The sequence below is a fragment of the Vibrio sp. Vb1574 genome, from assembly GCF_033338675.1.
This window is the reverse complement of record NZ_JAWOTC010000005.1, coordinates 1-57,671: the sequence shown is the minus strand read 5'-3', so window position 1 is coordinate 57,671 and position 57,671 is coordinate 1. Positions and strand designations below refer to the sequence as shown.

At 44.2% G+C, this 57,671-nt stretch carries 51 protein-coding genes, 1 tRNA gene and 1 pseudogene (1 of these 53 running past the window's edge); 15 read left to right on the top strand and 38 right to left on the bottom strand.

All coding sequences use genetic code 11. The features are described from left to right. Together R7O12_RS05490 and lrp are read right to left on the bottom strand one after the other, a co-directional pair. Nucleotides 1–1,381, bottom strand: the beginning of a protein-coding gene (locus R7O12_RS05490; protein WP_318125677.1) for a DNA translocase FtsK 4TM domain-containing protein. Its footprint begins 1,667 nt before the window's first position; only the first 1,381 of its 3,048 coding nucleotides appear in the window; the start codon lies at nt 1,379–1,381; its stop codon lies beyond the left edge, outside the window. 152 nt (nt 1,382–1,533) lie between these two features. Next, the gene (gene lrp / locus R7O12_RS05485; RefSeq protein WP_005378234.1) at nt 1,534–2,028 is read right to left on the bottom strand and encodes a leucine-responsive transcriptional regulator Lrp; all 495 of its coding nucleotides are present in this window, start codon (nt 2,026–2,028) and stop codon (nt 1,534–1,536) included. Nucleotides 2,029–2,184: 156 nt separating this feature from the next. Here lrp and ald point away from each other — a divergent pair, with 156 nt between their 5' ends. Continuing rightward, nucleotides 2,185–3,309: an alanine dehydrogenase gene (gene ald, locus R7O12_RS05480; RefSeq protein WP_005378241.1), complete on the top strand. Its 1,125-nt coding sequence runs from the start codon at nt 2,185–2,187 to the stop codon at nt 3,307–3,309. Nucleotides 3,310–3,402: 93 nt separating this feature from the next. Here ald and R7O12_RS05475 read toward each other — a convergent pair whose 3' ends face one another. Beyond that, a complete protein-coding gene (locus R7O12_RS05475) occupies nt 3,403–4,599 on the bottom strand; it encodes a methyltransferase (RefSeq protein WP_053307456.1) in 1,197 nt (398 codons plus the stop codon). A gap of 53 nt (nt 4,600–4,652) precedes the next feature. Continuing rightward, nucleotides 4,653–5,627, bottom strand: coding sequence for an HTH-type transcriptional regulator CysB (gene cysB / locus R7O12_RS05470; RefSeq protein WP_053307457.1), 975 nt, complete (start codon nt 5,625–5,627; stop codon nt 4,653–4,655). Between the two features lie 313 nt (nt 5,628–5,940). Here cysB and R7O12_RS05465 point away from each other — a divergent pair, with 313 nt between their 5' ends. Both R7O12_RS05465 and miaE read left to right on the top strand, forming a co-directional pair. Further along, complete coding sequence (locus tag R7O12_RS05465; RefSeq protein ID WP_005378247.1) at nt 5,941–6,705, top strand: hypothetical protein; 765 nt, start codon at nt 5,941–5,943, stop codon at nt 6,703–6,705. A gap of 97 nt (nt 6,706–6,802) precedes the next feature. After that, on the top strand, nt 6,803–7,573 hold the full coding sequence (gene miaE, locus R7O12_RS05460) for a tRNA isopentenyl-2-thiomethyl-A-37 hydroxylase MiaE (RefSeq protein ID WP_017634952.1): 771 nt from the start codon (nt 6,803–6,805) through the stop codon (nt 7,571–7,573). Nucleotides 7,574–7,698: 125 nt separating this feature from the next. Here the strand turns inward: miaE and R7O12_RS05455 are convergent, their stop codons facing one another. Then, complete coding sequence (locus R7O12_RS05455) at nt 7,699–9,327, bottom strand: methyl-accepting chemotaxis protein (RefSeq protein WP_176310879.1); 1,629 nt, start codon at nt 9,325–9,327, stop codon at nt 7,699–7,701. 155 nt (nt 9,328–9,482) lie between these two features. Beyond that, the gene (locus R7O12_RS05450) at nt 9,483–9,749 is read right to left on the bottom strand and encodes a hypothetical protein (RefSeq protein WP_005388970.1); all 267 of its coding nucleotides are present in this window, start codon (nt 9,747–9,749) and stop codon (nt 9,483–9,485) included. Between the two features lie 291 nt (nt 9,750–10,040). Here R7O12_RS05450 and R7O12_RS05445 point away from each other — a divergent pair, with 291 nt between their 5' ends. Continuing rightward, nucleotides 10,041–11,369: a sphingomyelin phosphodiesterase gene (locus R7O12_RS05445; RefSeq protein ID WP_042522087.1), complete on the top strand. Its 1,329-nt coding sequence runs from the start codon at nt 10,041–10,043 to the stop codon at nt 11,367–11,369. Then, entirely contained in the window at nt 11,366–12,322 is a 957-nt protein-coding gene (locus tag R7O12_RS05440; RefSeq protein ID WP_064368018.1) for a hypothetical protein, read from the top strand. The genes R7O12_RS05445 and R7O12_RS05440 overlap by 4 nt, the downstream gene beginning before the upstream one ends. 84 nt (nt 12,323–12,406) lie before the next feature. On the opposite strand, the gene trpS is transcribed toward R7O12_RS05440, so the two are convergent. Next, on the bottom strand, nt 12,407–13,429 hold the full coding sequence (trpS, locus tag R7O12_RS05435) for a tryptophan--tRNA ligase (protein ID WP_005378260.1): 1,023 nt from the start codon (nt 13,427–13,429) through the stop codon (nt 12,407–12,409). Between the two features lie 601 nt (nt 13,430–14,030). On the opposite strand from trpS, the gene R7O12_RS05430 reads away from it, so the two are divergent. Further along, a complete protein-coding gene (locus R7O12_RS05430; RefSeq protein ID WP_005388415.1) occupies nt 14,031–14,987 on the top strand; it encodes an AEC family transporter in 957 nt (318 codons plus the stop codon). Nucleotides 14,988–15,031: 44 nt separating this feature from the next. Here R7O12_RS05430 and R7O12_RS05425 read toward each other — a convergent pair whose 3' ends face one another. The 4 genes from R7O12_RS05425 to R7O12_RS05410 form a co-directional block, all read right to left on the bottom strand. Beyond that, nucleotides 15,032–15,487: a MarR family winged helix-turn-helix transcriptional regulator gene (locus tag R7O12_RS05425; RefSeq protein ID WP_017635039.1), complete on the bottom strand. Its 456-nt coding sequence runs from the start codon at nt 15,485–15,487 to the stop codon at nt 15,032–15,034. 187 nt (nt 15,488–15,674) lie between these two features. After that, the gene (locus tag R7O12_RS05420; protein WP_203345787.1) at nt 15,675–18,836 is read right to left on the bottom strand and encodes an efflux RND transporter permease subunit; all 3,162 of its coding nucleotides are present in this window, start codon (nt 18,834–18,836) and stop codon (nt 15,675–15,677) included. A gap of 2 nt (nt 18,837–18,838) precedes the next feature. Further along, complete coding sequence (locus tag R7O12_RS05415) at nt 18,839–19,978, bottom strand: efflux RND transporter periplasmic adaptor subunit (RefSeq protein WP_017635040.1); 1,140 nt, start codon at nt 19,976–19,978, stop codon at nt 18,839–18,841. Between the two features lie 465 nt (nt 19,979–20,443). After that, the gene (locus tag R7O12_RS05410) at nt 20,444–22,081 is read right to left on the bottom strand and encodes a methyl-accepting chemotaxis protein (RefSeq protein ID WP_053307463.1); all 1,638 of its coding nucleotides are present in this window, start codon (nt 22,079–22,081) and stop codon (nt 20,444–20,446) included. 774 nt (nt 22,082–22,855) lie between these two features. Between R7O12_RS05410 and R7O12_RS05405 the strand changes: the two genes are divergently transcribed. Then, the gene (locus tag R7O12_RS05405) at nt 22,856–23,845 is read left to right on the top strand and encodes a Solitary outer membrane autotransporter beta-barrel domain (RefSeq protein ID WP_167415112.1); all 990 of its coding nucleotides are present in this window, start codon (nt 22,856–22,858) and stop codon (nt 23,843–23,845) included. Nucleotides 23,846–23,850: 5 nt separating this feature from the next. On the opposite strand, the gene R7O12_RS05400 is transcribed toward R7O12_RS05405, so the two are convergent. Next, complete coding sequence (locus R7O12_RS05400) at nt 23,851–24,099, bottom strand: hypothetical protein (protein ID WP_005378271.1); 249 nt, start codon at nt 24,097–24,099, stop codon at nt 23,851–23,853. A gap of 816 nt (nt 24,100–24,915) precedes the next feature. Between R7O12_RS05400 and R7O12_RS05395 the strand changes: the two genes are divergently transcribed. The 3 genes from R7O12_RS05395 to R7O12_RS05385 all read left to right on the top strand — a co-directional run bounded on the left by R7O12_RS05395 (nt 24,916) and on the right by R7O12_RS05385 (nt 27,720). Next, nucleotides 24,916–26,247 (top strand): cytochrome ubiquinol oxidase subunit I, encoded by a 1,332-nt coding sequence (locus R7O12_RS05395; RefSeq protein WP_318104627.1) that lies wholly within the window; start codon nt 24,916–24,918, stop codon nt 26,245–26,247. A 2-nt stretch (nt 26,248–26,249) separates the two neighbouring features. Next, nucleotides 26,250–27,242, top strand: coding sequence for a cytochrome d ubiquinol oxidase subunit II (locus R7O12_RS05390; RefSeq protein WP_017820054.1), 993 nt, complete (start codon nt 26,250–26,252; stop codon nt 27,240–27,242). A gap of 349 nt (nt 27,243–27,591) precedes the next feature. Then, nucleotides 27,592–27,720: a hypothetical protein gene (locus R7O12_RS05385; RefSeq protein WP_005378275.1), complete on the top strand. Its 129-nt coding sequence runs from the start codon at nt 27,592–27,594 to the stop codon at nt 27,718–27,720. A gap of 495 nt (nt 27,721–28,215) precedes the next feature. On the opposite strand, the gene R7O12_RS05380 is transcribed toward R7O12_RS05385, so the two are convergent. After that, entirely contained in the window at nt 28,216–29,112 is an 897-nt protein-coding gene (locus R7O12_RS05380; protein WP_213899672.1) for a hypothetical protein, read from the bottom strand. A 294-nt stretch (nt 29,113–29,406) separates the two neighbouring features. On the opposite strand from R7O12_RS05380, the gene R7O12_RS05375 reads away from it, so the two are divergent. Both R7O12_RS05375 and R7O12_RS05370 read left to right on the top strand, forming a co-directional pair. Continuing rightward, the gene (locus R7O12_RS05375) at nt 29,407–29,961 is read left to right on the top strand and encodes a recombinase family protein (protein ID WP_069513722.1); all 555 of its coding nucleotides are present in this window, start codon (nt 29,407–29,409) and stop codon (nt 29,959–29,961) included. 190 nt (nt 29,962–30,151) lie between these two features. Further along, on the top strand, nt 30,152–31,090 hold the full coding sequence (locus R7O12_RS05370) for a hypothetical protein (RefSeq protein ID WP_242531368.1): 939 nt from the start codon (nt 30,152–30,154) through the stop codon (nt 31,088–31,090). Between the two features lie 127 nt (nt 31,091–31,217). On the opposite strand, the gene R7O12_RS05365 is transcribed toward R7O12_RS05370, so the two are convergent. From R7O12_RS05365 to R7O12_RS05350, 4 genes are all read right to left on the bottom strand, one after another. Next, nucleotides 31,218–32,921: a site-specific integrase gene (locus R7O12_RS05365; protein ID WP_193291840.1), complete on the bottom strand. Its 1,704-nt coding sequence runs from the start codon at nt 32,919–32,921 to the stop codon at nt 31,218–31,220. Nucleotides 32,922–33,014: 93 nt separating this feature from the next. Next, nucleotides 33,015–33,102, bottom strand: a tRNA-Ser gene (locus R7O12_RS05360). Nucleotides 33,103–33,246: 144 nt separating this feature from the next. Next, nucleotides 33,247–33,696 carry an L-alanine exporter AlaE gene (locus tag R7O12_RS05355; protein WP_005378276.1) on the bottom strand — a complete coding sequence of 150 codons (450 nt, stop codon included), beginning with the start codon at nt 33,694–33,696 and terminating at the stop codon, nt 33,247–33,249. A 502-nt stretch (nt 33,697–34,198) separates the two neighbouring features. Continuing rightward, nucleotides 34,199–36,619 (bottom strand): hybrid sensor histidine kinase/response regulator, encoded by a 2,421-nt coding sequence (locus tag R7O12_RS05350; protein WP_054576387.1) that lies wholly within the window; start codon nt 36,617–36,619, stop codon nt 34,199–34,201. 51 nt (nt 36,620–36,670) lie between these two features. Between R7O12_RS05350 and R7O12_RS05345 the strand changes: the two genes are divergently transcribed. Next, a complete protein-coding gene (locus tag R7O12_RS05345) occupies nt 36,671–37,282 on the top strand; it encodes a YecA family protein (protein WP_005378278.1) in 612 nt (203 codons plus the stop codon). A gap of 73 nt (nt 37,283–37,355) precedes the next feature. Here the strand turns inward: R7O12_RS05345 and R7O12_RS05340 are convergent, their stop codons facing one another. The 21 genes from R7O12_RS05340 to aspS all read right to left on the bottom strand — a co-directional run bounded on the left by R7O12_RS05340 (nt 37,356) and on the right by aspS (nt 56,364). Continuing rightward, nucleotides 37,356–38,522, bottom strand: a complete 1,167-nt coding sequence (locus R7O12_RS05340) for a glutathionylspermidine synthase family protein (protein ID WP_318125676.1) — start codon at nt 38,520–38,522, stop codon at nt 37,356–37,358. A gap of 8 nt (nt 38,523–38,530) precedes the next feature. After that, the gene (locus tag R7O12_RS05335) at nt 38,531–39,100 is read right to left on the bottom strand and encodes a DUF1190 domain-containing protein (RefSeq protein WP_025766906.1); all 570 of its coding nucleotides are present in this window, start codon (nt 39,098–39,100) and stop codon (nt 38,531–38,533) included. An 8-nt stretch (nt 39,101–39,108) separates the two neighbouring features. Next, complete coding sequence (locus R7O12_RS05330; RefSeq protein WP_005378281.1) at nt 39,109–39,525, bottom strand: DUF350 domain-containing protein; 417 nt, start codon at nt 39,523–39,525, stop codon at nt 39,109–39,111. Continuing rightward, complete coding sequence (locus tag R7O12_RS05325; protein ID WP_238852469.1) at nt 39,525–40,568, bottom strand: potassium channel protein; 1,044 nt, start codon at nt 40,566–40,568, stop codon at nt 39,525–39,527. The genes R7O12_RS05330 and R7O12_RS05325 overlap by 1 nt, the downstream gene beginning before the upstream one ends. A gap of 118 nt (nt 40,569–40,686) precedes the next feature. After that, the gene (gene nadA / locus R7O12_RS05320) at nt 40,687–41,748 is read right to left on the bottom strand and encodes a quinolinate synthase NadA (RefSeq protein ID WP_158173767.1); all 1,062 of its coding nucleotides are present in this window, start codon (nt 41,746–41,748) and stop codon (nt 40,687–40,689) included. Between the two features lie 251 nt (nt 41,749–41,999). After that, nucleotides 42,000–42,752, bottom strand: a complete 753-nt coding sequence (gene ybgF / locus R7O12_RS05315) for a tol-pal system protein YbgF (RefSeq protein WP_005378285.1) — start codon at nt 42,750–42,752, stop codon at nt 42,000–42,002. Nucleotides 42,753–42,767: 15 nt separating this feature from the next. Beyond that, a complete protein-coding gene (gene pal / locus R7O12_RS05310; RefSeq protein WP_005378293.1) occupies nt 42,768–43,292 on the bottom strand; it encodes a peptidoglycan-associated lipoprotein Pal in 525 nt (174 codons plus the stop codon). A gap of 30 nt (nt 43,293–43,322) precedes the next feature. Next, entirely contained in the window at nt 43,323–44,675 is a 1,353-nt protein-coding gene (tolB, locus tag R7O12_RS05305; RefSeq protein ID WP_005387925.1) for a Tol-Pal system beta propeller repeat protein TolB, read from the bottom strand. A 12-nt stretch (nt 44,676–44,687) separates the two neighbouring features. Continuing rightward, nucleotides 44,688–45,755, bottom strand: a complete 1,068-nt coding sequence (gene tolA, locus R7O12_RS05300; protein WP_042522108.1) for a cell envelope integrity protein TolA — start codon at nt 45,753–45,755, stop codon at nt 44,688–44,690. Nucleotides 45,756–45,768: 13 nt separating this feature from the next. Next, entirely contained in the window at nt 45,769–46,212 is a 444-nt protein-coding gene (locus R7O12_RS05295) for an ExbD/TolR family protein (protein ID WP_005378298.1), read from the bottom strand. A 3-nt stretch (nt 46,213–46,215) separates the two neighbouring features. Beyond that, a complete protein-coding gene (gene tolQ / locus R7O12_RS05290; RefSeq protein WP_005378301.1) occupies nt 46,216–46,914 on the bottom strand; it encodes a protein TolQ in 699 nt (232 codons plus the stop codon). Then, a complete protein-coding gene (ybgC, locus tag R7O12_RS05285) occupies nt 46,904–47,323 on the bottom strand; it encodes a tol-pal system-associated acyl-CoA thioesterase (protein WP_017820044.1) in 420 nt (139 codons plus the stop codon). Before ybgC ends, tolQ begins: the two co-directional genes overlap by 11 nt. A gap of 172 nt (nt 47,324–47,495) precedes the next feature. Next, on the bottom strand, nt 47,496–47,798 hold the full coding sequence (ybgE, locus tag R7O12_RS05280) for a cyd operon protein YbgE (RefSeq protein ID WP_005378304.1): 303 nt from the start codon (nt 47,796–47,798) through the stop codon (nt 47,496–47,498). After that, complete coding sequence (cydX, locus tag R7O12_RS05275; protein ID WP_000270284.1) at nt 47,791–47,898, bottom strand: cytochrome bd-I oxidase subunit CydX; 108 nt, start codon at nt 47,896–47,898, stop codon at nt 47,791–47,793. The genes ybgE and cydX overlap by 8 nt, the downstream gene beginning before the upstream one ends. Nucleotides 47,899–47,910: 12 nt before the next feature. Next, the gene (gene cydB / locus R7O12_RS05270; RefSeq protein ID WP_006742909.1) at nt 47,911–49,047 is read right to left on the bottom strand and encodes a cytochrome d ubiquinol oxidase subunit II; all 1,137 of its coding nucleotides are present in this window, start codon (nt 49,045–49,047) and stop codon (nt 47,911–47,913) included. A gap of 17 nt (nt 49,048–49,064) precedes the next feature. Beyond that, a complete protein-coding gene (gene cydA / locus R7O12_RS05265) occupies nt 49,065–50,651 on the bottom strand; it encodes a cytochrome ubiquinol oxidase subunit I (protein ID WP_005378311.1) in 1,587 nt (528 codons plus the stop codon). Between the two features lie 461 nt (nt 50,652–51,112). Beyond that, entirely contained in the window at nt 51,113–52,117 is a 1,005-nt protein-coding gene (ruvB, locus tag R7O12_RS05260) for a Holliday junction branch migration DNA helicase RuvB (RefSeq protein WP_005378312.1), read from the bottom strand. Nucleotides 52,118–52,403: 286 nt separating this feature from the next. Continuing rightward, entirely contained in the window at nt 52,404–53,015 is a 612-nt protein-coding gene (ruvA, locus tag R7O12_RS05255) for a Holliday junction branch migration protein RuvA (RefSeq protein ID WP_318104619.1), read from the bottom strand. A 67-nt stretch (nt 53,016–53,082) separates the two neighbouring features. After that, nucleotides 53,083–53,604 carry a crossover junction endodeoxyribonuclease RuvC gene (gene ruvC, locus R7O12_RS05250; RefSeq protein ID WP_005387909.1) on the bottom strand — a complete coding sequence of 174 codons (522 nt, stop codon included), beginning with the start codon at nt 53,602–53,604 and terminating at the stop codon, nt 53,083–53,085. A gap of 92 nt (nt 53,605–53,696) precedes the next feature. Further along, complete coding sequence (locus R7O12_RS05245) at nt 53,697–54,443, bottom strand: YebC/PmpR family DNA-binding transcriptional regulator (protein ID WP_005378402.1); 747 nt, start codon at nt 54,441–54,443, stop codon at nt 53,697–53,699. Between the two features lie 142 nt (nt 54,444–54,585). Then, the gene (gene aspS / locus R7O12_RS05240; RefSeq protein WP_005378401.1) at nt 54,586–56,364 is read right to left on the bottom strand and encodes an aspartate--tRNA ligase; all 1,779 of its coding nucleotides are present in this window, start codon (nt 56,362–56,364) and stop codon (nt 54,586–54,588) included. Between the two features lie 273 nt (nt 56,365–56,637). On the opposite strand from aspS, the gene R7O12_RS05235 reads away from it, so the two are divergent. Both R7O12_RS05235 and R7O12_RS05230 read left to right on the top strand, forming a co-directional pair. Beyond that, entirely contained in the window at nt 56,638–57,504 is an 867-nt protein-coding gene (locus R7O12_RS05235) for a DUF72 domain-containing protein (protein WP_318125675.1), read from the top strand. A 60-nt stretch (nt 57,505–57,564) separates the two neighbouring features. Next, nucleotides 57,565–57,671: pseudogene (locus R7O12_RS05230) on the top strand (carboxy-S-adenosyl-L-methionine synthase CmoA); the annotation flags it as partial.

Here is a 57,671-nt window from a genome sequence, read left to right as displayed (position 1 = left end):
CAACTTGCTGATGAGGCGTTGTTGGCTGTACTTGCTGCGCAGGCTGAGACTCCACTTCGTCTTCATCATCTAACACATCAAAGTCAGATATCGTAGGCTCAATATGTTGGCTCGATTCCGTTTGCGCCGTGATGCTATCTAATACAGCAGAATCAATTGCAGGCTCTTCATGTACAGGATGCTCAATACTTGGCTGCTGTACTTGCTCTGCTTCAAATTGTTCGTACTCCGCATAATCTGGTTCAACACTGATCGGTTCTTCTGTAGCTGTATGTTGCTCGACATAGGAAGAATAAGTGTCTGCAAATGATGGGGTAGCCTGTTCTTCAGTTCCCCAGTCATCTGCTTGTTGCGCCGCTGCTTCAAGCTCCTCTATCGTAACATTCAGTTGCTTGGTGCGTTCCAAGAGCGGATCAACGTTATCAGTGTTAACCGTATGGATAGGTTGTATTTGAGGCTCAGGTTCAGAATAAACTGGCGCAGCATTAACCGTAGCCTTGCGTTGTGGTGGAGTCGGTTCTACCATCGCCTGTTCCGCAGGCTTATGAGGTTTAGCTTGCGGCATATAAATAGGATACTCATGCGCTGGCGCCGACTCTTTCGGTTCATCGACATCGTACGCCGTTAAATGAGGAAGCGGCTCATCATCAATTTCATGGTCTACATTATGTTTAGGCGTAGAGACTTTATCTTCTACAAACTCATCAAGCTGAGGTTCTAAAACTTCCTGCTCTGAACCTCTTGCCTTATTTGCAAGCGCGGCAATTAGTGCTAATGCACGATCACCAAGCCATTCCACGATGTTAAGCCATGAGATGCCAGTGAAGAGCGTAAAGCCCGCTCCCCACAAGAACAGCAATACCAATGTGGTACCGAGTACATTCAATGTAGGTAAAGCGAGGCTAGACAACACATCCCCGACCACACCTCCGGATGAAAAATACCAAATGTCATCAAAATTAATATCGGCAAGACCGCAACTGGTCATAATAAGGACGACCAGACCGAGCAGCCTTGTACCCCATAGCATGAAATCAATGGGCTCATCTTCTCCTCGTTTACGGCAAATCACCCATGCAGCCGCCGCTAGCAAGAAAGGGATTGGGTAAGCGAGAGAGCCAAATGTGAAGAATAGAGTATCGGCTAGCCAAGCGCCGAAAAGGCCACCAGCATTATCGATATCCCCTCCCCATGCGGTTTGGGACCAAGAAGGATCGGCCGGACTGAAGGTAAATAGTGCAACCGCAAGCAATACCGAGCTAAGAACGCCAACGATAAAGCAGCACTCTTTTAAGCGTTGGAAGCCATTTAAGCGTGAAGACTGGGGCTCTTCACTGGTTTTGATAATGGTTTCGACTTTCTTTGCGTTCTCTTTGAACATAAATCAACTTGAATATGGAAATGAAATAGGAAATTGCAAAACATTCCGAGCGGCATCAAGCCGCTCGGTAAATTGATTTAACCATATCAAGGAGAAAAACCCAATTACTCTCTGGCGAAAGCGGAAGCATATACCGCTTTCTTTGCAAGAAATTAACGAGTTTTGATCACAAGCTGGTTAGATTGTTTCACTTCTTCCATAACAACGTATGTGCGAGTGTCATTTACGCCAGGTAGACGTAGTAACGTATCGCCCAATAGTCGGCGGTAAGCACCCATATCTGATACACGGGTTTTAAGAAGATAGTCAAAGTCACCTGAAACAAGATGACACTCTTGTATGTCGTCTAGCTTTTGAACAGCTGAGTTAAACTGCTCAAACACATCCGGCGCACCACGGTTTAGCGTAATCTCAACGAATACTAATAGTGATGCATCCAGGAACTGCGGATTCAATAATGCAGTATACCCTGTGATATAACCCTGACGCTCTAAGCGACGTACACGCTCCAAACATGGCGTTGGAGAAAGTCCCACACGTTTTGAAAGCTCAACGTTTGAAATACGACCGTCTTTCTGCAGCTCATTAAGAATGTTGCGGTCGATACGGTCTAGTTCCTTGGACGGCTTTTTATAGTTGTCTGCCATTTTTTATTCCACCTTATTACTTCCTTGCAAAAAAATATACTACAACTTTTTAATATTTGGTGCCAAATTTTACAAATCTATAACTATACTAGTTATTAATTCGACAATAACACCCTACTAACAGTTAATACAACCATTATAGAAAGAGGATACAGGATGATCATTGGCGTACCTAAGGAAATCAAGAATCACGAATATCGTGTTGGTATGATCCCAGCTAGCGTGAGAGAACTCATCTCACATGGTCACCAAGTTTTAGTTGAGACCAATGCAGGTGCCGGCATTGGTTTTTCAGACGATGATTACATCGCTGTCGGCGCATCCATTCTCCCTCATGCTGCTGACGTATTTGCGCAAGCAGACATGATTGTAAAAGTAAAAGAACCCCAAGCAGTAGAGAGAGCAATGCTCCGCGAAGGGCAAATTTTATTTACTTATTTACACCTAGCACCAGATTTTCCACAAACTGATGAGCTAATCAAGAGCAAAGCTGTCTGTATAGCCTATGAGACTGTAACAGATAATATGGGTCGTTTGCCACTGTTAGCACCAATGTCAGAAGTGGCAGGTCGGATGTCTATCCAAGCTGGCGCGCAAACGTTGGAAAAATCGCACGGCGGTCGTGGTCTGCTCCTAGGCGGCGTACCTGGTGTTGAACCTGCAAAAGTCGTTATCGTTGGTGGTGGCGTTGTTGGTGCAAACGCTGCTCGTATGGCGGTTGGCCTTCGCGCTGACGTCACCATTCTAGACCGTAACGTAGACACACTTCGTAAGCTTGACGAAGAATTCCAAGGTCGCGCAAAAGTGGTTTATTCTACTGAAGACGCTATCGAGAAGCATGTTCTAGAAGCGGACCTTGTTATCGGTGCCGTTCTAATTCCTGGCGCAGCAGCACCTAAACTGGTCACTAAAGAGCACATTGCTAAGATGAAGCCTGGTGCAGCAGTGGTTGACGTGGCAATTGACCAAGGCGGTTGTTTCGAAACTTCACACGCGACAACTCACGCAGATCCAACTTACATCGTTGATGAAGTGGTTCACTACTGTGTAGCAAATATGCCTGGCGCAGTTGCTCGCACTTCAACATTTGCACTCAACAACGCTACACTTCCATACATCGTGAAGTTAGCAAATAAAGGCTACCGCGAAGCACTTCTAGAAGACAAAGGCTTCCTTGAAGGTCTAAACGTTATTCACGGAAAAGTAACATGTAAAGAAGTAGCAGAAAGCTTTGACTTGGAATACGTTGAACCAACTCAAGCTATTGCTATGTTCAATTAATGACAAAATAACACATAACTTGTCACGTTTTGTTTACAAAAGCCCACACTGAAGTGGGCTTTTTCATATAGAGCGTTTGGCTATAAAGAATAACTAAATCTTATATGCGCAAATTAAAATATTTCTAGGCGTGACCGATTTAGGGCAAAACTCTGACAATCTAACACGGTAACCACGTTCTTCAAGATAAAGCACTTTGTCTAATGCGAGCCAAATCTCCAACGGACGTTGAAAAACAAGTTGCACTAAGCTCATTCTCTCCATTTGCCAGAAGCGTTGTTCGCTTAACTTTTCAAAATGAGAGAAATCGATTTCTTGAGGAAGAACAATGCCTTTTTGCTCCGCTGCCCAGCGACAGAACGATTCAAAACCATCACTTAATTGCGACTTACGGATACTCGGCACAGGCTGATACTCTGCCATTCCCAAAGCTTGTCGCGTGATCAAATCAAACCCAAGACGAAACATCATTTCCTGCTGACGATGACGACGCACGCGCTCTCCTCCCGTCACCGTTTGTTGTAATGGGATACGCAGTTCTTGCTTAGACAATGAGAGAGAAGAAGCCCTGCCCAATTCCGACATCGGCTGGTATTGTTCCGACTGAATCAAGTGGTAACAACAAGGTGATATGGTCATCGCAGCAATCCCATTTTCACTGCCGTACTGCATTAGACGAACGTGAAGGTCACCGCACGCATGCAGTGCTACTGCGTGTTGCGTTGGCTTAAACACGGCTTTCGCTTTGCTATCAAACGCGTCGCCTTGAATAAACGTCATCTTCCAATGATGTTCATTGGCTGCTTGTTGTCCCGAATCGCACAGTGCTTGTTGGTATTCAAAGCTGGTTACAGGCTGATCGGTTTGCGTGGTCAGGATTCGCCCCAAGTAACCTTTACCTGAGCACCATTCTAGCCATTCTTCGCCACAGTGTTGTTGAATTGCAGCTTCACCCATCGAGCTAATTTGCTCCAACTTACGTCCCGGAATACCGTTATCTAAACCACGAGCGAGTTCCAAGCCGTTTAACGACAAAAGCTCTAAATGAGTCAGTTCTGCGAGTTGTTCAAGCTCAGGCAAAAACGGACTAAGTGCTTTTAACGCGAGTTCTGGTGCTGCTTTGTATTCTTCGATTTGAGAGGGAGTAAGAGACGCTAGCCATTGGCACAGCCGAGGATGTTGCTCCTGCCAAGGTAATGAAGTGCGAATGCTGCTTTTAAAAGGCTCGAATCGCCACAAAGATTGGTTTTCGATTAAGCAGTCATTAATAAATTGAAATTGCGTTTTCATAGCTCCCCCTACAACGAGCGCATTGTAGAGGGAATCGAAACATCAATGAAGTGTTATCTGACCGGAAGATCGATGTCTTTAAACATCTCTTCGATTTCTGCATTAGACTTCAACGAAATCGCCTGCTCAACCACTGGACGCGTTAAGTGCGGTGCAAAACGCTCCATAAAATCGAACATGTAAGAGCGTAAGAATGTACCACGGCGGAAGCCGATGCTCGTGGTGCTCGCGCCAAACAAATGGCTCGCATCTATTGCAACCAAGTCACCGTCCTGCTCTTCATCCACAGCCATGCTTGCAATCACACCCACACCAATACCCATACGAACGTAAGTTTTAATGACGTCTGCATCAGTTGCAGTGAACACCACTCGCGGGGTTAAACCTTCGCGGTTGAATGCTGTATCCAGCTCTGAACGGCCAGTAAAACCGAACACGTAAGTGACTAATGGGTAAGCGGCAAGATCACTGATCGTTACTTTGTCTTTCTTCGCTAGTGGGTGATCTTTAGGCACAACTATTGAACGATTCCAGTGATAACAAGGCAACATGATGGCATCTTGATATAAGTGAAGCGCTTCTGTCGCAATCGCAAAATTCGCTGTGCCTTTAGCTATCGCCTCAGACATTTGTGATGGTGTACCTTGGTGCATGTGTAACGACACTTTTGGATAACGAGAAGTAAAACCTTTGATGACATCTGGCAGTGCATAACGAGCCTGCGTATGTGTCGTGGTGATATTCAGCGTCCCCATTTCTGGATGGGTGTGCTCTCCAGCCACCGCTTTGATACTTTCTACACGAGCGAGAATTTCTTGAGAGATACGTACAATTTCTTCACCAGCTGGCGTCACTTGCGTTAAGTGCTTACCGCTACGTTCAAAAATCTGAATGCCTAACTCGTCTTCCAGCAACCGAACCTGTTTACTGATACCTGGCTGAGAGGTATATAAGCTTTCCGCCGTTGCAGATACATTCAGATTATGGTTTACAACCTCAACAATATACTTCAGCTGCTGCAGTTTCATCGTAATCCCTTACTTATTCATGAGAGAGTTTATTGGCCACTCAAGTGAGCGATATAATAATTAGTTATAACGCGTTCAAATCGAAATGAACAGCAATTTCTAACTTATACCTCAATCACATACTAATAATCTTCAAGCAAGAAACAATATGCACAAAGTTGAGCCAATAAATGACCGAAGTTCTATGATGTGACTTCTATCAGTAACTAAAACGTGGGAGAGACAAAATAATCAAACAAATAAGGTGCCGAGTAAGATAAGATTCATGTATTCTTTAACGCTAGCCGCAGAAAAGTAAAGCAGACGCAAAGATATGAATATTGGTTTAATAATCGCTTTGGTAGCCATCCTACTGGTGTTAATCCTAGGCTATAACATTATGTTGCAATATAAGGTTAAAGTTGAAACCGCAAAAAGGCAGGAATCAGCGCGATATGTAGCCTTGATAGATGGTACTGAAGAGTTGATTGGTCATGCGCACCATATCCCTTTTAGTAAAGAGCTGTTGCTGTGTCTAAACAATCGTATTCTTGACGCGCTAGAGAGCATGCATGAGCTGGACCCGAAGAACAAGCAACTTGCTCAACGTATCGAAAATATGAAGCAGCAGATTACGCAGCTAAAAGAGAATGGTCCTACTGGCGAGAGTACCACTTTCAAGATGCCGAGTAGTGATAAACAAGCTATCGTCATGCTTAAGCTGGTTAAACGACTTCGCGACACTATCCGTAACGAGCACAACAAAGGCCGATTGGATACCCAGACTTACGTCACCGAAAATGCGCGCTTGGAAACGATGCAAATTCGCATCAACATTGAAAATGTCATCAAAAGAGCAAACGACTCTATCGCTCGTGGCCAACCAGGCACCGCGCTTCAACTGCTGCGTAAAGGTATCGATGCTTTGAGCACTAAGAGCGATCCTTATTCTATTCAAGCGAAACAAAAGCTTGAAGAGATGTTAGGTGACTTAGATAAAAAGCGCCAAGATAAAAGCGATGCCGAAATGCAGCAGATTGCTGACAAAGAGCGTGACAATGACATGGAAGCTCTCTTCGGCGAGAAGAAAAAGTGGTAACATTCACTTCAGGTCAAAAAAGGCTGCAATTGCAGCCTTTTTTCTATCCGCAAGACAACGGATATGCCCAATAAAAATGTGAAGTACTAAAACTAAAATGATGAATCTAGACGCCTATCAAGATCTTCTTGCTCCCATTAACCAATTTCTGCGATGCAGTACACCTGATGAATGGGTAGAGGAAGCAAAGAAACCAGAGAACCTTCAAACCATTTTGTTAGACCACCTACTGTGCGAACTAAAAGCTGGCCAATCTGCCATGTTTTTAATTCGTAAGTATGCCGTTGACCAATCCAGTTCACATGCTCTACTTGACTGGTTTAAGCCCTACGAAGATTTTGCTTACCGTAACGTAGGCTCATTGGAAACTTTAAAAGGCAAGAGCAATATTTCTAAGTCAATCATGGCTAAGTCCGACTCACCATACAGCCAAGATTTGATCGATAAGATGGTGCTTTTGATAAAAGAGGAGTTACACCACTTTTATCAAGTTTTAGAGATCATGGAAAGTCGTGGAATTGAGTACAAAAATATTCCAGCAAGTCGTTATGCTAAAGGACTGATTTCGCATATGAAGACTCATGAGCCGGAAACGCTGATCGATAAACTCATCATTGGTGCGTACATCGAAGCCCGATCTTGTGAGCGTTTTGCCAAACTAGCACCACATATGGATGACGATATCGCAAAGTTCTACATTTCTTTATTACGTTCAGAAGCACGCCATTACCAGGATTATCTTGTATTAGCGGAGCAAATCGCAGGCAAAGATATCAGCGAGCGCATCGCCTACTTTGGACGTATAGAGGCAGATTTAATTTCTACGCCAGATACAGATTTTAAGTTTCACAGTGGTATTCCAGCCTAGCGAGCATATTCTCCCAAGGTTGAGCATACTCTGAACTTATATAGACAGAGAATAAATAAGCCGGACATTTCGTCCGGCTTATTTATTGTAGCAATGAGGTTAGGAATAAAGCTGAAACACAACAACTAGAGCTGGAATGAACCCATTCGAGTTTTCAAGTTGTGCGCTAGGCTACTAATCTGCTGACAAGCCACAGCCGTTTGTGAAGCTCCCTCAGCCATCTCTGTTGAAGCACTATTAATATGCTCCACGCTGCGATTCAGCTCTTCGGATACAGAATTCTGCTCACTGCACGCCGTTGCGATTTGTGTGCTCATTTGCGCTATGTTATCGACAGAATGTTCAATTTCTTTTATCTGGCTATCAGTATCATTAACTTGCTCAACACACTGAGAAATACCCTCCTGACAATCACGGCTTGAATGCCCTATTTTACTGCTGCTCTCTTGTAGTTGATTAACAATTTCCACAATTTGTGAAGTGGAGTCTTGAGTGCGTTGCGCCAGAGAACGAACCTCATCTGCCACAACAGCAAACCCACGTCCTTGTTCACCAGCCCGAGCGGCTTCAATTGCGGCGTTCAGTGCTAACAAGTTTGTTTGCTCGGCAATCCCGCGGATCACATCTACGACCACATTGATATTGTTTGAGCTCGATTCAAGCTCACGTGCCAGTTCATCTGATTCTTGGATCGTATGTGATACACGCTCAATTACTGCGATAGTTTGTTGTAACGTCACCGTTCCTTGCTTTGCCACTTCCGCAGCCGAATAAGCAGAGGTTGCGCCAACTTCGGTATTTTGTGCCACTTCACTTACAGCAGCTTGCATTTCTGTCATCGCAGAAGCCACCGAGCTAAGTTCAATTTGTTGATTTTGCATACCAGAAGCGGTCTGAGAAGAAATAGCACTCACTTCCTCTACTGCTGCCGTTAGCTGAATCGTTGAGTCATTAATCTCAGAAACCAACGAATGTAAGTTTGTTTGCATACCGACAAGCTCTTTGAGCAGCGTTCCTAACTCGTCTTTGCTCAATTCGCTTTCGTCGATTTGATTATTCAATTGACCCTTGGCGATTTTGGAAGCGAATTCCAGTGCTCGATCAACAGGCCCGCAGATGACTCGAGAAAGCAACATGGCAGACATTACCATGACCAATGCGACGACAAGCGCACCAACAGCAGCGCTGTATTGTGTAAATGCCGCTTCACTTTGTACTTCTTCGCCAATCAAATTCACCAACTCATCGTTCAACGCGAGGGTATCATCCAAGCTGCTCAACGCTTTTGAGTAGGTATCGAAACTTGATAAAATTACATCATTTGCACTTTCAGCATCGCCTTGGCTTAGCAATACGTTGTAAGTCTTCGTTTCTTTGATGTATTGATTCCAAGTTTCTTTAAAAACGCTAAAGGACTGCGTTTCACGCTTATTAAGGTCGAGCTTTTCGTATTCTGCAATACCAGCCTGCACATCAGAACGCCATTGGTCGAGGCCTTTTAACCACTCACCAATTTTGGGGTGATTTGCGTTTGGCAATAAAGAGAACTCATCTTTACGCACTTTAGTAATATCAACTTGGATACCTTTCAAAATCGCAACAGAAGGTAAACTTTTATCTGTTAGCACTGAGATGTCTTTATTCAGTGTTAACAAACCTTGCACCAACATTACTGACACTAAACCAAACACGGCAAAAACGGTTAAATAACTAACCGATATTTTCTTTACGACACTTAAGTCTTTAATACGCATGCACTTTCTCCCCGCAGCCTTTCCAAACCTCTCACTTAAGTGAAAGCTTAACCTCTAAAACGCACTGTTTTTTGCGCTCGATATCATTGAACGCTCTTATATACATCGGCTTGAGAGATCAAATCTTGACCAGTAATTGATAGTTTTATCACATGCTATTTTAAAGATAGGCTCGTATGCTCCGTATTGTGTCTACATCTTTTCATGAGCGCTTCTCGGCGCAGATCCAAGATCTCATCGATGAGCTTTTCTTTCGCGTTTATCCCAAAATGCTGGGCATAATTTTTTACTTTTGCTATCTCATTAGGCTGCAAGCGGTACACCTCTTTCTTTAAACGCGCTTCTGCTTCACTTCTAATCAGACCTTGCTCTTGTAACAATTTAATGATGGTTTCATCGGTTGGATTTACTGCTCTAGCCATGGTGCTCCATCTATCAATTTGAGTTCTAGCCATATGGCTAGATGAATGACGCCGCACAACTTATAGAGCAAAGATGACAGCTTGATTGCAGTGAATGCAATTCGTTGACTGTTGGTATTATTTTCCACCGCTTCAACGGCAACACACTCAATACCTCCACCCTCACCATTGAATAAAGATCACATTCTGATAACAATTTTCAGCACTGACTTAGATGTCATCCATATTTAACGTGCAAGTAACATTTATAAACAAGAATGATTGCTCTAGTTCAAATGATGGAAAAATAAGATGAAATTTTCGCAGTGGAGCCTTTTAGTAAGTAGCTTGATAGCGTTACCCAGCATTGCAGATACCGACGTTTACCTAACGAATAACTCTGATCAACCGTTAACTATTCAAGTAAAACATGAAGGCAGTGATTTGCTTCAATACGGAGAAGAGTGGCAACAACATGTGCAGGTACTTGGTCCGTGGGAAACTAAATCTGTATTAAGCTTCAACCGCTGGGAGGGCGTGAAATCAAATCAAACTTACCGTTTTGAAACTGTGGTTTCTAGCCCCGAAGGTGAAAGCATAACACTCAATCAAATAATGGAAGGCCATTGGTACAATTCGACCATTGAATACGGCTTGTCCGCAGCCGATGTCGAGTTATCTCTCAAAGATGATCGTAACATTCATCGTGCCAACACTAACGCTTTTGGTGCGAGAGAAACCGAACTGGCATTTAAGTCAGACAGTACCGCTCGATATGATGATCTTTACTACACCATCACGCCAAGCAAGGTAGCGGAATCTGTCGACAACGAAGAACAAAACCTTAAGTTGATGACTTATAACATCTGGGCGTTGACGGCTATTGCATCGCACATTGGAGATCGTTACGAACTGATTCCTCAACATGTAAAAGGTTACGATGTTTTGGCACTGCAAGAGGTGTTTGCCAGCGGCCGTGAAGCATTCTTACGTGAGTTAGCCAAGGAATATCCTTACCAAACAAAGATGTTAGATAAAGAAGGCGTTAATATTCATGATGGTGGCGTAATCATAGTTAGTCGCTACCCTATCGTGAATGAAGCGCAATATGTCTTTCCCGATTGCTCTGGTACAGACTGCTTTGCCGATAAAGGCGTAAATTATGCGGAAATAATTAAAGGTGGTCAGGCTTATCATGTGTTTGCTACCCATACCGCATCTTTCGATACAGACACCGCCCGTGAGTATCGTCAGCGCCAGTTCAAACAAATCCGCACACTCGCCCAATCTCTTAACATTCCTTCAAGCGAAACTGTGGTATACAGCGGCGACTTTAACGTAAACAAAAGAAAGTTTCCTGGTGACTACCAACAAATGATCGCTAACTTAAGTGCCATAGAGCCTCACTACTCTGGTTACACGGAGTCAACCTTTGATCCCCGTATCAATAACTTCGCAGGTGAAGCGTTATCAGGTGGCGAAAACGTGGAATACCTTGACTATGTTATGGTGAGTAGTGAATACGGGGTGAAATCATTCAATGACAACCGTGTAGACGTACCGCGCACAACCGCAGAGAGTTTATGGAAACACTACAACCTTTCTGACCATTTCCCAGTAAGCGCAACAATCAAGCCATGAAGAAAATCGCTTTGATAATCATGTCCGCCATTATGGCGGGCATGATATTTTTAACTTTCAGTCACGATGTTCAAAAAGAAGAGCTCGCTTCCTCTCCTTCCCCTAAGACAAAAAATCAGAATGTCTCCAGTACATCACCACAAACAAGCAGCATCGTGCCCGATACAGATACTTCACCACAAACCGCTAAGCTCCCTTCCACAGTTCAAATAACGACTGAGCGATTAACTCAACTCAAAGGCAGGAAACTTGTCGCCGAACTTGAGACGTTTTGGCAAGAGTGTATGTTGAACCGTAGTTGTGAAGAGCAGGTCGCCTTGTTTGAGGCGCATTTATCTTCAGCTCGATTCCAGCTTTTGGCGAACTACCCTCAGCTCAGCAGCCAATGGCAAGAGAGTGTAGGAAATTTGTTATTTGATGAGCAACAATCACTGGCGTCGCGTGTTGCACAGCTGAAGAACGAAGCAAGAAGCATCTGGGGGGAATTGGCTGATGTTGTTTTTGCGGATGAGTTCGCGCTGTACGATTTCAACTTAGAAGCCCAAAAGCTGGACACTCAAAGCCCAGATAACTTTTTGCGAGCTTTCGAGCAACTCACCATTGACTGGCAAGAACATGCAGGGGCTATCGGGCTAACAAGCGACCAGGAAAAATATGAGCGTGCGGTCACCCTGATTCCTAATAGTATGAGCCTACCAGATCGCTTGGCGATCATCGCAGAGCTAGAACGAACTTACTTAACGAAAGAAGAAACTAAAAACATTCACGCTCGTGAGCAACAAATTGCTGAGCAAAAAGAGCAAGTCAGAGGTTACCAACAAGCATTGCAACAACTTGAGTCCAGGCTCAGAAAAGAGAGAGCCACAAGCCATTCAAATTTGTCAGAACCGGAATGGCAAAGCTATTACCAACAAGAAGTCGCGGATTTTCGTCGTGAATTTTTTTCTTCTTAATAATGCGCTTTGACTGACTGGGAACTTAAAAAGGCACGTTGCTAACCAGCCGTCGTGCCTTATGTTCAACTCTCTACTTTTAATTCAGAACAAATTTAAACCAAATACATCTTTCACATCAAATAGCACTTTTTCGGTTTTCTCGCGAGAACGCTCACTACCTTGTTTTAAAATATCAATCAGCTGCGCTTTATCATTCAAATACATAGCGCGCTTTTCTCGAATAGGGCGAAGCATTTCTTGTAAGCATTCTTCTAACACTTTCTTGGTCAAACCATCACCTAATCCACCTCGTCGATAATGGTCTTTTAGCTGTTCGACATAATTTTTATCAGGATGAAAAGCATCGAGGTAGATGAATACAATATTCCCTTCGACTTGGCCAGGGTCCTCAATTTTCAGATGATTGGGATCGGTATACATAGATTTCACTGCCGCGGAAATCTCCTTTTCAGACGCCCCTAGGTTGATTGCATTCCCCATGCTTTTAGACATCTTATTTTTGCCATCAGTACTCGGCAAACGAGGTGCATCACTAAGTAATGGACGGCATTCCCTAAGAACCTCTTTTCCACCCAGGTGGTTTATTTTTCTCACGATTTCATTAGTTTGCTCTAACATCGGCAGCTGGTCATCACCCACTGGTACTAGCGTCGCATGAAACCCCGTAATATCAGCAGCTTGAGAAATTGGATACGTTAAAAAGCCTGCGGGAATAGAGCGTTCAAAGCCTTTACTTTGAATCTCATTTTTAACCGTGGGGTTTCGCTCTAATCGTGCGATAGAAACAAGATTACTGTAATACATTGTCAACTCGGCTAACGCTGGAATTTGAGACTGCAACGTGATCGTAGTTTGAGCGGGGTTGATACCAACAGCCAAATAATCTGCAACGACATTGAGAATATTAGAGGATACCTTTGATGGGTTATGCGCGTTATCCGTCAACCCTTGCATGTCCGCGACCAAGATCGTTTGCTCGTGCTCCGTTTGCAATTTGACTCGTTGTTGCAATGAACCAATATAGTGCCCGAGGTGTAATGGACCTGTTGCTCGATCTCCGGTAAGTATAATTTCACGCTGAGATGTATTTTTATGGGTATTCATATTTGTCTCCAAGTATTTAATAGATCGCTACTGGAGATAAAAAGATCAAACACTCTTAGCTACCATCCAGCAGCTTAAGAATGTAAGTATTCCGCGCCGCTCTATTTAGAGCGCCACCAAGAGAAGGTTGTTAATGAAGGGCGAACGTGTATTTTCATGTTTTTTAAACTAACAGCACATACCGCAGAACTCAATCTGTTTTGTACTGAATTAGAGTGAGTGTTCCAACAGCCAATTAAGAGGATTACATTGGTAAAGACATCGCAATGACCAAAACCGCACCAAATACCGAACCAGAGACAAACGCACACAGTACAGTTTTGTTGTGTTTCCTTTTCATTGATGAACTCCTATCCATAACTACGATGACCAGCCCTCACATCTAATACGCATGTGGATGCATCACGACAACGAGTTAACCAACATATCGCACGTAGGACCAGTACCGCTTTGTTAAATTGGGACCTCGTCCATAACTTGGAGTGTAAATGACTCCGGAACCTACAACAAAAGAAAATTTCATCACGTTACTGTCCTACCCTCCGGGTTTGTGGCTTAATAAGCAACAGGAACACTTTTTTCTTTTGCTGCGGATACTTACATGGAAGCTGTTTTACATCAGTTGCAATTCTCTTTGTCGATAACCGGACCTATCTGTTTGATGTTGGTACTTGGCGTTCTTTTTAAGCGCTTTGGTCTAATCAACGATAATTTTATCGAAGTAGGCTCTAAACTGGTGTTTCAAGTTACCTTGCCTGCGATGTTATTTGTCAGCATTGTGGCTTCAGAACACGACTTTTCCGCGGCAAGTGGATTCGTCAATTTCGGCGTCATCGCTAGTATTTCGTTTTTCATTTTCACCTACCTTTCCGTCAAACTTCTGTTCAAAGCATCGCCTGACCAAGGCGTTCTCATCCAAGGTGGGTTCCGAGCAAATACAGGTATTATTGGTATCGCTTACGTTGCCAATGCGTATGGTTCTCAAGGTGTGGCGCTAGCAGCGCTCTATGTCGCGGTCACCACATTTATTTATAACGTCCAAGCGGTAATTTGCTTATCGCCCAAGGGGGCAACGTCTGCCTCGCAAGCAGCAAAGATGATGGGCCGAACACTGACTAGGAATCCGCTCATAATCTCCATTGTTCTAGGAATGGCTTTTTATTTACTCGCTATTCCAGTACCGAATGTGGTTATTGACGCAGGAGACTACTTGTCCAAAATGACATTGCCTTTGGCGCTGTTGTGTACGGGTGGCTCACTTGACTTTAGCTTGATGAGAAAAGAGAAAGGTCCATCTTGGTTTGCGAGCAGTTACAAGCTCATCGTAGCGCCAGTCATCATCACCATGGGAGCTTACTTAGTAGGATTTCGAGGAATTGAGCTAGGTATTCTTTTCTTTATGAACGCCTCTCCAGTCGCTGCTGCCAGCTATGTCATGGCGCGTTCCATGGGAGGCAATGCCACGTTAGCTGCAAATATCATCGCACTCACTACGGTGCTTTCTACCGTGACCTGTACGTTGGGCATCCTATTTCTTAAGTTCTACAACTTAATATAATTGGTCCGCGATAAAATAAAGACGCTAAACGGCATTGATGTCAGTTACTGGTCGTGATTCGCAAAAGTGAGCTTTCTTACCAGACGAAAAAATTCACTCGCTTCAGATTCCGACAAACAAGAAAAAAACTCTTTCTGTAAATTCGTCATGATTTGATGAACTTGCTTTAAAGCATTTGCTCCCTCTTTTGTCATGCTTAGCATTTTAAGGCGCTGATTCGATTTACTTTTAGAAACTTGAACAAACCCTCTCTTTTCCAGATTGTCCACCATCCGCTTTGCTACACTTCGCTCAGTTCGAACCGCATCAGCCAACGCTTGCTGGCTCATAGGTTGAAATTCTTCTAAAGCGGCCAGTGCACTTGCCATTTCTAGTGTCATCAAATTTTGCCGAGAGAGCTCGGCTTGGGCACGATTGCGGTACATGCGCTGCATCACACCGCAGACAAACATAGGGCTTTGATCCAAAACGGAAATTGGAGAAATTTTCTGATCTTTCATCGTCGTTTTTCTTCTTTAGGCTTTCATTCGGTCGAAAAGGCTGTGCTGATACTGCACACAACACGCCGTCTTTCAGGCTCGCGTCATAGACGGTAACCACCAAGTGAAAACATAAAATAAAGAGCGCCGAAGCGCCCTTTTATTGTGTTTATTATCACTAGTATAACTCAGTTAACACAACCAAGTCCTACTCGCTTTGCTGAGTGGGTTTAGTGCTGGTCTCAGACAACTCTGCCTCCGACTCTTTTCTCGCACGTCGATCAAACAATCGCTCAACCACCACAAAGAAGATTGGGACGAAGAATATACCCAATATCGTGGCACTGATCATGCCACCAAGTACGCCGGTACCCACTGCGTTTTGACCTGCCGATCCCACACCTGAACTGATAGCAAGTGGTACCACACCCAAACCAAAAGCAAGCGATGTCATGATAATTGGGCGCAGACGAACGCGAACAGCATGTAAGGTTGCTTCGATAAGCCCAGCGCCTTTCTCATAGTAGTCCTTTGCAAACTCAACAATCAGAATGGCGTTTTTGGTTGCCAAGCCGACCGTCGTTAATAAGCTCACCTGGAAGAACACATCGTTATCCATACTGCGCGTCATTACCGCAAGCACAGCACCAAGCACACCAAGAGGAACAACTAACACCACGGCGAAAGGTACTGACCAACTTTCATACAAAGCGGCAAGAACTAAGAATACGACGAGGATAGATAGCGCATATAGCATCGGCGCTTGGTTTCCGGAAAGGCGCTCTTCATACGAAATACCATTCCAGTTCACCGTGAAGCCTTCCGGTAGCTTTTCTACCATTGCTTCAATTTCTTCCATGGCTTCACCAGTACTTACACCAGGAGCTGCATCGCCTTGAATATTCATTGCTGGCAAACCATCAAAGCGCTGCAAAAGAGGAGAACCATAGGTCCACTCGCCACTCGCAAAAGCAGAGAAAGGCACCATCTCTCCTTTAGCGTTGCGTACGTACCATGAATCGAAGTCTTTTGGCTGCATGCGGTATTCCGCATCACTTTGTACCATCACTTTCTTCACACGACCGCGGTCAATATAATCGTTAATGTAAGCCCCGCCCCATGCAGCTGACAGGATTTGGTTTACGTCATTGATACTGACATCCAAAGCACGAAGTTTGACGTGGTCAATGTTCACTTTGTACATTGGCGCATCTGCCTGACCGTTTGGACGAACACCGACAAGTTTCGGGTTTTGTGCTGCCATGCCCAGAAGTTGCCCTTGAGCCGCAACTAATGCATCGTGCCCTTTATTCAACGAGTCTTGGAGATAGAAATCGAAACCTGTCGAGTTACCTAGCTCTTGAATCGCTGGAGGGGCGAACGCAAACACCAAAGCTTCTTTAATGGTAGAGAAGTACCCCATCGCTCGGCCCGTAATGGAAGCCGCATCGGCGCCAGGCGCTTCACGCTCAGACCAATCTTTCAAACCGATAAATGCCATCCCCATGTTTTGGCCTTGACCTGCGAAACTAAATCCAGCAACGGAGAAGACGGATTTTACATTGTCTTTTTCGTCTACTAGGTAAAAGTCACGCATTTTCTCAAGTGTTTTTTCCGTCTGTTCTTGTGTTGAGTTAGGCGGCAAAATAGCCATTGAGAATACTGTGCCTTGGTCTTCATCTGGCAAAAATGACGTTGGAAGGTTCATAAATAACCAGCCAGCACCTGCACTCATTGCCAAAAATACAACCAACATGCGACCTGTGCGTTTTAGAAGTTTGGCAACGCCGGTTTCATAGCCTGCTGTCATCGCATCAAACTTGCGGTTAAACCAGCCAAAGAAGCCTTTCTTCTCTAGAAGCTCAGCATCGCCTTTTTTCAGCAACGTAGCACACAATGCTGGAGTCAGAATTATCGCAACCAAAACGGAAAGCGTCATAGCCGCCACAATAGTTATCGAGAACTGACGGTAAATAACCCCGGTAGAACCAGACATAAACGCCATAGGGACGAATACCGCTGAAAGCGTCAACCCCACACCAATCAGGGCACCAGTGATCTGCCCCATCGATTTTTTGGTCGCTTCTTTGGGCTCTAAACCATCTTCATGCATCACACGCTCGACGTTTTCCACCACAACGATGGCGTCATCCACCAGCAAACCGATAGCCAGAACCATCGCGAACATGGTTAACGTGTTTACGCTAAATCCAGTCGCGTACAAAATAGCGAAGGTTCCGAGCAATACGACAGGCACTGCGATCGTTGGAATGATCGTCGCACGGAAGTTCTGCAAGAACAGGTACATGATTAAGAACACAAGAAGAATAGCTTCTAATAGCGTTTTAACCACTTCTTGAATCGAGGCTTTGACGAATGGCGTTGTTTCAAATGGGTAAGCAATCTGCAACCCTTCTGGGAACGTTGCACTCAGTTGTTCTAAGCGCTCTTTTACCGCATTGGCTGTCTCAAGCGCGTTTGCGCCAGTACCTAATGAAATACCTAACCCCGATGCTGGGAAGCCATTATATTGGCCTCGAATATCATAACTTTCTGCACCACGCTCAACGCGAGCTACATCTTTCAAATAAACATTCGAACCACTGGCGTCAGACTTAAGAATGATGTCTTGGAACTCTTCTACACTGCTCAAACGACTTGCAGACGAAATCGTAGCATTCAACAACTGACCTTCCTGCGCAGGTGCCGCACCAAGTTGACCTGAAGAAACTTGCGCGTTCTGTTCACTGATCGCATTTGCTACGTCGATCGCGGTCAAGTTGAACTGCGTAAGTTTAAAAGGGTCCAGCCAAACTCGCATTGCATACTGCGCACCAAACGCCTGCACTTGTCCTACACCAGTTACACGACTTATCGGGTCTTGAATATTCGTTACAACAAAGTCGCCGATATCGTTTTCTGTAAAGTCAGGATCTTCAGAATAAACTGCGACAACCATGAGAAATGCCGTATTGGATTTATTGACGACAATACCTTGGTTTTGTACCTCCATCGGCAATGAAGTCAATGCCAATTGCAGTTTGTTCTGCACCTGTACTTGCGCGATATCAGGATCAGCTTCGCTATCAAACGTCAGGGTAATTGTCGCATTACCAAATGCATCACTGCTCGATGATAGGTAGCGAAGGTAATCTAATCCTGTCATGTTTTGCTCGATAACCTGCGTTACCGAGTCTTCAACGGTTTTTGCTGATGCACCTGGATAGCGAGCACTGATGGTGATCGTCGTCGGTGAAATCGTTGGGTATTGCGAGACGGGTAAATTGAATAATGACATTACCCCCGCCAACATCGTTAGAATCGCGAGAACCCAAGCAAATACCGGACGATCGATAAAAAATCGTGCCATGATTACTCCTGTTCACCGTTTTGGATAGTTACCGAACTGCCTGGCCCTACCTTTTGTAAACCGGCGGTAATGACTTTATCACCCGCGTTCAAACCATCAATAATGCGCCATTGGCTATTGATCGCTTCGGCAGTCTTCACTGGTTTCGCTTCCACTTTGTTCTCGCCATTAACCGTCATCACTGTCGCTTTACCTGTCGCATCACGAGATACCGTATTTTGTGGTATTAGAATCGCATCAGGGTCGACACCAGTAATGACCGTCGCACGAACAAACATTCCAGGTAGCAACAAACCGTCAGGGTTTGGGAATTCGGCACGAAGCGTCACGCTGCCCGTACTTTCGTTCACATTGACCTCAGTAAATTTCATTGTGCCTTTGTGTTCGTAAGTGCTGCCATCTTCAAGCATCAATGTAACTTGCGCAGAGTCATCTTCTTGCATATGGCCTTGGGAGAGTGATGCTTTCAAACGCAGCAGTTGCGCGGATGATTGCACAATATCAACATTGATAGGGTCAAGCTGCTGAATGGTCGCTAATTTGGCAGCTTGGTTAGCCGTAACCAACGCACCCGCTGTCACACTCGATTTACCGATCACCCCGCTAATCGGAGCTTTGACTTGCGTATAATCTAAGTTGATTTTTGCTGTGTTGATCTTGGCTTTTGCGACTAGGACCTGCGCTTTCGCTTCTTTGTATGCCGCTTCTGCTTCATCCAAGTCTTGTTGGCTGATGGATTTTTTGGTGATCAAGGTTCTGTAACGCTTCACCGTGGCATAGGTCGACTCTGCCGCAGCTTGCGCACGGATTAATTCCGCTTCAGCGCTCAGCAAATCCGCCTGAAATGATGAATCATCAATTTGATATAGCGACTGTCCTTGTTCAACAAGGCCACCTTCAACAAAATTTCGCTCCGAAATAATGCCAGTGACTTGCGGACGAACTTCTGCTTCTTTGAATGCTCTGCTACGACCCGGCAACTCTACTGTCAATGCTTGGCGCGTTGGCTGCACTGTTAACACTTCTACTTCGGTTACGGGCGCAGGCCCCCCACCTTGGCTCGATCCTTCTTCGCTAGGTTGACATCCAACCACAAAAAGGCTCGACGCAATCAGCAGAGATAGCGTGGTTTTACGTCTCATGAATTTTTCTCTCTTATCTACCGACAAGCCTTCAAGATTCCTTATTAAAAGCTTCTAGAATGACTTAATAATGACTAATGGATGTATATCCAGAACAAATTAATTAGGATGATAAATACCCAGTGTTGTACATACAACAAAATTTACAGTTCTATACGCTTACGAAAAACGTTTATGGTAAAGGTGTTATGAAGTTCTCAAATTTGAAGATTTTGGGTTGGAAATCACATTTTCCTGTGTGCAATTGCAATGGTTAAAAAGCAGCAAAAGTGATGATAAAAGCATCATTACGCTGTACAGAGTTTGTTACCGCTGTCTAGGGTTATTTGCCCACTCTGGTATACGAACTAAAGTGAGAAAGGAATGTAAATATAGTCGAAATTTCACAAGTCAGGTTCGCCACTTATCTAAAAAATAACCCGCTAAGAAGCGGGTTATTTCGTCAGTGAGATTGCTGTTCTCAGCTTATACTTTGAACTGACTGACCTGATGATCTAAACGTTGAGTTTGCTCTGACAACATGGCTAAAGAAGCTTGCGCTTGGTTTACGATTTCCACAATTGAAGTGCTACTGTCTGCAATGCCTTGTACGTTGCTATTTACTTCGTCACTTACTGTACTTTGCTGGCTCGCAGCCGTTGCAATGTGTGTATTCATCTCGTTCATACGTGAAATCGCGTTCAAGATTTCAGAAAGGGATTCACTCGCTCGGCCAGCGGACTTGATCGTTTCATCACTGCTATTTTGGCTACCGCGCATCACTTCTACAGCTTGTCCTGCACCAGATTGTAGCTTTTCAATCATGGTTTGGATTTCTCCCGTACTCTGTTGCGTACGACTGGCTAAAGAACGAACCTCGTCCGCTACCACAGCAAAGCCTCGCCCTTGCTCTCCAGCGCGAGCCGCTTCAATGGCTGCGTTAAGCGCTAATAAGTTTGTTTGCTCGGCAATACCACGAATTACATCCAGTACGGACGCAATGTTACTCACATCATGATCCAATGTGTTAATGACGTGGCTTGCGCTTTCGATTTCACTTGCGAGGCTGCGAATTGAGCTAACCGTTTGATCCAAAATAACATTGGTATTGGTAAGTTCATCATTCGCTGTTTGGCTCGCAACCGCAGCTTCGTTAGCGCTATCGCTTACATTTCTGCTGGTGACTTGCATTTCATGCACTGCCGCCGCTACCGCCTCGCTATCTTTTTGCTGAGAAACGGTCGAGTTCGCGATGGTCGTGGTCAACGAGCTAAGATTTGCCATTTCGTTACGTAAGGTATTTGAGCTTTCAATTACCTGAGCGACTGTCATTTGAATTTTGGACACAAACTGGTTAAATGCGTCTGCTAAATTGCCAATTTCGTCTTGTGTTTTTACATCGATTCGCTGACTTAGATCACCTTCACCGGACGCAATTTCTGTCATCGCATTTTTAATATCATTGATAGGCTTCACAACCGTTTGCAACAACAAAAAAGCCATCGCGATAGCGGCAAAAATAACAATCACAATGCCAGCCTCAAGAATGAGTTCTGCTCTTGTTGCAGCCGCTGATATTTCGTCCTTCAATTGGCTTTGCTTTTCTTCTATTGCATCTTTTACAACGTTAAGCTGCGCTCTAACCTCGATAAATTGGTCTTCAAAGGTATGTTTGTGCTCATTGTAGTAACCACGCCATTGAGATTGAGGTAAACGTAGCATCGCCTCATAACTTGCTAACCACTTTTCACCCAAAGAGACAAGCGTTCGAACTTCATTACCATGTGTAGAAGGCATCACACCGGCTTGTGATAGCTCAATCATTTGTTCCATACGTGGCAGTGCTTTGTAGGCGTTGTCTTTGTATTCACCGATGTGATGATCAATATCGTTTTGAGTATCAGAAAGTGCAACACCTTGGATTGCAGATGTTGCTTGGTAAAGATCGCGATAAGCATCCTCAATCGTTAATAAGTTCGGCACGATCTGTTCGTTGAGTGTCTCACTCAATTCAGATTGCTTCCAACTTGTCATAACGTTTAATACAGAGCTCACAATAAACAATCCAATAATCAATGACAGCGGAATCACTATCTTCTGCTTGATCGTTAAGTTCTGGAACATGAATAGACTCTCTTTATTTATGGTATACAAACTGCCGGAAATTATATCAAACAAATAGAGTATACCATTAGGTAAAAGAGGCTATTCAACATGAAATCTAATGACTTTTTGACAAGGGTTCTAATTTCAACAATTAGTTGATTTTATACAAAATTTAACAAATAGATCTTTTCAAAAGATGCAAATTAAAATGCTCTTTCAAAACGAAAAATATGTAACAGAAAGTGAATTTAAAGGGACCACATTTTGAAGAATAGATCGACTCAATGATTTACTGAGGACACATACAAAACACAGTTCTTGGATTGAGCACCACCGCGGAATATGCAAAGGTCCGAACATTTCTTCTAAAGCTCAAAAAAACCATTGTTTATCTGACGTATTTAAGGGTACTCCTTGATGATGTTAGTCGTGATGTTGGCAGACAGGATGCTTACAAGTTTTCGAAGTTAACCAGTAGCACAGTGAACGATTCAGATTTTCTTGAGCGCCAAGGCAATAAAAAAGTTTGCTATTTTCCTCTCAAGAGACACATTAAAGAAAATAATGCAACCTAGTCACAAAGTCTTGCTACATCTTCAGAAAAGAATGATGTTGCTAAACAAATCTGGTGCAGCATACACATTGAAGCTAAACTCGTTTAAGGAACTTTTTCATATCAATATGAGAAAACATAGATTTCTCAAAGTTACACCGACCATTCAACGATTAAACTAATGTTAGCGTACCGGTACGTCCGAAAACTCCATGCATGAACCATTTGAAAGAGCCAAAATGTTCCAACCCAACTTCGCCTCAGTGGAGTGGCGAGTCGTTTCGCTCGCTCTCCTACTCTCTCTTCCTCACACTGCTCAAGCGGATCCACTAGATAAGGAAATTAGCAACCTTCTCCAACAACGTTTTTCTATCGCGGTGTTGCTGTCCGACACTGACGCAATTGCGTTTGGTATTGGCGACTTTGATCCGAATGCATTATTTGATACCGCCAACCCAGAGTTCGGGACTGACGAGTCAATCAATGAACGTCGAAGCAAATCCGTATATGTTCTCCCTTACACGACTAACTTTGACATAGAGGGCAGCGAGGACTTACATGAGCTGTCGTTTAAGGCATTTACGATACAAACAGAGAATGATCTCAAACTATTCGGCACAAGTAAGGATCTTCTCAAGGAAAGGACATACGGTGCATCGATTGGTTATGGGTATCTATACAAAGCAAGTGAAAACGTCACCCTTAGCACCAGAACGACGACTCACCTTATGCGTTATAAAAACTCATTCTCTACCGATAATAAACTTTCATCCATCATTGGAAGAATCCTAGACGGCCGTGCCGTTAACGTTTCAGCATGGGCGGCAATAGTTCAACCATCCATTAAAGCCAAATACACGTCTCCCACAAGTTGGGGGAAATGGCATGCCAGTTCGACATTGAATTCATTCATTGGGCACAGCTGGGGAAGCGCAAATAACGGCAATATAGGCAACCCTAAAGGTTGGTACCTATCTAATGAAATCACCGGTTACTACAATATTTATCACGGTGAGCAAGCTTTATTTACTGGGATTAAAAGAGTCGACCTTTCGCATGATTTAAGCGACGAACTTGGAAGTCCGCATTACTACGAAGCTTCTATAGGATGGCTATTTTATGCACCAAAGCCCTTTGATTGGTTGGACAATTTCGGCATAGGCGTTAACTTCAACTACGGCTCGACTCTCAGAGGTGGCAGCATTCAACTTTACTACAACAAACAATAAAGCCGTCAGTACAGGAACCAGTTGGTAGCATATATAACAAGAAGAACTAGAAGACACAAAAGGAATGGCAGAGTTAGCGTCTTCGCAAACTTTTTCATGAGACTTGGGTTATCAAACACCACACCTTCCGCTTCTCTTACCCTTCGCTCTTCGTCAAAATGCCATTTAATGGCTAAGTAGGCTCCTATCCCTAATACAATAAGCTTAAAAGCTCCAGCAAAGTAAGGAAAGAAATTAGCCCAACTGTCGTTCATTATCCATCTCCATCAAATTCAATATCAGCTTTGCGGTGGCAGAATCCAAGATTCATGTAGAATGCCCCCCTCAAAGTCAGACTCTCTGGCTAGCGTCAGTCTACTGCTCGAGATAGCTGTCCACAACTCTCTTTACCATATCGGCATTTATTAATTATTTAATAAATAACAAGAAAGACACTAGCACACTTGCTGAAAAGTAAGTGTCAGTTTGGATTGAAACTCATCAGGAATCGAAAATGGTCCACAGTCGACTTGTTGATCTAGTGAAAGCCGAATTACCTAGCTTTAAATCGTTCGCTAGTATAAAAATGTAGCCTATCGCACTTCTGGTCGAGTCCTAACAAACTTATGATGCATATGTCATTAGCGGTGAAATTTTAAGTTTATCAATTAGCTAAAGTTTCCCACCTTAACTATCAGTAAGCTTGCTGTGTTTGAGACGATCTCGACATGACTAGTGTATAAATAGTAAGGAGGTTCAAAGTGAAGGCAAGGCAAATTTCCTTACTAAAAATATTGTTTTTGTAATTTTATTTCAGGATTATCGAAACCATCATAAGGATAATTCGAACTAATCTTAATCCATGCTCCTTCAGTTACATTTGCTTTCTTTTACTCACTTCTCGCGACTATTAGTGGCATTTTGAGACAATTTCCTACACTCCTTTCTTTCCCTTAGTTGATATAAATCATGGTTAGAAGAAAACAGAATCACCTGTATTTCTCGATACATGAATCCAAACTGCCCGACTTTTCGTAACTAAATTACAAATAGACACGATTTTTAGTATGGCACGTTTTTGAGGAACCAAGATGTTAGATACCCTCATGCTGTCGCGGATCCAGTTCGCGGCCAATATCAGCTTTCACATTCTCTTCCCGACCATCACCATCGCGTTGGCATGGATGTTGGTGTTTTTCAAGTGGCGATATAACCGCACCCAAGCCCCCGTATGGCTCGATGTTTATTACTTCTGGGTCAAGATATTCGCTCTTACTTTCGCCTTAGGTGTGGTATCCGGCATTACGATGAGTTTCCAGTTTGGTACCAACTGGCCAGGCTTTATGGAACGAGTCGGTAACGTAGCAGGACCATTGCTCGGATACGAAGTGATGACCGCCTTCTTTATGGAAGCCACCTTCCTTGGCGTGATGCTTTTTGGACGAGGACGAGTGCCGGAATGGGTTCATACTCTCGCCACCGTTCTGGTTGCTGTTGGGACAAGTATGTCCGCGTTTTGGATTCTAGTGCTTAACAGCTGGATGCACACACCAAGTGGCTATGAAGTGATTGACGGAATTGTACATGTAACCAGTTGGAAGGAAGTTATTTTCAATCCTTCTTTACCTTACCGTCTTCTGCACACGCTATTAGCATCGGCGCTGACTGCCAGCTTCTTGATTGCGGGTATCTCAGCTTATCAAATAATGAAAAAGCCAGATCACCGCTCAGCCAAACTTGGCCTAAAAGTCGCGCTGTTCGCGGCGGCTGGATTCATCCCAATTCAAATCTTTGTCGGTGACCTTCACGGGTTAAACACGCTTGAACATCAACCTGCAAAAATCGCAGCGATGGAAGGCGTGTGGGAGACCGAGCAAGGCGCGCCTCTTCTTCTGTTTGCGATGCCAAATGAAGAAACTCGCAGCAATGATTTTGAAGTGGGCATCCCAAAGCTGGCGAGTTTGATTCTTACGCATGACTTAGATGGGGAAATCCAAGGACTTAACGAGTTTGCACCTGACCACCCGCCAGTGAAGCCCTTGTTCTTTGGTTTCCGCGTGATGGTTGGTGTTGGTGTCCTTATGTTGCTTGTTAGCTGGTATGGCGCGGTGAAGCTAGCACTTAAAAAAGCGCTACCTAAACCTTACCTGTACACGGTATTAGCCATGACGTTCTCTGGTTGGATAGCCACACTGGCGGGTTGGTATGTTACTGAGATTGGTCGACAACCTTGGTTGGTCAGCGGTGTATTGCGAACATCCGAAGCCGTCACCACGGTTGCGAGCAGTAGCGTGATGACTTCGCTCATTATGTACTTAGCCATTTATGCTGCATTGCTGGTTGCGTACATCCATACCCTATTCTATTTGGCGCGCAAAGACGTTGCAGCCCATGAAGTCCCACTGACACAACAAGAGGCCTAATCATGCTCGACTATCTACCAGAAATTTATCTTCTGCTGCTTGGCTTCTCGGTCTTTATGTATGCCGTGCTCGACGGCTACGATCTTGGCGTCGGTATCCTTTTACCGAGTGATAATGAAGCGCAACGTGACCGAATGATAGCGTCTATCGGCCCTTTCTGGGATGCGAATGAAACGTGGTTGGTGTTAGCCGTCGGTATTCTGCTGATTGCCTTTCCTACTGCTCATAGCTTGATTTTGACGGAACTTTATATGCCGACCGCGATTATGCTTATCGCACTGATCATGCGTGGCGTGGCGTTCGACTTCCGAGCCAAAGCGAACTCGGATCATAAACCTCACTGGGATTGGTGCTTCAGAATTGGCTCGTTAGTCACCGCGCTAACCCAAGGCTACATGGTGGGTCGTTACATCATGGGGTTTGAGCAATCAACCGAAGCATTTGGCTTTGCTTGGTTAAGCGCACTTTGTGTAGCGGCGGCGTACGTTTACATCGGTGGCGCATGGTTAGTACTAAAAACGGAAGGTGATTTGCAAATACGCTCGGCCCGTTGGTCTCGCCGTGCTGGTTGGTTAGCAGCCTTAGGAATCTTGGTGGTTAGCGTTGTAAACCCAATTGTAAATCAACAAGTTGCCTTGCGTTGGTTCAGCTTCCCAGAAATCTTGTTGCTTGCCCCAGTTCCGTTAATTGTATTGGCAACCATCTTCCTAGTTGATCGCTATTTGCGTCAGGTTCCAATGGTGAATGATCTGGGTGTGCGCTGGCCTTTCTTTGGTGTCACTGTCATTTTCGCGTTGAGCTTTCTCGGGCTTGCGTATAGCTTCTTCCCAGAAGTTGTGCCGGGATTAATGACCGCACAACAAGCTGCCTCCTCGCCTGCGACGTTAATAATCGTGGGCTACGGTGTGATGATTGTTATGCCGGTGATATTGCTTTACACCTTTGTGGTATACCGGATCTTCAAAGGCAAAGCGACAGAACTTAGCTACAAGTAGGAAAGGGAATTCCTCAACAAAGCGCCGCTGCTCATGCGGCGTTTTTTTGCAGTACTCAACGACTAAAGTATCTACCCAAGGCGACTGAGTGGGAACGCTGAGAGAATGTAGCGGCAGCCAGTAGTTTGTTCCTAACTAGAACGAGATAACCGTTTCTCAACTATAGCGATACAGGCACAAAAACAGAAAGAATATTTGATGTTACAAAAGGTAGACCGCCACTTTAAAACGCTTTGAGTATTTTTTGCGCTCAATGAGGTGCAAGTATACTTATGCTTTTTATGACTTGTGAACACTCAATTGCATGTTATGTTGCTGTTGAAATCGTACATGAAATAAGGACAAGAACATGAAGATAAGATGCAAAACGACGCAAAGCATTGAAAAATTTAACCCTGATGACCTCAATCTAAACACAGATCTCTTTGGTATGATTGCTGTTGTATTCGTGTTCATGGCTGTTTTGCTTAGCATCTAGTAGCACTACGTTCATTCTTGTGGCCGTATTCATACCTCATGTGATATGGGTGCTAAATTCTAGATTAAAGCGGATGTGCTAACCCGCACCAATCAGATTATGGCTGCCTCTGTATAGCATCTTCAATTTTGGCGTTGTATAGAGGTGAGATGTGAATAGTTGGCTTGTAGATAGAATGGCGCTTGCACCTTGAGCACTCTTGTGTACTTTCAATGACGCATTACTTTAGTGTAGATACGAAAAAAGGCCTGATAAATCAGACCTTTTAGAATGTGGCGGTGAGTGAGAGATTCGAACTCTCGATTGCTAGCTACCAAGTTTAAAACAATTAAAATCAACAAGTTAACAATACACCACTTTAAGAATTTGTACCAGTTTTTTGTACCATCCCTTATCAAGTTGAAGGGGCACACTTGGTAACTCGACCCCTTATAATACAGGCTATATTCTACTACTCATCCAACCATGGATTTCCATTACATCGCCTATTAATGGCTAGTTAAATAGATTTCTCCATCTTGCAGGCCTATACCAAACAGTTCTGTAGTCTATCTGGTCTACATCGGGATAATAGATGGAGTAGCTATCTCCTCGATACAATCGGTTATGTGGGTAGATTAACACTGTACTCTTCATGTCATTATCAAAGAGCAAAACACTCAGATAATCAATGAAGGAAAGAGCTGAGCGAAGGTTGTCAATTTCACTTTGTACTTCTGCTTCATACTTGTCTTGAAGCTCATCTAGGTTTTGAGATGAGATAGCGCTAATATCTAAATCATAGTCTTGTAGTTCTGATGAACTTGAACTTACACTTACCTTGACATTTATCGAGTACGCCACTCTATATGTAACTGTTGCATGACCCTCAACCTCAACACTTTCAACCACTTCAGTTTCATACAAAATGAATGGCTCATCTATTCCTAATGTTACAGAAGGGTTGATGACTGGGATATTGTATGTCACATAATCTGCTGCACCAGCGCTACTGAACTTCCTCGAAAAGGCACCATCTACAATCGCTCCAACAGCTTTAAATTCAAGGTATTCTAGATTTTCTCTATCTAGTATTTTGTTGTACCGAAAGGTTATATAAGTATTTTCTAATTTGTCATCACCTGCGTTTTCTATACCTATAGTATATGGAGCAATCACTAAACCACTCTCTACCTCATCTTTCTTGACCCCAAATACAATTTGTTGACGCCTGTTAGGTAACAACTCAGCTTGACCTAGAAATACATGAATGTCTGCTTTCTTCAAAGAGCCCGATTCAACAGCAATAGACCTGCTCTGGCTTAACGCTGCCAAACTGAGAACTGTTGATATCACTATCCCTAAAGCAGATATGACTATTCCTGCAACTGCTAGTTTTCCACTAAATTTCACAATATTTCCTTTAATACTCAATTTGATCCACATTATTTATTAAAACACTAATTTTTATAGAAATTAATACTGTATAGAGTTTTAAGAAAGAGAATTTCAATAACTGCATATTGTTAAACTCTCAGGCACAACGAAACTGTCAGCCTAACTAGTTATGGTTAGCTAACCGTGTAGTTGTTAGGTATACCCAAACGACTACGGTCAAACCTCCATCAAACAGTACCCATTAGGGTTGAATTAAAATTGTGACCACAATAAAATTTCTAACATCTTAGAGTTAAACGGGTACACCTAATGGCACACATAGCTTATCTGCGAGTTTCGACCACAGACCAAAATACAGACCGTCAACTTACAGATTCTGGTATCACCTTTGATAAGAGCTTTACAGATAAATGCAGTGGTGGCTCAACTAAACGGCCAGCGTTAGAAGCTCTTAAAGACTACGTTCGCGAAGGAGATACAATCCACGTTCATAGCATCGACCGCCTAGCGCGTAATTTGGTTGATTTAAAGCAGCTAATAAACGACTGGACTAACCAAGGTGTTAGCGTGAGATTCCACAAGGAAAACCTAAGCTTTAATGCTGGTGGAAGCGATCATATGTCTGAGCTCATGCTGAACATGCTAGGAGCTGTAGCTCAATTCGAGTTAGCAATGATTCAGGAAAGACGTCAGGAAGGCATTGAGAAAGCTAAAGCAGCAGGGAAGTATAAAGGTAGACCAACTAACACAACTAACCACCAGCGTATCGCTGAGCTACGTTCACAAGGAATGTCTTTAAGAAAGATCGCTTCCGAAGTGGGAGTCTCCTTATCCACAGTCCAAAGAGCCTTGGTAAAAGCTTAAAATACCGTAATCACAAAAAAATGAAAAAACGATCCGCTCATTTGGTGTAAAGATTACTACTAGCCGCAATCATGTTCGATATGTATTACCCCGAACCCTCCCCCCTCCTAGGGTTCCAATCAAACCAAAAAGAGAAACATTAATAATCAGTCATAGACCTACAGGTACATAACACACTATGAATCAATTCATGGCAGATAGCAGATTTGCGTATTTAGACCCTCGAACTCTCATACTCGATCCCGCGATGCAAGCCCGTGACGTTGAACTCATTAAAGACAAACGAGTACGTTCAGCGCAAGAGATTAAGCAAGAGAGTCAAAGCAAGGAGATTCTTGAAGACCTTCGTAATGGACAGCCTATAAGGCAGCCTATCACTGTTTTTGTGGTTGATGATAAGTATTACGTAGTGGATGGTTTCCACCGCACTGGAGCTTGTTTGAAGTACCTTGAAGAAAACCCTGATGCTGAATTGATGATTAACTCGTTGATCATAGAAAACCGTACTTACGCTGAGGCATTCTCAGCAGCCCAAGATGTCAATCAAGCGCATGGGGTTGGAGTTACTAAGGATGAAATAATGCAAGCTCAGTTTCGCAAGCTAATTGTTAACCGAGAGTTTGACCTGAGCGTCTCTCAAGTATGTGAGCTTGTTGGATGTAGTCGTGGTCAGGCTGCACACATTGCTAACGGCTTAAAAGCTTGTAAAGAAGCATTAGGGACTGACATCGAGATGAACGACTTAGAGAGCTTTGTTGAAGGCCTCCAGTTTGGCTTGGAGTCACGTTATTACCTACCCCAAAGCTGCTGGGACTCTAAGGGGTTTCCGAAGATTAGACGCCTCTCAGATGCTTTTAAGGGCAAAGATAATATATCTGACAAAGATGATGAGCAGTGGGAGCAAAAGCAAATTAAAGACGTCTCAAATAGCATCAGCCGCCTCATTGAGTTCTTTGGAGAGGATATCTTCAGGGAAGGTTTAAGAAAGGTCACTAGGGGATCTCAATTAGGTATCTCGATATCTCAACGGAGTAAGTGGCTGGAACAAGCTGGGACTATCGAAGGGAGTATTCAAGATAAAAATAGTGGAAATAAAGCTCCTAACGTAACCGAAAACTACGACTTTTAGAAATGACATTGCGAGCTCGTAAGCCTTATACCACAAGGCCTACGGGCTATTTAAGACCAAAGTGTACACGTGTGAACAGTGGGGAGACTTTAGGTGTACACAACAGTGTAAATACATTAACTAAAAGCTACCAAAGGCGTGGGACAGCCAACCTAGGCAAACAGTCTATTGCTTTCTTCTTAGCCTTCATATCAACCGTACCGTATGCTGCACCGATATTAGCCGGAGCGTGACCAGTGATAGCATCACTAACAGAATCAACCACTCCTAGACCACGCAAAACTGTTCTCAAAGAGTGCCTAAACGAGTGTGATGGCTGCTTGGTTATGCCTACCGTCTTGACCTGTTTACTCCACCACTTACCAATAGCACCAGACCTTTTACCGTGTTTGTTTGGCTTGTGCTCAGGGAATAGAAACTCTCCACAGGACGCCACATAATCCAAAAAGCCTAAATCAATGAGGTGCTCATGAATCGGTACTTGTCGAACAGACTTAACGTTTTTTACGTTCTGCTCTTCACCCTCACGAACATAAATAAAGTGAATATCTTCGTCTGATCGTTGTATATCTGAACTTCTAAGTTGAACCATTTCTTCAATCCGAGAACCCGTATACCTGCATAGAAGAGGCACCCAATAACAAGCCATGCCATAAGGCTTACTAGCAGTGACATCAGTGAATATATCTAGCTTAAATAACTGATTGATCTCACTAGGAGTAAAACCTTTAGCTTCCGCTACCGCAGACTTATTCTGTACTTTAGGAAGTGTTACGCCTTTGTACGGGTTGACGTCTATCAGACCAAGCTCAACAGCATAGCCAAATACAGGAGAAGTCTTTCTGAGAATAGTCTTAACGGTTGAAGGAGAGATTGTCTCAAGCCCTTTTGTTTTAACAAGCTCAAGCTGCTCAGGTACTGATTTGTTTCTAATCTCTTTAGCTTTAGACTTAGGCAATTGTAACAGGGTATCTTTGTATTTTGAGATATGACCTCTCGTTACATCAGCAACATCTAGATCCCCTATTATCTCTATAAGACGCTCTATCTGAGACTCAACCTCTGCCAAGGATTGAGAAGCTTTGCCATTAATAGATGCAGACTCAAGGTAACGCTTCAATAGACTCGAAATGGAGTTCTGAGATGGTTTCAAAGCCCTAGACGGTATCTTATCAGGCCTAGGTACTGAAATGGGCTCACTAGCGATTGAACTGGTTACGGGCTCATACCCAAAGTCTCGCTTGTGACGAGCCAAGCAGAGAGACTCAACTCGACGGGCGTAATCGTAAAAGGCACAGACCAAACGTCTATATGAAGCGCTTGTCTCACATACAACTAAACCTTCTATCTTTAGCTGTTCCTCAATGAAGTCTTTAAAACCTTCCAAAAGCTCTTGGTATTCCTCTTCAGTAGCTTTTGACGCATCTAGACCACTAAACTCAAATGTGTCAGACAAGCCGAATACGTGGAGACGCTTATCGCCCTCAACGCCATACCATTCATATCGAAGATAGCAATCATAGTTACCATTACCATCAACCTCATCTTTGACACGCAGATACCAACGCTCGGCAATGATCGCGCAATCACGGACATTAAGCTCAATATCAGATGAATTAGATAGCTTTAAATTAGCGAACTCGATTTGCTTGAGCGCATCATCAAGATGCTGAGGAAATCGCTGCTTTGCTTCAGAAAGGTTTTTCGTTTGAAGAGATTTCTTGAAGACTGTCTTACCGATTATAGGAACCAGCTTTTTTGGGACAGCCATTCTAAAGTAGTAAACACCAGTTTGAGGATGCTTATAAGGACTTGCCATGATGTTCGACATTGTACCTACTCTTTGTACCAGTAGGCAGCTTACATTAAAACACCAAACCCCTGTATTATAAGAAGTTCTTACACTACAAGGGCTTATAGAATGTGGCGGTGAGTGAGAGATTCGAACTCTCGATACGTTGCCGTATACACACTTTCCAGGCGTGCTCCTTCAGCCACTCGGACAACTCACCGAATCAAATTTTGGTTAGCATCATTGGCTAACGAGGCGCTAATTTAATGATTATGTGCCTGATGGTCAAGGCTAAACATAAAAAAAAGCGCCCTTTTCGAATCGATTGCTCACTAAGTAACTAAATTGAGCAAAACTGGGGCATTTACATGCTTTGAGAATAACCGGGAACACGGAACCAACGGCGGCACATATCCAAGAAGTACCCATACAACACACCCATGCCACAAGAAATAACAGCGTTACTTGCCACTGCGGTCACAATTTGATCTGTAGACGCGCCAACCGCGAATAAGATACCCGCATAAACTGGAGATTGAAATAGTACATAAGCGACCAGATCAGAGATGTTTTTCATAAAGGAAGACGGTGACACCTTACTACCTTGATGCAGCACCCAATCACGAAAAACCCCATACGGCCAAGCAATAGCGATATTCACTGGAATCGATAGCGTACGCGATGCTAGAGATTGCTCAAATGTCATCCCTGAAATCAAAATCTCGACAATCATCCCTGTGATAAAGCAAAAAACAACCATAGCAAAGGTATCCGCTGCGGCGTGACGAATACAAAATGGTCCACGAGACTTCATTTACAAAACCCTTAAAATCAAACACTGCAATTAATAAAAATAATAAAACTATTAACCACTAAAAAGACATCAAGCCAGCTAATGATGCAATTAGAACACACAAAAACTAGCTTATGGTTCTGTATTTAAAATTAAGTTGTAAATTTATAACCAACTTTTAAAGTAAAAGTAGTTTTTTTCACCAATGGCGAGTAAAAACGCCTAAAATTACGTAAAAATGGTACAAAAACACGGATTTCACTTACATAAAAAGGGGTTACGATAATTATTTTGGCGTAAAGTTAGAACAAAACTCGGACTGTAAACAGTCACTCCTATAGCTTATGCTACCAAGCTGCGAAAATTCAGAGTATTACCGATATAATCACAGTAGAAGGTCTTGCTGCTTTACTCGTAAAAGTAAAACTGCAAGCCTGTTCATTGCAGGTTAGAAGAGTTTGTCACGAAGCTGGATGACGTATGAATAGTAAGAACAATTCACAGTTGCGCCATATTGATTCAGTTATGGTGAGGCCAGCAAAATCGTTAATGTATCGATATCATCTTGGTCTGGGGATTGCTGACGCTTTAAGTTACTTCTTATCCGTTCGGCGACTGAAGAAACGTCGTCACTGAGTTCAAGGGGAGCCTCCGCAATGATCGCTGAAATAGCCTCAAGTGCTTCATTAAGATGTCCATTATCTAGAGCGACATAGAAGTTGAGTAACCACTTTTCAGCATTAAAGCTATCTGCTGCATTTCCATCAAAGTCCGATTGGTACTGATATAACTGTGTCGCATGAAGATACAGTGCATCATTTAATTCAGACTCCACTATTGGTTTCGCTATTATGTGGTCTGCTCCTACATTAATCATACGCTCTTGTGTTTCTTTGAACACATCCGCTGTACAGCCAAAAATCAGTACCGACTTAGCAGGTGAACTCATTGCTCGAATGGCTGATATGGCCCCAACGCCATCTAGAACAGGCATATGATTATCCATCAGTATCAAATCAAATGGTTTGCTCGCAACCTCATCGACTGCAAGCTGACCATTTTCGACACTTGTGCACTCAAAGCCCTTGGCTCGGAGGAAAGTTTCCATAATGATCGCATTTGTTCGGTTGTCTTCAACAATGAGTGCTTTCAACCCTTTACAGTTCAATTTATGTGTATTGATTGACTCTACTTTACCCGGCTTGCAAGGTGTAAGGGCAATTTCGACAGTAAAAGTCGTTCCAGCGTCCTCCTGACTCTCTACAACCACTTGCCCACCCATATGTTCCGCGATTTCTTTGACTATTGCTAAACCAAGCCCTGTACCACCAAACCGTCTAGTCGTTGATGACTCCGCTTGCTCAAAAGGACGAAAAATGCGTTTTTGTGCCTCTTTTGAAATACCAATTCCTGTATCTTTTACCTTTAGTATCAGCTTGGTGCCTGCCTTACTCGATTTCTCGGCTAGCTCTACCTCTACGATGCCACGATCGGTGAACTTAACAGCGTTATTGAGTAGATTGAACAGTACTTGACGCAAACGGGCTTTGTCATTGTTGTACCAACGACCCGTTGGTAAATGCGAGACGACTCTAAAGCGAAGACCTTTTTCTGCACATAGAGTTTGATAAACACTCTTGATACTGCCGATAATCGACTCAATTGGGAAAGGCTTATTTTCAAACTCAACATGCCCTTGTTCAATTTTTGAGTAATCTAAAATCTCATTGAGTAATGTCATCATGTGATCACCTGAATCATAAAGTGTTCTCAGGTGCTTACGCTGCTCATCGGTAAGTGGTGTTTTTAACAGTATCTGGGCAGTTCCTAGTACACCGTTCATTGGTGTGCGAATCTCGTGGGACAATGTGGCTAAGAATGCCGTTTTAGCGTTTGTCGAAGCCTGAGCTTTTATTCTCTCCTGCTCTAAATAGATCGTCTTTTCATTGAACTTCTCGATAAGCTGTCCGATTTCGTCATCGCTATCGTAGTCAATATCTATGATCCCACCAGTTTTCGAGTCATCAATCTTAGCGGCAATGCGAACAATTGGTTCAACAATATAGCGATTCAGTAAGTAGTAACCGACCAAGACACACAAGAGCAAAAATGGAATGATCCTCCCCTCAACGCTCATCACTTGTTCAAACACTTGATCGGCGACTTTAGCTTTTGCGTTGACAACTTCCATGCGCCAATCGAACTCTCCGAAATCAAGCTCGCTGACATAAATTTCGTCCGTCAGTTGAAAGTTGTGTTCAATAATCACGTTTGAGTCAGCATCGCGAACCACTACCCCCAAAGAATGCTGGTTCGTGTGCTCTCGAATAAACTGAAAAAGTGCATCAAGTGATAGGTCTACCGTTACAACTCCAGCGAATCGACCGTTTTGGTAGTACGGAGAAGACGCGGTAATCATCTGGACCTGAGTAAAGGTATCGATGTAAACCGTAGACCAACTAACAGAACCTACCGGAGCATCGGCGGCAGCGACATACCAGGCTTCATTATCATAACCGCCAGATTCGGGGTTATTGTAGGAGTGAATTTGGTCAATACCACTATCACTGTTTTTATTGAAGAATAGACTTTTATATCTCCATTGTTCTGCTTTTAGTTCGGGTTTAGGCCATACGCCACCACTAACAAGCATCTTGTCACTCAATTGAAGTATATGTGGAATTATTGTGTTGAGAGATTGAATATTTTCAGTCCCTTGGGCTAGCCCTACTAAGCTACTCAATACACCTGTAGAACTGAGGAGGGGCTCTTTGATCTCAAGAGCCAGGAGTTGGGTACGTAACTCTAGGTTTTGCTCTAGCTTTTGTCTAACTGGTGGCTCAACAACCAAATAGGCGACAGAGCCGATAGTGGCGATAAAGAAGCACAGGTAAAGTGTTAGGGCGAGAATGCTTTTTTTTCTAAGTGATGAGCGAATTTCCATAGATGTGTGAATCATTCCCTAATATCGATTTATCACTAATTGATTGGTAAGATGAGCGCAATCAACCAGCCCATTAACAAATGGTATTCTATTTTGAAACTACAAGACATCCTTTCTCTCCCAGAACTTGACGGTAAACTACTAAACCTCGCAAAAACTCAAGGCTTTGTAACAGCGATGGCTGCAGCGCCAAACGTATTAATGCCTCAAGAGTGGTTGCCATTCTTATGGGGTGGAGAAGAAACAGCGCCATTTACTGACGGTGAGCAACTAGAGCAATACATTGACGAGATTGTACAAATGTGGAACCAAACTCGTCCCGCTCTCCTAGAAGGCACTTGGCAGTGGCCTGCAGGGTGCGCGCTAGATGAGCAAGACATTGTAACAAGTCAGGCTCGCGATTTCTGTGAAGGTGTATTACAAGGCTGGCAACTTGCGCGTGATGACTGGGAAACGTTGATGCCTGAGGATAGCGAAGATAATGCCCTACTCGGTGGTGTTTTACTTTCTCTTACTATGCTTTACGACCCAGAAACAACCATTGAAACATTGGCCGAACAAGGTATGGAAGGCTTAGAGCAGTTTGAGGAAATCTTCAATGCAATGCCAGTGATGTTATGTGGTCTTACCCAGCGCGGTGTTGCATTAGCTGAAGAACAATAGACGCAACGCTGTCGACCATCAAGATTGAACGGCTGAATAGACAAAAAGCTCTCCAAATGGAGAGCTTTTTTGATCATGTTAAAATTACATGTGGAATATACCGCGCCATATCTTGAGTCACTAAGCTACTGTCTTCCCTAATCGAAATACCGGCAGCTCTATCATTGACCAACCAACTGCCAATTAACGTATGGTTTTGCCCAAACTTAGGTAGTGGATGGTATTGCTGGACGATATTGAATTTAGATTCATAAGGCCCTGACGTTTTAACAAAACGTTTTCCATCGATGACGATCTCGATGTTCGCGCCCTCTCGAGAAAATAGTGGCTTGATGACATAATCTCTCATAGTGTTCGCTTTTGAATCGTTAGCAAAATAAGCGGGCAAAAGGTTCGGGTGATTAGGAAAGCGCTCCCACAATAACGGTAAAAGTGCTTTATTGGATAGAATCGACTTCCACATCGGTTCTAACCAGTTTACGTTCGCAGTCGCTAAGTACTTCGCATATTCCTCTTCAAACATAAACTCCCAAGGGTAAAGCTTAAACATCCAACGAATCGCTCTGTCGTCAGCATCCACAAACAGACCATCTTCCGTCACTCCAATATCTTCGACATGCACGAATGCCGTTGCTAACCCTGCCTCTCGCGCGCAATCCTCTAAATACTGGACAGTCCCTTTATCTTCTTCAGTGTACTTGCAGCAGCTAAAGTGAAGTGTTTGTCCTGGTTGGTATTTTGCTATTTCGGCAAAGCGCTCGATCAAAAAGTCTTGAAGAATATTGAATTGATCCGCGCTCTGGTGAACTCGACCTTTATTTACAACATCTTCTAGCCACACCCACTGCCAAAAGCCAGTTTCAAACAAGCTGGTTGGCGTATCCGCATTGTTTTCCAGTAATTTTGCTGGCGAGGTCCCGTTGTACGCGAAATCCAGCCGCGAATAAAGCGAAGGTTCGCTTCGTCTCCATGAAGAAGCGACCTGCTCCCACATAGATTCAGGGATCGCACATTGCGTCAGCAACCGCTCACTCCAAACGACTTCATCCACAATAGCCAGGCACATCTGATGCAGCTCTTCAGTGGGCGCTTCTATATCGCGCTCAATTTGCTCCAGCGTGAATTGATAGTAAGCACTCTCATCCCAATACGGTTGGTCATACATGGTATGGAAACCAAAACCAAACTGGCGTGCTAATTCACGCCAGTTTTCGCGCTCTTGTATTTCTCGTCGAAACATAGTTCTTTTTAACCGCCTCGACTGACCGACACCGCTTTACCAAACCCGCCTCGAGACATCGCCCTGCCAATGGTGCCGCCACCACGTTTATTAAGGCTATTCGTCGCAACTTTGGTCGGCTGATTTCGGTAGGAGCCAAAGAATTGTCCTGCTCCATTATAGAATTTGGATTTATAACGGTACATCGGCTCTGAGTAATAGCTCTTGTTATAACCTTTCAACCCGCTTAATGAGCGACTGTAAAAAAAACCGCCAAAGTTAGGTACATAAGCTCGGGAACTGGAACTGTAGTAACAATCATCCTCGTAGAAATCATTCTCGCATTCGAACTCGCTGCGGTAGCGAGGGGCATTTTGTTCGGCACGAGCTAAAGCTTCTTGGTATGCAATGTCACACTGTTCACTAAACTCAGGCGAGTTAGATTTACACTCATCAGCATCAGAAAAAATGTACCCTTCTGTTTTTGACTCGTACGTAGCAAAGAAGAAAATACCACCAAAGGCAGCAAAGGGAAGAATTTTCCCAAGCTTTAAGCTTTTGTCCATGGAAGAACGTTTAACGTTAGAACTCCGCTTCATCGTTCCTCCTAGTAAGTCATGCAAGCGGCATTCAATACGCCGACCGAAACAGAAACTGCGGCTAATACAATACCGGCTGGCAGTTCATCTTTTTCGATACGCTCTGCCACTTTCGGAAGTAAAATAAAGCGTACAATTGCAAATGCGATAATTTGAGCAAGCATTGCAACAACGCCCCACACCATAAAATCGACGATATTGACCGAGTTTTTTGCCGCCCCCGAAATCGCGAGACAGTAACCAAGGAAGGCCCCACTTAGCGCAATCGCTGCTGCTGTATTTTGTTTTTCTTTGATCAGATGCCACTCATCGTATGGCGTCAACTTGACGTAGATGAACTTAAACGCCAATACAAAAATAATAGAAACAGAGAAATAGAGTAAAAAGTTTGGGAAGCCTGCTAACAGGCCAGCAATCATGTGCATTATTGTTCCTTGTTCATTTCTTTCCAGGCAAAATCTTCAATACGTTCATCTGCAATGTAAAACAGCTTGGTACTCGCGGGTACTTCAGCATCTAAATCTGGGTTGAGTTGAATACCATCGCCAATATCAAAAGCAATCAGCGTGGCATGATGGCGTCTTTTGAGAAAAACGAAGAGATTCTCAATAGTGGTGGCAGACTGCTCCTCAGGATAAATAACTGAGTATTGAGTCATACCTCGTGTTGAAGCCAAAAGCTCCTGATGAAGCGCACTTGAGCCCGGGTCAACCGCCGCTTTTGCCAACATTTCTGCGCCAACAGCAGGTATGCATTCCGCTTTCGGGCAATGCTGACTTAGAAGTCGGCCTAGCGCTTCATCTTTAAAGTAAGCGACCAAATGAGCGGAAGGATTTACAGATGCGCAGTACAGAGCGGCTGACAAGGTAATGTCGTCCGAGAGATTATCCACAATAATGCAAGCGGCTTCGGCAATATTGGCGTTTTTCATCTCTTGCGAATCGGTATAACTGGTCACTTTGATAAAACTGATTTCGCCAGGTAACGGGTTCTCTATTTCTGAACGGCTGCATAAAACAATCGGGCGCTTTCCCTCTTCTTCATGTTGTAACATGCGAATAAGGTGCATCGTTCTCGATCCATTCCAGCCCAACAATACAATATGGTTTTCCACTCTTACTCTCCGTTTTCCTAAAATACCCGCTCGCCAATAGTCCATCGCTGCTCCAGCGACACGCCCCAATAATGCGGCGAATAAGCTCAAACCGCCGGGGATTACAAATAGTACGACAACCCATTTACCCAAATCTGTTACAGGAGAATGGTCGCCATAACCCACCGTACTCGCCGTAACCATGAGGTAATAGATAAAGTTAGCGAAACTGTCTGTTAATGCGGTTTCACCAGCGAGAACCAGCAGCCACCATGAAAGGCTCACATATAAGCCACTAAAGATGAGAAGGCTTCGGTTGCTCAATTTAAGAAGGTGGGAACTAAGCCACTTTTTAACTACTAACCACACCGCCATAAATTTATGACCTCGATATTCATTGATTGCATCAATAGTAACTCATTGATAGTAAGACACAAAAAAACCAGCCATATTCGGCTGGTTTTTGAGATTTACTTTCAGTTACGCCTACTTTTTAAGCATTACCTTTCACTTGCATATTTAGCTGCTCAGCAAAACCTAGCATGCGGTTAAGCGGTATAAGGGATTTAACACGCAGTTCTTCGTCAACAAAAATCTCGTGCTCTTCACCACCTTCACTAAGCGCTTTCTCAATTGCTTTCAAACCGTTCATTGCCATCCAAGGACAGTGTGCACAGCTGCGACATGTTGCGCCTGCACCTGCGGTTGGCGCTTCGATAAGTTCTTTCTCTGGCACAAGTTGCTGCATTTTAAAGAAAATGCCTTTGTCTGTCGCAACGATCATTTGTTTGTGAGGAAGCTCTTTCGCTGCTTTGATCAGCTGACTCGTTGATCCAACGGCATCGGCAAGTTCTACGACGCTTGCTGGTGACTCAGGGTGAACCAAAATAGCCGCATCTGGATACACGCTCTTCATTTTTCGTAGCGCATCAGCAGAGAACTCATCATGAACCACACACTCACCCTGCCAAAGCAGCATATCTGCGCCAGTTTTGTTAGCGATGTACGATCCTAGGTGACGGTCTGGTCCCCAAATAATTGGCTTATCTTCAGCGTCTAAGTGTTCCACGATTTCAAGCGCAATACTCGATGTAACGACCCAGTCGGCACGGGCTTTAACCGCTGCTGAGGTGTTTGCGTAAACTACAACCGTATGATCAGGGTGAGCATCACAAAACTCGCTGAACTTATCCGCAGGACAGCCAAGGTCGAGCGAACATTCCGCTTCCAACGTTGGCATTAGAATGCGCTTTTCTGGTGTCAGAATTTTGGCCGACTCGCCCATAAAGCGAACACCACCAATAATCAATGTACTTGCAGGGTGACGATTACCAAACTTCGCCATTTCCAACGAGTCACCAACAAACCCGCCAGTGTCTTCAGCTAGGGCTTGAATCTCAGGGTCGGTATAATAGTGTGCGATAAGTACCGCATCTTTTTCTTTGAGTAACTTTTTAATACGCTCAATGTAAGATGCTTTTTCTTCTTCGCTTAATGGAACTGGTTTCGGTGGGAATGGGTAAACAGTGTCGATTTTATCTAATATATGGCTCATTGCTCTTGCTCTACGCAACTTCCTTTAATCCGAGTATTGTAACCTCGTTAATTTTCAAAAACCAACTTGTCGCGGGGATTTCTAGCGGTCTAGCCGTATATCTTTGTTACAGGTAGCATTTCCGAGTAGCGAAATTCGGTGCAACACAAGGTCAGAGGCTCTGCATCATTGCTATCGACTTAGCCGTTCTGCACCAACAAAAAATGGAAAAGAAAAAGGAAGCCGAGGCTTCCTTTTCAAAACATAACGTCTTACAGCTTAGAGCTGGCAAGTTTTGCAGATGCACTACCTGGGTATTCATCAACCACTTGTTGGTAGTACTTTTTCGCTTGAGCTGCATTGTTATTACGCTCAGCGATTTCGCCTAACTTAAGCAACGCATCGGCTCGCTTGTTGGAGTCTTTATAAGACACAACAGCGGCAAAACTTTTCACTGCATCCTCATCCTGCTTTTTAGCGAAGTACAACTGACCTAACCAGTAGTGAGAATTCGCTGAATATGTAGAATCAGGATAATCTTTCTGGAACTGCTGGAACGCTGCAATTGCGCCAGTGTAATCACGCTTTTTGAGAATGAGGTCAACTGCATTCTGATATGCCGTTTGCTCATCAACATTTGGAGTGTACTGGCCACCTGTTTTCACAGGTTGTGCTTCTTGTGCAGGTGTGGATTTTATCTCTCCACGAACACGATCCAGCTCGACAAACAACTCACGTTGACGTTGCAACATTTGTTTCATTTCGTAGCTATTTCGCTCTAATTGACCACGCAATTCACTGATCTCTTGTGACATTTGGTCAATTTGCTGTTGCATTTGGAGCTGAACGCGATTGCGATTTTGTAGCAAACGTTCTAGACGTTCTACTTCCGTTTCAGATGAACGGCTCTTAGAGACAGATGATGTGCTGTTGAGATCGGATACTGGAGCTGGTGCAGCGAACGCAAAGTTCGCTGCACTTGCCAGTAACGTAAGCGCAACAGCGCGCTTAGTGTTACTGAACATGAGGATTACCTCGAATTAGTATACTAGAACCGCGCGACGGTTCTTAGCGTAAACTTCATCTGATTGACCTAGAAGAAGTGGCTTCTCTTCACCGTAGCTAACGATTGAGATTTGGTCAGCTTGAACACCTAGTGCTTGTAGGTAGTTCGCTACTGCTTGTGCACGACGCTCACCTAGAGCAATGTTGTACTCAGGTGTACCGCGCTCATCAGCGTGACCTTCGATAGTTACGTTAAGTGCTGGGTTCTTGCTTAGGTAAGAAGCGTGAGCCGCTAGCATCTCTTCGTAATCTGCTGCAATTGTTGAGTTGTCAAAAGCAAAGTAGATTGTTTGAGTTTCACGTAGCGCTTGCTCTTTTAGCTCTTGCTCTGTCAACTGACCGCTTTGATCAATTGGCGTAGCTACTGTTGTTTCCACTGCGCCATTGTTGTTTGTTGCTGCACCAGTGTTAGAAGCAGCGTCGTCGCTTGAACTACACGCTGTAACAGCCATTACAGGAAGCGCGATTAGTAGCCCTTTTAGAACCTTGTTCAGTTGCATCTTATTTTCCTTTATTAATCAAACTTATTACTACAAAAACGGTGACCATGCAGGCGCTCGAACACGCCCATTTGTTGCCGGTAATCTAGCTTTGAATCGACCATCAATTGACACCATCGATAGTACGTTTTTCTTGTTGTAAATCGAGCTATACACAACCATGCCACCGTTTGGGGCAATACTAGGAGACTCATCAAGCAAGGTCTTAGTTAAGACTTGAAGAGCACCAGTTTCCAAATCTTGTTTCGCCAAATTAAATCCTGCGTTGCTGCGGTTCACCATAACTAGGAATCGCCCATCAGGAGTAATCTGACCACCCAAATTTTGGCTGCCTTGCCAAGTCAAACGGTCAATAGAACCGCTGCCCAAATTTACTTGATAAATCTGTGGTTTACCACCCCTATCCGATGTGAAAATCAACGATTTTCCATCCGGATGCCAGAACGGTTCCGTATTATTTGATCTGCCACGCGTAATTTGCGTCAGCTTACGAGTGTTAAGGTCAAACGTATAAACATGAAGCGAGCCTGTTTTAGAAAGAACAATCGCTAACTTATTGCCATCTGGCGAAAATCTTGGCGCACCATTGTGACGTGGGTATGAAGTAATTTTCTCACGTTCACCGGTGTAGATGTTCATGATGAAGATTTCTGCTTGGCCATTTTGGAAGCTAACATACGCAAGCTTTTTACCATCTGGTGACCACGCTGGTGACATTAATGGTTGCTTAGAACGTAAAACCAGACGCTCATTATAGCCATCGTAATCAGCGACTCGAAGTTGGTAAGGGAAACGGTCTTTATCGTTCACTACCACATATGCGATACGAGTCATGAAAGCGCCACGGTCGCCAGTTAACTGTTCATACACCAAATCAGAGATACGGTGAGCGTACTCACGCATACGAGGCCCTTGAACAGTGGCTACTTTATTGAACAGCACATGATCTTTTGACAGAACCAATTCACCGTCACTACCAAGCGCCTTACTCTTCCCACCTGTTAACTGACCACGCACAATATCAACAAGTTGATAGTTGATAACGTAGTCACCTTGGTCGTTTTGCTTGATTGAACCAGTCAATAGCGCATCCACACCTAAATTGGTCCAAGCATCAAAATTAACTTCTGATTCACTGAACGGTGTTTGTGGCATTTTGCTCGTTGGAACTGGGCTGAATTTACCACTACGTTGTAAATCCGAGGCGATAACAGCAGAAACATCCGTTGGAAGCGCTTGTGTGCCCTCCCACTTAAACGGAACAACAGCAATTGGTCGTGCTGAATCAATACCATCGGTAATGACCAACTCTAATGCGGCATTCGCCACATTTGTCATACTGCTAAACAGTACAAACATTCCTAGTAAAAGGCGTCTAATCACGTCTTATTCCTTTTAGTCCAAAGCAACAGTTATGTTGATGTCTTTTAGTCTTTCATTGACCGCTGATTCTGAAGATTTAGGGAACGTCCCTACCTGAGCTATTGCTCGCTTCGCCGCAGCACATACTCGAGTATCGCCACTCAAAACGGTAACACCAGAGACCATCATATCAGTTCCTGTCGGAATCAATTTGATGTTTACCCTACACTCCTTTCCCAGCAAGTAGTCATCCTTAATCAGCTTTTGCTGAATATTTTGAGTATAGATGGATGACATACGAGAAAGTTCGTCGTCAATAAATTGATTGCGCGCAGCACTGTTTTTACTGACCTCATCCTCGAGACCCGCAAAAATATCATCTAACGCGGCTTCTTGAGCTTTACGCTCACGCTCGGCACGCTCAGCTGCTTCTCTCGCTTTACGCTCTCGCTCCGCTGCCTCTTTTGCCGCTTTCTCTTTTGCAATGCGCTCTTGTTCAGCTTTTTCAGCAGCTTCACGCTCACGACGTGCTTTTTCTTCCGCTTCTTTTGCTGCTTTTTCACGAGCCAAACGTTCTTGCTCAGCTTTTGCTATAGCCGCTTCTTTTGCTAAACGCTCCTGCTCAGCTTTACGCACGGCTTCTTCTTTTTCCTTGCGCTCTTTTTCTAGCTTAGCAGCTCGCTCTTTTTCTTTGCGAACACGTTCTTCTTCCTGCTTGCGCTCTTGCTCTTTTTTCTTACGTGCAGCTTCTGCTTCTCGCGCCGCTTGAGCATCTTTCGCTTGCTGCTCTTTCAACTTGCGAATTTGCTCTTCTTCAGCTTTGCGGTTTTTTTCTAGCTGCTCTGCTTCGCGTCTCAGTTTATCAAGACGCTCTTGTTCTTTTTTCGCTGCCTTTTCGCGTTGCTGGCGAATTTCTTTCGCTTGTTGCTGCACAAGTTTTGGATCGATGACAACAGCTTGAACCATTTGCCCTGTAGGCTCTGGTTTAGACATGTTGAAGTCCGTCCCCCAAAGCAGGGCTGCAACTAGAATTGCATGCAAACCAACCGATATTGCTATCGGTTTGGCGTATTGGTTGGGTTTCTTCTTGTGATCTTTCATAGATAATTGATGTCTATTCCCTGATATCGGTCATTAGACCTACCTTAGGGATACCAGCTCGACTTAGTTCATCTAGCAATAGAACAACATCGGCATATGGTGTTGCCGCGTCGCCACCTACCGCAACTGGTGAATCCGGCTTAACCTCTCGCTCCGCTTTCACTCGCACAATAACATCTTGCAACGACAAACCTCGCTGAACTTCTTCATCATTTACGCTTAGGCCTAAATTACCCTCGCTATCAATTTCGATGATAATAAAGCTACTGTCAGTCTCGCCAGCAAGGTCTTGCATAGATTCTGCGGTCGATGTTTTCGGAAGATCAACGTCGACGCCTTGAGTCACAAATGGAGCGGTCGCCATAAAAATGATCAACAGTACGAGCATTACGTCGATATACGGAACAACGTTGATCTCCGCTGTCATTTTTCGCTTTTTAGGTTGATAACCCGCCATGCTTTATTCCTTATCCGCGCTGTCTCGGCCAGCCATCGCTTGACGATGAAGGATGCTGTGGAATTCTTCAGAAAATGTTGCGTAAGTGTGCTCTAGTTTACTCACTTTATTACTTAGGCGGTTGTACGCCATTACTGCCGGAATAGCCGCAAATAGCCCCATCGCTGTCGCGATAAGTGCCTCGGCGATACCCGGTGCAACCATAGACAACGTAGCTTGCTTTACTTCACCCAGCGCAATAAAGGCGTGCATGATGCCCCAAACGGTACCAAATAGGCCGATATAAGGGCTTATAGAACCGACTGTTGCCAAAAACGGTAAGCTTGTTTCTAGCTCATCTACTTCACGAGAAACAGCAACGCGCATTGCGCGGCCAGTGCCTTCCATGATGTAAGCTGGTGAATTTGCGTTGCTCTTACGTAGGCGAGCAAACTCTGTAAAACCTGCGTAGAAGATTTCTTCTGTGCCTTCAATTTCGTCTTTACGCGCTTTTACTTTTTGGTAAAGCTGAGAAAGATCAGTACCCGACCAAAATTTGTCTTCAAACTGCTCTGCATTTTTTGAAGCTTGAGAAAGCACTTTGCTGCGCTTGATGATCATTGCCCATGACACAATTGACATGCCAAGCAACGTCAGCATCACAAGCTTTACCAACAGACTGGCCTGAAGAAAGAGATCTAAAATGGAAATATCAGCAGTCACTATTTGTTAGCTCCGAATTTATAAAGGTTGGAATAGCTATTGGTTTCATTTTCTTATTATCGATACATGCTACCTTAACCGAGGCCTTGCACAATATCTTGCCTTGATCATTGACCAACTCTTGACAGAATTGCAGAGAAGCACGTTTTATTTCTGACACTCGGGTTACGACTGTCAGATGCTCGTCCAGCCTAGCCCCTTGGTTGAAATCGATATCCATGTGTCGGACAACAAAGCCGATATTTTGTTCCAGTAACACATGTTGAGAAATGCCTTTAGCACGTAACATCTCTGTCCGTGCGCGCTCAAAGAATTTTAGATAATTAGAATGATATACAACACCGCCCGCATCAGTGTCTTCATAGTACACGGTGATCGGCCAGTGAAAGAGATTTGATGTGCCTTGCAAGGGAGTACCAATATATTCAATTCTTTAAAGTAATTACTATAACTGAAGCGACAGCAATTGGTACCGAGCTAAGGAAATATTTTTGAAATTTGTAGAAAAAATAAAAGCTAGGCGAGATACCTAGCTTTTATTCGATGATTTAGTAACCGACTTTATTACAGCATATTTCAGCCTAAATGAAATAAAGTGCCGTTAGATAAATTAAGATAGCTAACGAGAAATAAGGACTAAACAAAACTTGCCAGTACCAGTTTCTTGGCTTGAAGCCCACCCCATACACCATACTTGAACATACAGACCAAATCAGTGCTGGTGCGATGATTGAGTTAAAACCACCAATTGCTTGATGGTAAGCTTCAGGGTCCCACATCACCAATCCTACGTGCATAAAGCCAAGGATGAGAGATAAGACTCGTAGCAGAGTCTTATCCATTGGTGCGTGAAGTTTCGCTACCTTATCAGCGAGGTTACTCACTGTCTTTATCCATCATTTCTGAGTGCTCTAGCCAAAGAGCGTTGATGATACCGAATGCACAAGCAAGTAGTACACCTAGAATCCATGCGAAATACCACATAGTAAATGCTCCTTAGTAAAGTGAGTTTTTGTTGTCTTCAATGTACTGGTCATCAAGGCGACCAAACATCTTGTAGTAAGTCCAAGATGTGTAACCAAGGATGATTGGCACCATAACAAACGCAACGCCTGTCATTAGGTTCAGAGTCAGCTCAGATGACGTTGCATCCCACATTGTTAAGCTGTGGCTTGGCATTAAGTCTGAAGGCATGATGAATGGGAACATCGCAAAACCTGCAGTAAAGATAACACCAGCAACACCCAAGCTTGAAGTAATGAACGAAATCGCACATTTTTCAAGACGAGATGCCAATACAGCGAGAAGCGGCATTGCAACACCTAATACAGGAGCAGCCCATAGTAGTGGGTAGTTTTCAAAGTTCTTCATCCACGCACCAGCTTCACGGATAACCTCTTTGTTTAGAGGGTTAGAAGCAGCGTTAGTGTCGATACCGCCAACAATGACGTAGCCATCGATATTTTGGATCCAGAAACCAGCCGCTACAAACGCAGCAACCGTCAGTAAACCAGCCAACTGAGCAACGTTGCGCGCACGCACATGCACTTCGCCTGTTGTTTTCATTTGTAGCCAAGTAGAACCTTGCATCAAAATCATGAACAAGCTTACTAGACCACACAACAGTGCAAATGGGTTTAGTAGACCAAAGAATGAGCCATGGTATGTTGGCATCAAGAACTCACTCAATTGGAATGGTACACCTTGTAGAAGGTTGCCAAACGCTACACCAAAGATGATTGGCGGAACAAAACCACTGATTGAGATACAGATATCCCAGGTATTGCGCCATTTTGGATCTTCGATTTTAGAGCGGTAGTCTAGGCCCAGAGGACGAAGCCATAGCGCTGCTAATGTCAAAATCATCGCTAAGTAGAAGCCTGAAAATGACGTTGCGTAAACCAAAGGCCAAGCTGCGAACAGTGCACCACCAGCAGTGATAAGCCAAACTTGGTTACCATCCCAGTGAGGAGCAATTGAGTTAATCATGACACGGCGTTGCGTGTCGTTTTTACCGATGATAGGTACAAGCGCGCCTACACCCATATCGAAGCCGTCTGTTACTGCAAAACCAACTAGTAGAACACCGATTAGTACCCACCAGATGAGTCGCAAGATTTCGTAATCAAACATCTTGTTATCTCCTTACCTTACGCTTCTACTTGGCGACTAACTTTGTCTTCAACAGAGTCAGCATTTTGCTCGAAGTGGTAGCGACCCGTTTTCAGGCTACTTGGGCCTTTACGAGCGAATTTCAACATTAGGTAAACTTCTGCAATCAGGAATACCGTGTATAGCGCCAGAATTGCGAAGAGTGAAGTCCAGATTTCACCTGCAGTTAGTGCAGAAGCTGCAACATGCACTGGTAAAATTTCACCTACAGCCCAAGGTTGACGGCCGTACTCAGCGACGAACCAACCCGCTTCAATTGCAATCCAAGGTAGTGGAATGCTAAATAGTGCAGCTTTTAGAATCCATTGTTTCTGTTCAATCTTCTGACGACACGTTTGGATAAACGCCGCACCAAAGACAAACAACATGATGAAGCCACAAGCAACCATGATACGGAATGACCAGAATAGCGGCCATACTGTTGGGATTGAGTCGTCCGCAGCAGCTTGGATTTGCTCTTCTGTTGCATCAACAACATTGTCTGTGTAGCGTTTTAGAAGTAGACCGTAACCTAGGTCACCTTTCACTTCATCAAACGCAGTCATGTTTTCTTCTGACTTGTCGCCCGCACGAAGCTTCTCTAGAAGTTCATAAGCGTACATGCCGTCACGAATACGATCGACGTGTTCATCACGTAAATCACGAAGACCTGTTACTTGCTCATCAAAAGAGCGTGTCGCGATAATACCCATTACGTAAGGGATCTTAATTGCGTAATCGGTATGCATCGTTTCCTGATTAGGAACACCAAATAACGTAAATGCGGCAGGTGCAGGTTCAGTGTGCCACTCTGCTTCAATTGCAGCGAGTTTCACTTTTTGAACTTCACCAAGCTCGTAGCCAGATTCGTCACCAAGAACGATGGTAGATAAGATAGCTGCAATACCGAAAGAAGCAGCAATAGCAAACGAACGACGAGCAAACGCAATGTCACGACCTTTTAATAGGTAGTATGAACTGATGCCTAGAATAAACATTGCGCCACAAGTGTAACCAGAAGCAACCGTATGCACGAACTTAACCTGAGCAACTGGGTTTAGTACAACCTCAGAGAAGCTCACCATTTCCATTCGCATGGTTTCGAAGTTGAAATCTGCGCCTACTGGGTTTTGCATCCAGCCGTTTGCGATAAGAATCCAAAGAGCAGAGAAGTTAGAGCCTAGTGCCACAAGCCAGGTAACCGCTAAGTGTTGGCGTTTAGATAGACGATCCCACCCGAAGAAGAATAGACCAACAAAAGTTGACTCCAGGAAGAATGCGACAAGTGCTTCGATCGCTAGCGGTGCACCGAAGATATCACCTACATAGTGGGAGTAGTAAGACCAGTTCGTACCAAACTGGAACTCCATGGTAAGGCCTGTCGCCACACCAAGTGCAAAGTTAATACCGAATAGCTTACCCCAGAACTTGGTCATGTCCTTATAGATTTGCTTGTTCGTCATTACGTACATCGATTCCATAATGGCCAGAAGGAAGGCCATACCAAGGGTCAATGGTACGAATAGGAAGTGATACATCGCTGTCAGTGCAAACTGCAACCGCGATAGATCAACTACGTCAATCATGGTAACTCCTATGTGTCGGCTGAATGACACTCTCTACATATTGCAATCCATATTCAGGTGTTATTTACACTTGAAAAATGTTGAATTATCACAACTCATTGTTGCAAAAATGTGCTTCATTGGTTAGTTAATTGTTAAGCATCAGCTAATATAGCTGGGGCTAATATTACTTGTAAAAACAGATTGTTTCAAAAGGTTTATAGCCGTAACGCGCTTTGATATACATCAATGTTTATGCGCGGAATTTGCACAAAAATCCATCACATTGATCTAGATCAACCAGTATTGGATACGGATGTTAAGAGAGAGTAATCAGGAGAGAAATTAACCAGTTGCAAGCAAACATCGAGTTAACAATCAATGCTTTTTACTTACTAAACCAGTATGAGAAAAAATTCAAAAAATGTGAGTTTGGTCAACTTTAATGAAGCGCTGGGCAACAACGGCCCAGCGAGGGAATCTTATTTTTCAATTCCGAAATGCAAATACGCACGATCTGTCGCGATTCTTCCACGCGGAGTGCGTTGTAAATAACCTTGCTGAATAAGATAAGGTTCAAGAACGTCTTCAATAGTGTCCTTTTCTTCACCTATCGCCGCTGCCATGTTGTCGAGCCCGACCGGACCACCACCAAATTTTTCCATAATCGCGAGTAGTAGCTTACGGTCCATGTAATCGAAGCCTTCGGCGTCCACATCAAGCATATTCAACGCCTTATCGGCAACATCGGCACAAATGTGACCATTGCCTTTTACTTCCGCATAATCACGAACACGACGTAGCAAACGGTTAGCAATACGTGGTGTGCCACGCGCACGTCTTGCCACTTCCAATGCACCTTCAGGTTCCATTGATAAACCTAAACAATCCGCGCTTCGCTGCACGATATCTTGGAGGTCTTTTATCTTATAAAACTCAAGGCGCTGAGTAATACCAAAGCGGTCGCGCAATGGTGACGTTAAAGAGCCCGCTCGGGTCGTCGCACCAATTAACGTAAATGGTGGTAAATCGATCTTAATAGAACGAGCGGCCGGACCTTCACCGATCATAATATCCAGTTGATAATCTTCCATCGCCGGATACAGCACCTCTTCAACCATCGGGCTCAAGCGGTGAATCTCATCGATGAACAACACATCGTTTTCTTCGAGGTTGGTTAACAGCGCGGCCAAATCGCCTGCTTTCTCAAGTACAGGGCCTGAAGTAGTGCGAATGTTCACTTCCATTTCATTGGCAACGATGTTCGCAAGTGTGGTTTTACCCAAACCTGGGGGACCAAAAATCAAAAGGTGATCAAGTGCTTCGCTACGTAACTGAGCAGCTTTAATGAAGATCTCCATTTGGTCACGGACATGGTCCTGACCTTGGTAATCCGCTAATTTTTTTGGCCGAATAGCACGATCAATGACATCTTCATCACGAAAGGCAGGGTTTTCTGGCGCGATTAAACGATCGGCTTCAATCATCTTTTTACCTTGAAAAATGGTTACCTGAGAGAATAATGCCGCTCGTTTAACAGCAAGTGGCATATTTCTATATCTCGTCATCCTGTACAGCGACGAAGGAGCGTGATACAGGATCTTCTATCCGAGCGATTTATGGTCAAATTGTTTCATTAACCGCTCAGCGTGCTGCTATTAGATTCCCAGTCTCGCCAGGCTCGCTGGAATGACACAAAAAACATCGTTAAGCGATTGGCATTAACCTTAGAGAATGAGTTATCTTGAACAAATGTTCACTGTGCAACCAGCGTTACACCATTGATTTTAGAGCTTCACGGATCATTTGCTCACTGCTCATGTCCGGTTTAGCGATCTGAGATACCACTTTCGACGCTTGAGTCGGCTTGTAACCTAGAGCTAGAAGCGCACTGATTGCTTCTTCTTCCGCGTTGTTGGATGTCGCACTAGAATCCGCAGGAGCAGCATCCGTAAATGGTGTAAATAGATCGCCAGCGCCCCACCCTTTCAAGCGGTCTTTCATTTCAACAACCAATCTCTCTGCGGTTTTCTTGCCAACGCCTGGAAGCTTAACCAGCGTAGAAACGTCTTCATGTTCCACACAAGTAACAAATTGCGTTGCTGTCATACCAGAGAGAATACCAAGACCGAGTTTAGGACCAACGCCATTGGCTTTGATCACTTCACGGAAAAGTGCTCGTTCTTTTACCGTGTTGAAACCGTATAGCAATTGCGCATCTTCACGGACAACAAAGTGAGTATAAATAATGGCTTCTTCGCCAACATTTGGCAGTTCGTAAAAACAGCTCATTGGCATCTGGACTTCATAGCCAATGCCATTAACTTCAATTAATACTTCAGGTGGTTGTTTTTCAATCAGTGTGCCACGAAGACGTCCAATCACTATAAATACTCTTTGGAAATGAATTTGCGACAGGATAATAAAGAACTGGATAGACATCCAGTTAATTTTAACGGTAGCGCCCTTTTCTGGCACTGGTTGCTTTGCCCGCTAACGCAACGAGAGTCTTGTTAGTATTGGCATGACAAATCGCCACACCTAAAGCATCGGCTGCATCCGCTTGAGGCTTGGCGGGCAATTTAAGCATCTGCTGAACCATATGCTGAACTTGCGCTTTGTCCGCGCCACCAGTGCCGACGACAGCTTGCTTAATAAGACGAGCCGCGTATTCAAATACCGGCAACTCCGCATTCACCGCAGCAACAATTGCACTGCCACGAGCTTGGCCAAGTTTTAGCGCTGAATCCGCGTTTTTGGCCATAAACACTTGCTCGATCGCGAAAACGTCCGGTTGAAACTGGGTAATGATTTCCGTGACGCCTGCATAAATCTGTTTAAGCCGACCCGGAAGTTCTTTTTCTGAAGTACGAATGCAGCCACTACCAAGGTATTGCAAGTGGCGTCCATTTTGACGAATGACCCCATAGCCGGTAATGCGCGAACCTGGGTCAATGCCCAAAATAATTGACATGAATGTTCCTAAAAATGAGGCCTAATTCGGCCTCAGTCTTTTTATTATTACTTGCTAACTTCGGAGCAAATACCGCTCCCGACACCTTGAGTTTAATCTAGCGTAGCCGCAACGTCGTCAGAGATATCACCATTGTGATAAACCTCTTGAACGTCGTCCAGATCTTCCAAAGCGTCAATCAAACGAAGTAGTTTTGGCGCAGTATCCGCATCCAAATCTGCTTTCGTAGATGGGATCAGCGACACCTCAGCGTTCTCTGCCTCAAACCCTGCGGCATCAAGGGCATCTTTTACGAGTCCAAAATCGCCTGGGGCCGTGTAGACATCAATCGAGCCATCTTCTGCCGTTTCAATGTCATCAGCACCACTTTCTAATGCTACTTCCATTACCGCATCCTCATCTAAACCTGGGCCATATGAAATCACGCCTTTCTTGTCGAAAAGATAGTTGACGCTACCATCCGTCCCCAGATTACCGCCTGACTTTGAGAATGCATGGCGTACGCCAGATACCGTACGATTTCGGTTATCCGTCATACATTCGACCATGACCGCCGTACCACCTGGACCATAACCTTCATAGATCACGGTTTCCATGTTGTCGTCGCCTTCACCACCAGCACCTCGGCTGACAGCGCGGTTGACAGTGTCACGTGTCATGTTGTTAGACAGTGCTTTATCAATTGCTGCTCGCAAACGTGGGTTATTTTCTGGCTCACCGCCCCCCTCTTTTGCCGCAACAACGATTTCACGTATTAATTTAGTAAAGATTTTGCCGCGCTTCGCATCTTGCGCTGCTTTACGGTGACGAATATTCGCCCATTTACTATGACCAGCCATAATTCACCTTTTAATGTATTTTGACGCTTAATAACAAAACATGTTCTAAAAGCGTTGCTTGGGAAATTGCTTTGGAAGTTTCTTGGGTTTATTTAAACAAAAACTCCCGCAGTTGCGGGAGTTTTCTTCAAATGTTGTGCGCTTATTCTGCGTCTTTTTCTTTCGCTGCAGTTACTGCGATTGCTAGCTCTTCTAGCGCTGCTGGGTTCGCAATACTTGGTGCGTCTGTTAGTAGACACGCCGCTGCTGTTGTTTTAGGGAACGCGATAACATCACGGATGTTCTCTGTGCCACATAGCAGCATTACTAGACGGTCTAGACCAAATGCAAGACCAGCATGTGGAGGCGTACCGAATTTCAGCGCATCAAGCAGGAAACCGAACTTAAGCTGTTGCTCTTCAGGTGTGATGCCTAGAATATCAAATACGGCTTCTTGCATATCTGCGTTGTGGATACGAACAGAGCCGCCGCCCACTTCGTAGCCATTTAGAACCATATCGTAAGCGTTAGAATTTGCCGCAGCAGGGTTTGCTTTTAGCTCTTCTGCAGTCACACCTAGAGGCGATGTGAATGGGTGGTGCATCGCGTGTAGGTTGCCTTCGTCATCTTCTTCGAACATCGGGAAGTCAACCACCCATAGTGGAGCCCATGCAGACTCATCCGTTAGCTCTAGGTCTTTACCTAGTTTCAAACGTAGCGCACCCATTGCTTCTGCAACGATACCCGCTTTATCAGCGCCAAATAGAATAATGTCACCAGATTCCGCTTGAGTACGATCTAGAATGCCGTTGATCACGTCTTCATTTAGGAACTTAGCGACTGGAGATTGGATACCTTCCATGCCCGCTGCACGGTCATTAACCTTCATCCAAGCTAGACCTTTCGCACCGTAGATGCCAACGAATTCACCGTAGCCATCAATTTGCTTACGAGTCAAAGATGCACCACCTGGAACGCGAATAACGGCAACGCGGCCTTTTTCGTCGTTTGCTGGACCTGAGAATACTTTGAACTCAACATCTTTCACTAGGTCAGCAACGTCTACTAGTTCCAGTGGGTTACGTAGGTCTGGCTTGTCCGAACCGAAACGACGAATCGCTTCGCTGAACGGCATTACTGGGAATTCACCTAGGTCAACATTTAGTAGCTCTTGCCACATTTCACGAACCATTTTCTCAGTCGTTGCACGAACTTGGTCAGCCGTCATGAATGACGTTTCGATATCGATCTGAGTGAATTCTGGTTGACGGTCAGCACGCAAGTCTTCATCACGGAAACACTTAACGATTTGGTAGTAACGGTCAAAACCAGACATCATTAGAAGCTGTTTGAATAGCTGTGGAGACTGAGGAAGCGCGTAGAAGCTGCCTTTGTGAACGCGGCTAGGTACTAGGTAGTCACGAGCGCCTTCTGGAGTCGCTTTTGTTAGTACTGGCGTTTCGATGTCTAGGAAGCCGTTGTCATCTAGGAAACGACGAACAAAGCTAGACGCTTTAGCTCGTAGCTTGATGCGGTCGCTCATTTCTGGACGACGTAGATCTAGGTAACGGTACTTCAGGCGCTGCTCTTCAGAGTTCTTTTGGTTGAAGTCTAGAGGCAGAACATCAGAACGGTTGATGATTTCAAGACCTTTCGCAAGGATCTCAACTTCACCTGTTGCCATGTCTTTGTTTGCTTGGCTCTCTGGGCGAACGCGCACTTCACCCGTTAGTTTGATACAGAATTCATTACGAAGTGTGTTCGCCACTTCATACGCATCCGCCATATCTGGATCAACAACTACCTGAACGATACCTTCGCGATCTCGCATATCAATAAAAATAAGACCGCCTAAATCACGACGACGGTTAACCCAGCCGCAAAGTTCTACAGTTTGTCCTGCAAGGGACTTGTTCAGGTGACCACAGTAATGGGTACGCATAATGAAATTCCCAATCTCTCAAATGTTGTTAACTACGCTCTGTCAGCCTCATTGCTAAGCAGAGTAAAGATTCAGTTATACGCTGAATGTCCACGAAAATCGACTACTCAACATACAATTACGTGTGTTTTATCATTCACTGGTGCTTTTTAGTACAACAAATGTTCAAAAGCGCACCAAAGCGAAAAAATTGGGGAGGATTATAGCGTGAAATTACCTATTTCAGCAAAACTCTCGTAAAGTATTCACACGAGTAGCAAGCAGTAAAGAATAATGGATAACTTACCTCTTCGACTTGGATTGACGATGTGGTCGCACAATCAATGGCAACAAAGTTTTTACGGCAGCGGGACAAAGCCCGCTGAACGTTTAGAAAGGTATGCGCAAGTGTTTCATACCGTGGAAGGCAACACGACATTTTATGCCACACCGACGCTCAATACAGTGCAAAACTGGAGAGCCGCAACCCACGATGATTTTCGCTTTACTTTCAAACTTCCTAAAGCCATCACTCATGAGCAAATGCTAAGAGGTTGCAGCGAACAACTGAGAGACTTCATGAAAGTCATGGAGCCTTTGCATGACCGTGTGGGCCAATGGACAATTCAATTACCAGCCGCATTTGGTCCTGAGCACCTTGATCGGCTGAAAAAGTTCTGTGCGAACTTTCCACCTAACTTCCCTCTCGGTGTTGAGGTTCGCCATATGGCATTTTTCTCCAAAGGCGAAGAAGAGCGAGCACTTAACCAATGGTTAGTAGAGAATAATATTGACCGCATTATGATGGATAGCCGCCCAGTCTTTGCCGCTAAGCCCGACAATGAGGCGATTATTGATGCACAAATGAAAAAACCACGAGTCCCTGTTCACGCCATTGCTACCGCTTCACACCCTTTGATTCGCTTTATTGGTCATCCAGAAGAACAGCAAAATTACGAGTTTTTTAAACCATGGCTCAACAAGTTGCCACAATGGATTGCCGAAGGTAAACAGCCATATGTCATGATCCATACCGCAGACAATATAATTGCGCCAGAGTTGGCCGCAAACCTATATAAAGACATACAAAAGCGTATCACACTCCCTGAGTTATCACCTTTCCCAGCTGACGATGGCAACTCGCAGTTACAGATGTTCTAACGCAACACATGACAGAGGCGCGAAATTCCCATAAAATACGCGCCTTTTTTGGTGCCTGACATTTTCAGGCGGCTTGTATGCAGAGACTTAGTTATGAACCCTAAGAGCAATCCAGATACTATTTTTTCGGCTCCAATCGATAAAATTGGGGATTTCACGTTCGATGA

Bases quoted from the DNA above. Each gene is read 5' to 3' on its own strand.
- R7O12_RS05445 (WP_042522087.1), top strand. From the start codon at position 10,041: ATGAAATTTTCGCAGTGGAGCCTTTTAGTAAGTAGCTTGATAGCGTTA.
- R7O12_RS05325 (WP_238852469.1), bottom strand. From the start codon at position 40,568: ATGGCGGTGTGGTTAGTAGTTAAAAAGTGGCTTAGTTCCCACCTTCTT.
- R7O12_RS05395 (WP_318104627.1), top strand. From the start codon at position 24,916: ATGTTAGATACCCTCATGCTGTCGCGGATCCAGTTCGCGGCCAATATC.
- R7O12_RS05355 (WP_005378276.1), bottom strand. From the start codon at position 33,696: ATGAAGTCTCGTGGACCATTTTGTATTCGTCACGCCGCAGCGGATACC.
- R7O12_RS05235 (WP_318125675.1), top strand. From the start codon at position 56,638: ATGGATAACTTACCTCTTCGACTTGGATTGACGATGTGGTCGCACAAT.
- R7O12_RS05390 (WP_017820054.1), top strand. From the start codon at position 26,250: ATGCTCGACTATCTACCAGAAATTTATCTTCTGCTGCTTGGCTTCTCG.
- cydA (WP_005378311.1), bottom strand. From the start codon at position 50,651: ATGATTGACGTAGTTGATCTATCGCGGTTGCAGTTTGCACTGACAGCG.
- R7O12_RS05340 (WP_318125676.1), bottom strand. From the start codon at position 38,522: ATGTTTCGACGAGAAATACAAGAGCGCGAAAACTGGCGTGAATTAGCA.
- lrp (WP_005378234.1), bottom strand. From the start codon at position 2,028: ATGGCAGACAACTATAAAAAGCCGTCCAAGGAACTAGACCGTATCGAC.
- R7O12_RS05370 (WP_242531368.1), top strand. From the start codon at position 30,152: ATGGCAGATAGCAGATTTGCGTATTTAGACCCTCGAACTCTCATACTC.
- R7O12_RS05350 (WP_054576387.1), bottom strand. From the start codon at position 36,619: ATGGAAATTCGCTCATCACTTAGAAAAAAAAGCATTCTCGCCCTAACA.
- R7O12_RS05405 (WP_167415112.1), top strand. From the start codon at position 22,856: ATGTTCCAACCCAACTTCGCCTCAGTGGAGTGGCGAGTCGTTTCGCTC.
- R7O12_RS05330 (WP_005378281.1), bottom strand. From the start codon at position 39,525: ATGCACATGATTGCTGGCCTGTTAGCAGGCTTCCCAAACTTTTTACTC.
- R7O12_RS05335 (WP_025766906.1), bottom strand. From the start codon at position 39,100: ATGAAGCGGAGTTCTAACGTTAAACGTTCTTCCATGGACAAAAGCTTA.
- ruvB (WP_005378312.1), bottom strand. From the start codon at position 52,117: ATGATTGAAGCCGATCGTTTAATCGCGCCAGAAAACCCTGCCTTTCGT.
- R7O12_RS05440 (WP_064368018.1), top strand. From the start codon at position 11,366: ATGAAGAAAATCGCTTTGATAATCATGTCCGCCATTATGGCGGGCATG.
- miaE (WP_017634952.1), top strand. From the start codon at position 6,803: ATGATGAATCTAGACGCCTATCAAGATCTTCTTGCTCCCATTAACCAA.
- cydX (WP_000270284.1), bottom strand. From the start codon at position 47,898: ATGTGGTATTTCGCATGGATTCTAGGTGTACTACTTGCTTGTGCATTC.
- nadA (WP_158173767.1), bottom strand. From the start codon at position 41,748: ATGAGCCATATATTAGATAAAATCGACACTGTTTACCCATTCCCACCG.
- cydB (WP_006742909.1), bottom strand. From the start codon at position 49,047: ATGTTTGATTACGAAATCTTGCGACTCATCTGGTGGGTACTAATCGGT.
- aspS (WP_005378401.1), bottom strand. From the start codon at position 56,364: ATGCGTACCCATTACTGTGGTCACCTGAACAAGTCCCTTGCAGGACAA.
- cysB (WP_053307457.1), bottom strand. From the start codon at position 5,627: ATGAAACTGCAGCAGCTGAAGTATATTGTTGAGGTTGTAAACCATAAT.
- tolA (WP_042522108.1), bottom strand. From the start codon at position 45,755: ATGAAAGATCACAAGAAGAAACCCAACCAATACGCCAAACCGATAGCA.
- R7O12_RS05420 (WP_203345787.1), bottom strand. From the start codon at position 18,836: ATGGCACGATTTTTTATCGATCGTCCGGTATTTGCTTGGGTTCTCGCG.
- pal (WP_005378293.1), bottom strand. From the start codon at position 43,292: ATGCAACTGAACAAGGTTCTAAAAGGGCTACTAATCGCGCTTCCTGTA.
- R7O12_RS05415 (WP_017635040.1), bottom strand. From the start codon at position 19,978: ATGAGACGTAAAACCACGCTATCTCTGCTGATTGCGTCGAGCCTTTTT.
- R7O12_RS05385 (WP_005378275.1), top strand. From the start codon at position 27,592: ATGAAGATAAGATGCAAAACGACGCAAAGCATTGAAAAATTTAACCCT.
- trpS (WP_005378260.1), bottom strand. From the start codon at position 13,429: ATGAATACCCATAAAAATACATCTCAGCGTGAAATTATACTTACCGGA.
- R7O12_RS05365 (WP_193291840.1), bottom strand. From the start codon at position 32,921: ATGTCGAACATCATGGCAAGTCCTTATAAGCATCCTCAAACTGGTGTT.
- R7O12_RS05450 (WP_005388970.1), bottom strand. From the start codon at position 9,749: ATGGCTAGAGCAGTAAATCCAACCGATGAAACCATCATTAAATTGTTA.
- R7O12_RS05345 (WP_005378278.1), top strand. From the start codon at position 36,671: ATGAGCGCAATCAACCAGCCCATTAACAAATGGTATTCTATTTTGAAA.
- R7O12_RS05465 (WP_005378247.1), top strand. From the start codon at position 5,941: ATGAATATTGGTTTAATAATCGCTTTGGTAGCCATCCTACTGGTGTTA.
- R7O12_RS05375 (WP_069513722.1), top strand. From the start codon at position 29,407: ATGGCACACATAGCTTATCTGCGAGTTTCGACCACAGACCAAAATACA.
- R7O12_RS05400 (WP_005378271.1), bottom strand. From the start codon at position 24,099: ATGAACGACAGTTGGGCTAATTTCTTTCCTTACTTTGCTGGAGCTTTT.
- R7O12_RS05430 (WP_005388415.1), top strand. From the start codon at position 14,031: ATGGAAGCTGTTTTACATCAGTTGCAATTCTCTTTGTCGATAACCGGA.
- ald (WP_005378241.1), top strand. From the start codon at position 2,185: ATGATCATTGGCGTACCTAAGGAAATCAAGAATCACGAATATCGTGTT.
- R7O12_RS05475 (WP_053307456.1), bottom strand. From the start codon at position 4,599: ATGAAAACGCAATTTCAATTTATTAATGACTGCTTAATCGAAAACCAA.
- ruvC (WP_005387909.1), bottom strand. From the start codon at position 53,604: ATGTCAATTATTTTGGGCATTGACCCAGGTTCGCGCATTACCGGCTAT.
- R7O12_RS05410 (WP_053307463.1), bottom strand. From the start codon at position 22,081: ATGTTCCAGAACTTAACGATCAAGCAGAAGATAGTGATTCCGCTGTCA.
- R7O12_RS05425 (WP_017635039.1), bottom strand. From the start codon at position 15,487: ATGAAAGATCAGAAAATTTCTCCAATTTCCGTTTTGGATCAAAGCCCT.
- R7O12_RS05295 (WP_005378298.1), bottom strand. From the start codon at position 46,212: ATGGCGGGTTATCAACCTAAAAAGCGAAAAATGACAGCGGAGATCAAC.
- ybgF (WP_005378285.1), bottom strand. From the start codon at position 42,752: ATGTTCAGTAACACTAAGCGCGCTGTTGCGCTTACGTTACTGGCAAGT.
- R7O12_RS05245 (WP_005378402.1), bottom strand. From the start codon at position 54,443: ATGGCTGGTCATAGTAAATGGGCGAATATTCGTCACCGTAAAGCAGCG.
- R7O12_RS05455 (WP_176310879.1), bottom strand. From the start codon at position 9,327: ATGCGTATTAAAGACTTAAGTGTCGTAAAGAAAATATCGGTTAGTTAT.